Source organism: Pseudoalteromonas sp. SR41-8 (assembly GCF_014163915.1).
Lineage (GTDB): Bacteria > Pseudomonadota > Gammaproteobacteria > Enterobacterales > Alteromonadaceae > Pseudoalteromonas > Pseudoalteromonas rhizosphaerae.
Map to the genome: position 1 here is coordinate 1 of NZ_JACJEE010000030.1, position 52,887 is coordinate 52,887.

46 protein-coding genes and 1 pseudogene are annotated in these 52,887 nt (G+C 41.3%); 26 read left to right on the top strand and 21 right to left on the bottom strand.

Going from position 1 to position 52,887, the window contains the following annotated elements:
• The first annotated feature begins 296 nt into the window (after positions 1-296).
• From H5162_RS16810 to H5162_RS16825, 4 genes are all read left to right on the top strand, one after another.
• A complete protein-coding gene (locus H5162_RS16810) occupies positions 297-734 on the top strand; it encodes an SMI1/KNR4 family protein (RefSeq protein WP_182779044.1) in 438 nt (145 codons plus the stop codon).
• Between the two features lie 386 nt (positions 735-1,120).
• Positions 1,121-1,381, top strand: coding sequence for a hypothetical protein (locus H5162_RS16815; protein WP_182779046.1), 261 nt, complete (start codon positions 1,121-1,123; stop codon positions 1,379-1,381).
• 104 nt (positions 1,382-1,485) lie between these two features.
• Positions 1,486-2,019: a hypothetical protein gene (locus H5162_RS16820; RefSeq protein WP_182779048.1), complete on the top strand. Its 534-nt coding sequence runs from the start codon at positions 1,486-1,488 to the stop codon at positions 2,017-2,019.
• Between the two features lie 175 nt (positions 2,020-2,194).
• On the top strand, positions 2,195-2,668 hold the full coding sequence (locus H5162_RS16825; protein ID WP_182779050.1) for a DUF1203 domain-containing protein: 474 nt from the start codon (positions 2,195-2,197) through the stop codon (positions 2,666-2,668).
• Between the two features lie 354 nt (positions 2,669-3,022).
• Here H5162_RS16825 and H5162_RS16830 read toward each other — a convergent pair whose 3' ends face one another.
• The 8 genes from H5162_RS16830 to H5162_RS16865 all read right to left on the bottom strand — a co-directional run bounded on the left by H5162_RS16830 (position 3,023) and on the right by H5162_RS16865 (position 11,773).
• On the bottom strand, positions 3,023-3,874 hold the full coding sequence (locus tag H5162_RS16830; protein WP_182779052.1) for an HDOD domain-containing protein: 852 nt from the start codon (positions 3,872-3,874) through the stop codon (positions 3,023-3,025).
• Positions 3,875-4,134: 260 nt separating this feature from the next.
• Entirely contained in the window at positions 4,135-4,896 is a 762-nt protein-coding gene (locus tag H5162_RS16835) for an SDR family oxidoreductase (protein WP_145233291.1), read from the bottom strand.
• A gap of 3 nt (positions 4,897-4,899) precedes the next feature.
• Positions 4,900-5,790, bottom strand: a complete 891-nt coding sequence (gene mmsB, locus H5162_RS16840; RefSeq protein ID WP_182779054.1) for a 3-hydroxyisobutyrate dehydrogenase — start codon at positions 5,788-5,790, stop codon at positions 4,900-4,902.
• Positions 5,791-5,794: 4 nt separating this feature from the next.
• Positions 5,795-6,940, bottom strand: a complete 1,146-nt coding sequence (locus H5162_RS16845; protein ID WP_182779056.1) for an enoyl-CoA hydratase/isomerase family protein — start codon at positions 6,938-6,940, stop codon at positions 5,795-5,797.
• Positions 6,940-7,719 (bottom strand): enoyl-CoA hydratase, encoded by a 780-nt coding sequence (locus tag H5162_RS16850; RefSeq protein WP_182759302.1) that lies wholly within the window; start codon positions 7,717-7,719, stop codon positions 6,940-6,942. The genes H5162_RS16845 and H5162_RS16850 overlap by 1 nt, the downstream gene beginning before the upstream one ends.
• Before the next feature lie 10 nt (positions 7,720-7,729).
• On the bottom strand, positions 7,730-8,887 hold the full coding sequence (locus tag H5162_RS16855) for an acyl-CoA dehydrogenase family protein (RefSeq protein ID WP_145233281.1): 1,158 nt from the start codon (positions 8,885-8,887) through the stop codon (positions 7,730-7,732).
• A 124-nt stretch (positions 8,888-9,011) separates the two neighbouring features.
• Positions 9,012-10,502: a CoA-acylating methylmalonate-semialdehyde dehydrogenase gene (locus tag H5162_RS16860; protein WP_182779058.1), complete on the bottom strand. Its 1,491-nt coding sequence runs from the start codon at positions 10,500-10,502 to the stop codon at positions 9,012-9,014.
• A gap of 89 nt (positions 10,503-10,591) precedes the next feature.
• The gene (locus H5162_RS16865; protein WP_182779060.1) at positions 10,592-11,773 is read right to left on the bottom strand and encodes an acetyl-CoA C-acyltransferase; all 1,182 of its coding nucleotides are present in this window, start codon (positions 11,771-11,773) and stop codon (positions 10,592-10,594) included.
• Between the two features lie 328 nt (positions 11,774-12,101).
• Here H5162_RS16865 and H5162_RS16870 point away from each other — a divergent pair, with 328 nt between their 5' ends.
• The 9 genes from H5162_RS16870 (at position 12,102) to H5162_RS16910 (ending at position 21,727) form a co-directional block, all read left to right on the top strand.
• Positions 12,102-12,536: a MerR family DNA-binding transcriptional regulator gene (locus H5162_RS16870; protein ID WP_145233276.1), complete on the top strand. Its 435-nt coding sequence runs from the start codon at positions 12,102-12,104 to the stop codon at positions 12,534-12,536.
• Positions 12,537-12,599: 63 nt separating this feature from the next.
• Positions 12,600-13,775, top strand: a complete 1,176-nt coding sequence (locus H5162_RS16875) for an isovaleryl-CoA dehydrogenase (RefSeq protein ID WP_182730585.1) — start codon at positions 12,600-12,602, stop codon at positions 13,773-13,775.
• 11 nt (positions 13,776-13,786) lie between these two features.
• On the top strand, positions 13,787-15,394 hold the full coding sequence (locus tag H5162_RS16880) for a carboxyl transferase domain-containing protein (RefSeq protein ID WP_149982463.1): 1,608 nt from the start codon (positions 13,787-13,789) through the stop codon (positions 15,392-15,394).
• Positions 15,395-15,404: 10 nt separating this feature from the next.
• Positions 15,405-16,175 carry an enoyl-CoA hydratase/isomerase family protein gene (locus tag H5162_RS16885; RefSeq protein ID WP_145233273.1) on the top strand — a complete coding sequence of 257 codons (771 nt, stop codon included), beginning with the start codon at positions 15,405-15,407 and terminating at the stop codon, positions 16,173-16,175.
• A gap of 8 nt (positions 16,176-16,183) precedes the next feature.
• Entirely contained in the window at positions 16,184-18,160 is a 1,977-nt protein-coding gene (locus H5162_RS16890) for an acetyl/propionyl/methylcrotonyl-CoA carboxylase subunit alpha (RefSeq protein ID WP_182779062.1), read from the top strand.
• Positions 18,153-19,064 (top strand): hydroxymethylglutaryl-CoA lyase, encoded by a 912-nt coding sequence (locus tag H5162_RS16895; protein WP_145233271.1) that lies wholly within the window; start codon positions 18,153-18,155, stop codon positions 19,062-19,064. Before H5162_RS16890 ends, H5162_RS16895 begins: the two co-directional genes overlap by 8 nt.
• Before the next feature lie 54 nt (positions 19,065-19,118).
• Positions 19,119-19,817, top strand: coding sequence for a CoA transferase subunit A (locus H5162_RS16900; RefSeq protein WP_145233270.1), 699 nt, complete (start codon positions 19,119-19,121; stop codon positions 19,815-19,817).
• 12 nt (positions 19,818-19,829) lie between these two features.
• On the top strand, positions 19,830-20,486 hold the full coding sequence (locus H5162_RS16905; RefSeq protein WP_145233269.1) for a 3-oxoacid CoA-transferase subunit B: 657 nt from the start codon (positions 19,830-19,832) through the stop codon (positions 20,484-20,486).
• 362 nt (positions 20,487-20,848) lie between these two features.
• Positions 20,849-21,727, top strand: a complete 879-nt coding sequence (locus H5162_RS16910; RefSeq protein ID WP_145233266.1) for a LysR family transcriptional regulator — start codon at positions 20,849-20,851, stop codon at positions 21,725-21,727.
• Positions 21,728-21,879: 152 nt separating this feature from the next.
• On the opposite strand, the gene msrA is transcribed toward H5162_RS16910, so the two are convergent.
• Positions 21,880-23,172, bottom strand: a complete 1,293-nt coding sequence (gene msrA, locus H5162_RS16915; protein WP_182719001.1) for a peptide-methionine (S)-S-oxide reductase MsrA — start codon at positions 23,170-23,172, stop codon at positions 21,880-21,882.
• Positions 23,173-23,339: 167 nt separating this feature from the next.
• Between msrA and H5162_RS16920 the strand changes: the two genes are divergently transcribed.
• The 8 genes from H5162_RS16920 to H5162_RS16955 all read left to right on the top strand — a co-directional run bounded on the left by H5162_RS16920 (position 23,340) and on the right by H5162_RS16955 (position 31,871).
• Positions 23,340-24,857 (top strand): leucyl aminopeptidase, encoded by a 1,518-nt coding sequence (locus tag H5162_RS16920; protein WP_145233264.1) that lies wholly within the window; start codon positions 23,340-23,342, stop codon positions 24,855-24,857.
• Between the two features lie 297 nt (positions 24,858-25,154).
• On the top strand, positions 25,155-25,823 hold the full coding sequence (gene pxpB, locus H5162_RS16925; protein ID WP_145233263.1) for a 5-oxoprolinase subunit PxpB: 669 nt from the start codon (positions 25,155-25,157) through the stop codon (positions 25,821-25,823).
• Complete coding sequence (locus tag H5162_RS16930) at positions 25,820-26,755, top strand: biotin-dependent carboxyltransferase family protein (RefSeq protein WP_182779064.1); 936 nt, start codon at positions 25,820-25,822, stop codon at positions 26,753-26,755. The genes pxpB and H5162_RS16930 overlap by 4 nt, the downstream gene beginning before the upstream one ends.
• Positions 26,756-26,820: 65 nt before the next feature.
• A complete protein-coding gene (locus tag H5162_RS16935; protein WP_145233413.1) occupies positions 26,821-27,525 on the top strand; it encodes a DUF969 domain-containing protein in 705 nt (234 codons plus the stop codon).
• The gene (locus H5162_RS16940; protein ID WP_182779066.1) at positions 27,525-28,550 is read left to right on the top strand and encodes a DUF979 domain-containing protein; all 1,026 of its coding nucleotides are present in this window, start codon (positions 27,525-27,527) and stop codon (positions 28,548-28,550) included. The genes H5162_RS16935 and H5162_RS16940 overlap by 1 nt, the downstream gene beginning before the upstream one ends.
• Entirely contained in the window at positions 28,543-29,211 is a 669-nt protein-coding gene (gene pcp / locus H5162_RS16945; RefSeq protein WP_149982472.1) for a pyroglutamyl-peptidase I, read from the top strand. The genes H5162_RS16940 and pcp overlap by 8 nt, the downstream gene beginning before the upstream one ends.
• Before the next feature lie 154 nt (positions 29,212-29,365).
• Entirely contained in the window at positions 29,366-31,039 is a 1,674-nt protein-coding gene (asnB, locus tag H5162_RS16950; RefSeq protein ID WP_145233255.1) for an asparagine synthase B, read from the top strand.
• On the top strand, positions 31,023-31,871 hold the full coding sequence (locus H5162_RS16955) for a PhzF family phenazine biosynthesis protein (RefSeq protein ID WP_182779068.1): 849 nt from the start codon (positions 31,023-31,025) through the stop codon (positions 31,869-31,871). Before asnB ends, H5162_RS16955 begins: the two co-directional genes overlap by 17 nt.
• Here H5162_RS16955 and H5162_RS16960 read toward each other — a convergent pair.
• The 3 genes from H5162_RS16960 to egtB all read right to left on the bottom strand — a co-directional run bounded on the left by H5162_RS16960 (position 31,842) and on the right by egtB (position 34,976).
• Positions 31,842-32,630, bottom strand: coding sequence for a 2-keto-4-pentenoate hydratase (locus tag H5162_RS16960; RefSeq protein ID WP_220493627.1), 789 nt, complete (start codon positions 32,628-32,630; stop codon positions 31,842-31,844). The genes H5162_RS16955 and H5162_RS16960 overlap by 30 nt on opposite strands.
• 142 nt (positions 32,631-32,772) lie before the next feature.
• Positions 32,773-33,744 (bottom strand): L-histidine N(alpha)-methyltransferase, encoded by a 972-nt coding sequence (egtD, locus tag H5162_RS16965; protein ID WP_182779070.1) that lies wholly within the window; start codon positions 33,742-33,744, stop codon positions 32,773-32,775.
• Between the two features lie 2 nt (positions 33,745-33,746).
• Positions 33,747-34,976, bottom strand: coding sequence for an ergothioneine biosynthesis protein EgtB (egtB, locus tag H5162_RS16970; protein WP_182779071.1), 1,230 nt, complete (start codon positions 34,974-34,976; stop codon positions 33,747-33,749).
• 503 nt (positions 34,977-35,479) lie between these two features.
• On the opposite strand from egtB, the gene H5162_RS16975 reads away from it, so the two are divergent.
• Positions 35,480-37,060 (top strand): BCCT family transporter, encoded by a 1,581-nt coding sequence (locus H5162_RS16975; RefSeq protein WP_145233245.1) that lies wholly within the window; start codon positions 35,480-35,482, stop codon positions 37,058-37,060.
• Positions 37,061-37,143: 83 nt separating this feature from the next.
• On the opposite strand, the gene H5162_RS16980 is transcribed toward H5162_RS16975, so the two are convergent.
• The 4 genes from H5162_RS16980 to H5162_RS16995 all read right to left on the bottom strand — a co-directional run bounded on the left by H5162_RS16980 (position 37,144) and on the right by H5162_RS16995 (position 43,947).
• The gene (locus tag H5162_RS16980) at positions 37,144-37,854 is read right to left on the bottom strand and encodes a 3'-5' exonuclease (RefSeq protein WP_145233243.1); all 711 of its coding nucleotides are present in this window, start codon (positions 37,852-37,854) and stop codon (positions 37,144-37,146) included.
• Positions 37,855-37,857: 3 nt separating this feature from the next.
• Positions 37,858-39,753, bottom strand: a complete 1,896-nt coding sequence (locus tag H5162_RS16985; RefSeq protein WP_182759313.1) for a putative nucleotidyltransferase substrate binding domain-containing protein — start codon at positions 39,751-39,753, stop codon at positions 37,858-37,860.
• Positions 39,754-39,847: 94 nt separating this feature from the next.
• Positions 39,848-42,928, bottom strand: coding sequence for an efflux RND transporter permease subunit (locus tag H5162_RS16990; RefSeq protein WP_182779074.1), 3,081 nt, complete (start codon positions 42,926-42,928; stop codon positions 39,848-39,850).
• Positions 42,929-42,930: 2 nt separating this feature from the next.
• Complete coding sequence (locus tag H5162_RS16995) at positions 42,931-43,947, bottom strand: efflux RND transporter periplasmic adaptor subunit (protein ID WP_182730593.1); 1,017 nt, start codon at positions 43,945-43,947, stop codon at positions 42,931-42,933.
• 410 nt (positions 43,948-44,357) lie between these two features.
• Here H5162_RS16995 and H5162_RS17000 point away from each other — a divergent pair, with 410 nt between their 5' ends.
• On the top strand, positions 44,358-44,699 hold the full coding sequence (locus tag H5162_RS17000) for a hypothetical protein (protein ID WP_149982479.1): 342 nt from the start codon (positions 44,358-44,360) through the stop codon (positions 44,697-44,699).
• A 95-nt stretch (positions 44,700-44,794) separates the two neighbouring features.
• Here H5162_RS17000 and H5162_RS21525 read toward each other — a convergent pair.
• A pseudogene (locus H5162_RS21525) lies at positions 44,795-44,898 on the bottom strand (transposase); the annotation flags it as partial.
• A 296-nt stretch (positions 44,899-45,194) separates the two neighbouring features.
• Here H5162_RS21525 and H5162_RS17005 point away from each other — a divergent pair.
• Positions 45,195-46,262, top strand: coding sequence for a linear amide C-N hydrolase (locus H5162_RS17005; protein WP_182759314.1), 1,068 nt, complete (start codon positions 45,195-45,197; stop codon positions 46,260-46,262).
• 254 nt (positions 46,263-46,516) lie between these two features.
• Here H5162_RS17005 and H5162_RS17010 read toward each other — a convergent pair whose 3' ends face one another.
• Together H5162_RS17010 and H5162_RS17015 are read right to left on the bottom strand one after the other, a co-directional pair.
• Positions 46,517-46,744, bottom strand: coding sequence for a chorismate mutase (locus H5162_RS17010; protein WP_182779076.1), 228 nt, complete (start codon positions 46,742-46,744; stop codon positions 46,517-46,519).
• Between the two features lie 237 nt (positions 46,745-46,981).
• Positions 46,982-47,989 carry a rhodanese-related sulfurtransferase gene (locus H5162_RS17015; RefSeq protein ID WP_145233236.1) on the bottom strand — a complete coding sequence of 336 codons (1,008 nt, stop codon included), beginning with the start codon at positions 47,987-47,989 and terminating at the stop codon, positions 46,982-46,984.
• Positions 47,990-48,204: 215 nt separating this feature from the next.
• Here H5162_RS17015 and H5162_RS17020 point away from each other — a divergent pair, with 215 nt between their 5' ends.
• Both H5162_RS17020 and H5162_RS17025 read left to right on the top strand, forming a co-directional pair.
• Positions 48,205-49,533 carry a DEAD/DEAH box helicase gene (locus H5162_RS17020; protein ID WP_145233234.1) on the top strand — a complete coding sequence of 443 codons (1,329 nt, stop codon included), beginning with the start codon at positions 48,205-48,207 and terminating at the stop codon, positions 49,531-49,533.
• Positions 49,534-49,535: 2 nt separating this feature from the next.
• The gene (locus H5162_RS17025; RefSeq protein WP_182719011.1) at positions 49,536-50,366 is read left to right on the top strand and encodes a S1 RNA-binding domain-containing protein; all 831 of its coding nucleotides are present in this window, start codon (positions 49,536-49,538) and stop codon (positions 50,364-50,366) included.
• Between the two features lie 319 nt (positions 50,367-50,685).
• Here H5162_RS17025 and H5162_RS17030 read toward each other — a convergent pair whose 3' ends face one another.
• Both H5162_RS17030 and H5162_RS17035 read right to left on the bottom strand, forming a co-directional pair.
• Complete coding sequence (locus tag H5162_RS17030; RefSeq protein WP_182779092.1) at positions 50,686-51,375, bottom strand: HNH endonuclease; 690 nt, start codon at positions 51,373-51,375, stop codon at positions 50,686-50,688.
• A 2-nt stretch (positions 51,376-51,377) separates the two neighbouring features.
• On the bottom strand, positions 51,378-52,628 hold the full coding sequence (locus tag H5162_RS17035; protein WP_182779094.1) for an AAA family ATPase: 1,251 nt from the start codon (positions 52,626-52,628) through the stop codon (positions 51,378-51,380).
• Positions 52,629-52,887: the final 259 nt, after the last annotated feature.

Consider the following 52,887-nt stretch of genomic DNA (forward strand, 5'->3'; position numbering starts at 1 on the left):
ACTTCGCTATCTTGTGCTAGCTCGTCTCCAGCCTACGCCTCATATGATGTTTTTGTTCATCAGCTCACAGATTTGCTAACGGCTTCCTCCAGACTATCTCTCGCGATTTAGCCCTTGCCATTCGCGAGTGTCTATCGTTTAATAACAGTATGTTATTTAAACGGTGATCTTCCTACAGAGGACTTTCACCTCATAAGTCAATGCCCATGTCGGGCGTACATAAGCCAAGCCAGCGGGAATTTTACTCGCTGAAAAACGCTCATAAAATCCCCTGCTTGGGGCGTTAAGGTTTCATCATGTATGAAGAAGAAATCAAGTTTTTAAAAATGGTAGAAGATCCGTCGGATGAAAATAACAAGCGAGATCTTCTCTCTGAAGATGAGTGTTCCTCACTTAAATCTAAATACCAAGGATTGCCAGAAGAATACACTGCATACTTAATGGAAATTGGCGCTGGCTCTGCTAGGGAGGATCAATACATGATCTACAGCTTGCCAACTCTATGTCATGAGGATAATGATTTTTCTTGGTATGAAACAAAGGGGGTTAACTACTTAGTTATTGGTGATGACTTTGCAGGTAATTTGTATGCGTTTAATATTGATGAAGGCTATATACCTGTCTTGTTAGATCACGAATGTATGGATGAATTCATTCACCAAGGCAGTAAAAAATCTTTCTTCAGAAAAATGATGCTTATTGATGAAAATGGCGTTGACCAAAGAGAGCCTTAATCGGGTAGCCGGAGGTCTCTAACCTCCAGCCCCCACACCACCCATCATGCACTATTTATTAACAGGAAGTGCAATGGGCGGTTCATCTCCCGTAATGAGTATTGATCCAAATATCTCTCAATGACACCAAATCTTGTGAAGCTAAATAGTCATTGCCTAGCGCAATGTTAATTTTTTTGAGCCCTTTTCAACTCAAATAAGCCACTCAAGCACTGTAATCCCTTGCAAAACGCCAATTAAAGCAACAGCGAATCCTTTTTATATTTAACGTATCATCAAAGTAACTGATTGAATCAAAATAGGAACTCCGCTATGGTTTAATCATCAATAAAATAAATTAAAAAACGAGTTAATCTACAGGCTCGTTATGTGTCAAAAGGAAATTTATGAATCAAGCACTTATAATTAACGGACTACTTTTGTTTGCAGGTCTTTTCTTCTTATCTAGAAATTTGTTGTTACTAGCTAATGAATCACGTTTAAAAAGCTACTTAGAAACAAGTCCTAAAGGCATTGTATGGGTTCAGAAGTATGGAATGGAAAAAGCTATACAACACTCCAAACAAACCTTAATACCTATTGGCTGCGTCGTTGGTTTGACATTGTTAGGCTTTGGTTCATATAACTTATTTCGTATGTTGTGGTAGTACTTAGTAATACCATATAACAAGCCAAGTTAGCGGGAATTTTACTCGCTAAAAAACACTCATAAAATCCCCTGCTTGGGGCGTTAGCCTTCAAAGGAGTTCACTTGAATAAAGCAATTATAGTAGGAATTTGTTTAATACTTTTCAGCTGTTCCAGTATCCCTGTTGGGACAATGTTAAAATTGAGCTCTTTAGATGGTGATAGCTTTTTGAAACTAAAACCTAAAGAGCTTAGAACTAAAATTCAAATTGACAAGCCTATGGAGATAGACGTTACTAAAACGAAATTATCATTGGAATTAGAAACGTCAAAGGGGAATATAATATTCAATTTTCCTTTAAATGTTGTCTATGTAAAAGACATTCTACCAGAAGAAAACTGGTTAACGGCTATCCCTGAACGAAGTGAATATGAGCTTTCTCTTTCTGAAGAGGCTATTAAGAATTTTAAAAATCTTCAGGTTAAAATGAAGGCTGAACAACCTAAAAGATTTAGCTTTAATGTAGATACAGATGTTGAAAACAATCCTATGAACCAAGAAGCTATAACATTGTCAATTTTTGTTAGGTTCTCCGAGAACAGTGACTATATAACTCTGTTTGACAGAGCCTCAGTTAAAATTGAAGATAACGACTAACAAGTTTATTGAATATCATTACGGCCAAAAAACGGCCTTCATTAGACGCGCAAAAAACGCGCGCCATTTATAAAAACGTTAGGCTCAAAAAATTTAAATGTTATGTCCGAATATGGCGAGTATTAAATAAGTGAGTATTTATAATCAGATCACTTTATATAAATAGGTTTAACAAATGACAACTAATTTTTTGATAAAAGCACTAACTACAGATAGCTTTCATGAGCTAATGCTCAAAAATAATGATGAATTAAAACTTTTTGATGCAGCTTGGTTTACTGTAGATGCTGAACCAGGATATCCGTGTCGTGTTTCTCTCACGGATGCAAAAATTGGAGAGAGAGTGTTAGCCTTATCTTTCTGTCATCATAATGTCAATTCACCTTACAAGGCATCTGGAGCAATATTTGTCCGAGAAAATGCACCAACAGTTAAATTAAATATTAATGAAGTACCTAAAATGCTACGGCATAGATTACTTTCAGTAAGAGCTTACAACTCGCAAAAGCTAATGATCGAAGCTGAAGTCGCTCAAGGAACAGAGCTAGAATCTACAATCGGCAAGCAATTTCAGAATAGTAAAGTTGAATATATTCATATTCATAATGCAAATCAAGGTTGCTTCAACTGTAGTGTTCATAGAGCCTAATCGGATAGCCGGAGGTCTCCTCTAGCCCCTACACCACCCATCATGCACTTTTTATTAACAGGAAGTGCGATGGGCCCGTAATGAATATGTATCCAAATATTTCTCAATGATACTAAACCTTGTGAATCTAAGTCATTGCCTAGCGCAATGTTAATTCCTTTTGTTTTCGAGCTTATACGGTAAGCGTATAGCTAACAACACCTAGTTTACTCAATGTTCCAAGGTAACAGCGGCTCAAGGTTATTAGGCTGCTCAGTAAGGTGCCCAAGCAAGTAGAAATATAGTGCTAAAAACTGGACTAGCATTGGCACTAAACGATAGCTGAGGCGAAAGCTAAGAACCTTAATTAATTATTTATGAGCAACTGTTTAAAAAATCAATAACGTCCTCTTGTAAGTCACAATACTCATCATCGTTCAGATGCAATACATCTAAGACTTTTGATTCTATAATACCCCACTGTGGTATAGGCGAGCCTCGTCTGACCATAGTCACTAAGTTTTCAGACATTTTCAAAATAGCAAAGCAGATTTGCTCATCTGTATCTGTCACCTCAGCAAGAATAGCTGCATTGTGGTGGTTGAGGATTAACTGGCATATCTCTTTTGGTAAATGCCAACTATTAGCAAAATAATAGCCAACAACTGCATGGTTTGTTTTATATAAACGCTCTTCAATCTCAATAATAGTTTCTTTGTCTGTTTGATTAGCGCAGTGCAAAGCGGTTAAATAATTATCATATTTTATTGCCATAGGAGGCACACCGCAATCATGAAAAAGCCCAAGCGTATACAAGGGCTCTATGGCTATTTGTTTTTTAATACGCTGACCTATCATCATGTTTACATTAGCAATCTCGGTTGAAGTATCCCAAAATCTTTCTAAACTAATACAGCTGTTATCGGTTGCAAACATTTCTTTTAATTTCAAGCCCTGTGCAAGCGCATTGACTCCGTCCCAACCAAGAAACATCACAGCTTGTTTTATATCAGCCACAGTACGAGATAAGCCATAAGCAGGAGAATTTATTATTTTTAGTATTGCTGATGAAATTGCTAAATCTTTTACCACTACCTTAGCGGCATCAGCAATAGGCGCATCGCCAGTTGCTATTAAATTTTGTAACTCAGTTAATATTTCAGGTTTAGGAGGAATAATAAAATTTCTATTTATATCTTTCAGTATCTGTTCGTTTATCTCAATCATGTATGTTTGATCCCTGAAGGTGCTTATCATTATAAGAACAAATAGATAATTAATAGTAGAAGTTCATCGCAACTATGACAACTAAAATAGGAAGCGCTAGATGAATTACAGCTCAAATAGTTAAGCTATTACTGACAAACAAAAAAGCACTGTATATACATACAGCACCATTTAAAATGCTACTTTATTAACCAATTAAGTTATAAAACAAAAACGGCAAGCCGAGGCTTGCCGTTTTATTACACTTAAAAAAGGTTTACTTACAAACGAATACCGCCGTCAATCTCAACCACGCGACCGGTGAAGAAGTCGTTTTCGATTATATACTGCGCTGTGTGCGCAATTTCATCCGCTTCACCAAAGCGCCCCACGGGTGTTACTGCTAGCATACGCTGCTTGGCTTCTGGTTTCATAGCATCAGTCATATTAGTACGAATAACGCCTGGTGCAATGGCACCTACACGAATACCAAAACGGCCAAGCTCTTTTGCCCAACCTGTAGTCATCGCTACCACACCCGCTTTCGACGCAGCGTAGTTAGTTTGACCAATGTTACCTGCACGAGCAACACTCGACATATTAACTATCACGCCACCTTTACCCGATTCAATCATATGACACGCAGCTTCACGCCCCGCTAAAAACACGCCGGTTAAGTTTACATCAATCACTGACTTAAATTGATCAAGCGCCATTTTAGCAACCACTTTGCCTTCTTTAGCTTTGATAAACATACCATCGCGTAAAATACCGGCATTATTTATCAATACACCAATATGACCAAAATCTGTATTGATGGTATTAAATGTATTTACCACCGCATCTTCATCAGTCACATTGGCAACATAGGCTTTTACAGTTACACCATGTTGGCTAAGCTCAGCAACTGCATCATCTAACAGCGCTTGTTGCATATCAATTAACGCAATATTAGCACCAAGCGACGCAAGTTTATGCGCCATTGCAAATCCTAAGCCTTGCGCGCCACCGGTGATCACCACGGTATTATTTTTAATTTCCACCTGTTACTCCTTCGAGAATAATTTAAATATGGCGCTAAAGTCTTCGCTGCCCGCACCTTGGTGTTGCAACATGGTATAAAGGTTTTTAGCCATTGACCCCATCGGGGTTACTGAATTACTTTGCTGCGCGGCTTCCATCGCAAGACCTAGGTCTTTAGCCATTAAGTCAACCATAAAGCCTGGTTTATAATCATTACTAGCAGGGGCTGTGTCCATCACACCTGGGCAAGGATTGTAAAGCTCAAGGGTCCAGTTACGACCAGAGCTGGCGGTCATAATGTCGCTCAGCACTTTTGCGTCAAGGCCATTATTTATACCCATTTGAATTGCTTCACTGGTTCCCGCCATAAGAATACTCAATAGCATGTTATTACAAATTTTTGCGACTTGTCCTGCGCCAATATCACCTGCATGAAAGATATTTTTACCCATATCAGCAAGCACCGGCTGGGCCTTAGCAAATTGCTCATCGCCACCACCGACGATAAAGGTCAGTGTACCTGCCGTTGCACCGGCAACACCACCGGATACCGGCGCGTCAACAAAGTCGATACCATGCTCACTAAGCTCAGCGCCTACGTCGCGTGCTGATGCTGCATCAATCGTTGAACAATCAATTACTAACGTTGACTTTGCTAAAATATTTACAAGTCCGGTATCACCTAAATAAAGTGACTTAACGTGCTTACTGGCCGGTAGCATGCTGATCAATACATCCACATCCGTTGCACAATGTTTAGCATCATCCGCGGCGATCGCGCCATTTTCAGCAAGTAGATTTACGACCGTTCGGTTTAAATCAAACACCTTAACCTGATGACCCGCTTTAACTAAGTTGGCAGCCATTGGGCCACCCATGTTACCTAAACCAATAAAACCAATAGAAAGTGACATAACATTATCCTTGTGTAAGTTGTTTTAGTGGATGTGAGTCGTGATCCCAACGTTGAACAAAAAAACTCTCGACTAATTCATCAGGGATCTGTTCAATCGTTTTAAACTGCCAATTAGGCGCGCCGTCTTTATCAATCAGTAACGCACGAATACCTTCTTGAAACTCGCCGACTTCACCACAGCGAACCGACATACCCAGTTCCATTTGAAAACATTCGCCTAAACTTTTACCTTTTGAACTGGCAAGTTGACGCTCAACTAAGGCGCAACTGAGCGGGCAACCGTGCTTTAATGCTTTTTGTGCTCGGGTAAGCCACGTATCGTCAGTTTCTAGATTTAAGATATAATTTACTTTATCGCGTAGTTCAGTAAATTCACCCAATTTTTGAATGGTGGCTAAATGCGCCTTTACATTGCCTTTTGGCATTCGCCCAGAAACATTATCAAGTTCGGTAAGTAAACTGGTCAGCTTCTCGTGATTCAATGAAGCCGTTTTACCCCACTTAATGCTGCACAATTGCTCAATCAGAGTGTCGTATTTATCCGCCTTGAGGTAGTGATCAGCCAATGCCACATACATTGCATCGTCACAATTAATAGACGCTGCAGTTAACCCCAAAAATAAGCCGACATGTTCAGGCATTTTATGTAGAAAATAACTACCGCCTACATCTGGGTATAAACCAATTGTTAGCTCAGGCATAGCTATACGTGAGTTCTCAGTTACCACACGATGACTTGCACCCGCCATTAAGCCTAAACCGCCGCCCATCACAATACCATTACCCCAAACAAGGATCGGTTTATCATAACAATGAATGAGGTGGTCAAGGCGATACTCGTGAGCAAAGTAATCTTCTATTAGATTTGCCGGTTCACCGCTGTCCATAGCATTATGCAGGCTGACTACATCACCACCGGCACAAAATGCTTTATCCCCTGCCCCTTTAAGTATCACCATCGCAACACTACTGTCAGCCGCCCATGCGTTAAGTTGCGGCGCTAATAATTTGATCATCTCAAAATTAAGTGCATTTAACGATTTAGGGGAGTTGAGCGTGGCAAAACCAATGAGTGAGCCGTTTGCAGCGCTCGCAGTTTCAAACACCACGGGCGCATCTGGTGAATTTAATTGCGTTAACTCAATCATTAGCCATTCACCCAATTTGCTTTGCGTTTTTCTAGGAAGGCATTCACCCCTTCTTGTTGATCTTGTGTATCAAACAAACCAACAAATAACTCACGTTCAAGCGGTAATACATGCGCCATTGGCTGAGTGCGGCCCTTTTGGATCAGGGTTTTACAGGCACTAACAGCAACAGGACTTTGATCTGCCACTTGAGTAGCTAATTTAATTGCCACAGCAAGACTTTCGCCTTGTGGTACCACTTCTTCAACTAAGCCAATTTGCAGGGCTTTATCTGCTTTTAGACGCTCACCACATAAGATCATACGTTTAGCCCAGCCTTCACCAACTAACCATGCTAGGTTTTGCGTGCCACCCGCACACGGTAGTAAACCTACTTTGGCTTCTGGTAGTGCCATTTGTGCTTGCTCTTCTGCAATGCGAATATCACATGCTAACGCTACTTCTAGACCACCACCCATGGCATAGCCATTGATCGCGGCAATGGATACGCCTCGAAATGCAGTTAATGCTTCAAATGCGTCACCAAATACTTGCGACATAGTCGCTGCTACGCCTTTATCGCCACCAGCAAATACATTTAAATCAGCACCAGCACTGAAGAATTTTTCACCTTCACCGGTGATCACTAAGGAGTAAACATTTTTATTGTCATTGAGCTCATTTACCATATTTTTTAAGGCAATTAACGTGTCTTTAGTCCAGGTATTCGCTGGCGGATTAGACATGGTTAAAATCGCTACGTGACCTTCAATGGTTAATTCAATACTTGGGTTTGACATTTCGCGCTCCTTATAGAATATCGGCTGCTGATTCAGCTAAAATACGGCGTGCAATAATCACCCGCATGATCTCGTTAGTACCTTCAAGAATTTGATGAACGCGCACATCACGTACATGGCGCTCCAGTGGGTATTCTTTGATATAACCATAACCACCATGAATTTGTAGTGCGTCATTACACACAGTAAAACCGACATCAGTGGCAAAACGCTTTGCCATGGCGCAATAAGTGGTTTTTTCGCTGTCATTATTATCAAGTTTAAAAGCCGCTAAACGCACCATTTGACGCGCCGCAACAAGCTCGGTATTCATATCGGCAATTTTAAATTGCAGCGCTTGAAAAGCAGCCAACGGTTTACCAAATTGTGTGCGTTCTTTTAAGTATTCACGGGCTGTTTCAAGTGCCGCTTGGGCAGTGCCAATTGAACAAGTTGCAATATTAATACGCCCGCCATCAAGGCCTTGCATTGCAAACTTAAAGCCTTCACCTTCTTGACCTAATAAATTATGAGCAGGTATGCGTACATCTTCAAAACTAATTAGTCGTGTTGGCTGCGCATTCCAGCCCATTTTTTCTTCTGCTTTACCGTATTCAACGCCTTTGGCATCAGCCGGTACTACAAACGCAGAAATACCCGCCGCACCTTCACCGCCAGTACGCGCCATAACTACTAACACTTCGGTCTCGCCTGCGCCTGAGATAAACATTTTTGAGCCATTGATCACGTAATCATCGCCATCACGAACCGCTTTTGTTTTCAATGAGGCTGCATCGGAGCCTGAACCAGGCTCTGTTAAACAATAAGAAGCTAGTAGCTCACCCATAACAAGTTGATCACAATATTGAGCTTTTGTTTGCTCAGTACCAAAACTTGCAATCATCCAGGTCGCCATATTGTGAATGGTCAACATTGCGGTTGTAGCTGTACAACCCATCGCCAACTGTTCAAAAATAATACTTGAATCTAAGCGCGACAGGCCTAAACCGCCTGCTTCCTCTGGCGTATACAAACCACAGAAACCCAGTTCACCTGCAGCTTTAATGGTATCTTTTGGAAAAATATGTTCGCGGTCCCATTTTGCTGCATAAGGAGCCAGTGCTGATTCTGCGAATTGACGAGCTGTTTGAGCAAATGCTTGCTGATCTTCTGTTAAATTAAAGTCCATTGGAGACCTCTTGTTTATAATTGCGTTGTCAAATTAGATATTCGTGAAGAGCAACGAAGGCAATATTGTGTGTGAAATAGCCTTCGTGCCCCTCTTTTTTATTATGTGGAGTAAGTTAAATTAGTTATTTAAGATTAATGCTCATGTTTGGACCAGAGGCAATCTCGTCTTCAAACCAACGTGAAGTAATTGTTTTGGTCTCAGTATAAAAACGAATACCTTGCTTACCGTACGTATGCGTATCGCCATAGAATGAACCTTTCCAACCGGTGAACGAAAAGAATGGCAGTGGCACAGGAATTGGTACGTTAATACCCACTTGACCGACTTCAATCTCATGTTGGAACTTACGCGCAACCGCACCACTTGAAGTGAATAATGACGTGCCATTACCAAATGGAGAATCATTTATAAGCGCGATTGCTTCATCGAGCGAATCAACAAACATACACGCCAGTACTGGGCCAAAAATTTCTTCTTTGTATAAATCCATCTCAGTGGTGACGTCAGTAAATAAGGTAGGTCCTACCCAGTTACCTTTTTCATAGCCTTCAACAGTAAAATCAGAGCCATCAATTAAACACGTTGCACCTTGCTCTTTACCTTGTGCAATCAGTGACAAAATACGCGCTTTGGCTGCGGTCGATGTTTGCGGACCATAGGCTGCATCTTTGTCATCCCACACACCCGGGCGCACATTGGCAAAACCGGCTTTGATGTCTTCAACCCAGTCTTTCGCTTGGCCAACAAACACCGCCACTGAAATACCCATACAACGCTGACCCGCAGCACCAACAGAGGCACCAACAAGGTTATTAACTACATGTGAGCGACTTGCATCAGGCATTATCACCATGTGGTTTTTAGCACCGACACAGGCTTGTACACGTTTTAAATTAGCAGTGCCTTTAGAGTAAATGTATTCACCTACGCCACACGAGCCAACAAACGAAATTGCACGTACTGCGGGATCTTCTAATAAGCGGTCAACTTGTACTTTAGTGCCATGAACAACTTGTAATACACCTGCTGGTGCGCCGGCTTCAATGAACAGTTCAGCGAGTCGCATTGGCGTCAGCGGATCTTGCTCAGAAGGTTTTAAAATAAAGGTGTTACCGCACACAATCGCCAGTGGGAACATCCATAGTGGGATCATCGCTGGGAAGTTAAACGGCGTAATACCCGCGCACACACCCAGTGGTTGCATGTATGAGTAAGTATCGATTTTACGGGCCACGTTTTCCATGGTTTCGCCCATCATTAAAGATGGCGCATTAGCTGCTTGCTCAACCACTTCAATACCACGCCAAACATCGCCTTTGGCATCTTCAAAGGTTTTGCCTAATTCATGGCAAATAATGGTGGCTAGTTCATCGTGGTGCTCTTTTAAAAGTGCTGCATACTTCATCATAATGCGCGCACGTTCAGTAATTGGCACATCTTTCCAGCTTTTAAAGGTGTCTTTGGCTGATGCGATAGCCGCATCCATTTCAGCGTCGGTAGCACACGGTACTTGTGCTAACACTTCTTGGTTTGCTGGATTAATAACGTCAATCAGTTGATCTGATGTTGATTGAACAAATTCGCCGTTGATCAGTAATGGTACTTGGTGCATAACGCACTCCTCCCCAGAGGGTAATAAATTAAGCCGCAGTAGTTATTGTTAAAAGAGCCTACGGCTGTAAGAGTTTAAATTTAACTAATTTATAGTGCTTCAACCGCCAGTGCGACCGCCTCGCCACCGCCAATACATAAAGACGCTATGCCTTTTTTCAGGCCACGATTTTTAAGAGCATGGATAAGTGTCACTAAAATACGTGCGCCGCTAGCACCAATTGGGTGGCCAAGTGCACAAGCACCACCATTAACATTCACTTTGCTGGCATCAAGTTTTAATTCATTAATCGCCAACATTGTTACCATGGCGAATGCTTCGTTAATTTCCCATAAGTCAACGTCGTCAGTTGTCCAGCCTGCTTTTGCAAGCAAAGTATTCATTGCGCCAACAGGAGCAAGAGTAAACTCACTTGGTTTTTGAGAATGGGTACTGTGCGCAACAATACGACACAGTGGCGTAAGCCCTTGTGCTTTGGCGTGCGATTCACTCATTAAAATAAGGGCTGCGCCACCGTCTGAAATTGACGATGAATTAGCAGCAGTGATGGTGCCGTCTTTTTTAAACGCAGCACGCAAACCGGGAATTTTTTCTGGGCGTGCATTACCTGGTTGCTCGTCAATGCTGATGGTTACATCGCCCTTGCGAGAGCTAATAGTGTGCGGCGCAATTTCATTTACAAAATCGCCATTTGCAATCGCAGCATTTGCTTTGGTCAGTGAATTAAGTGCAAATTCATCCATTTGCTCGCGGCCAATACCGTATTCATCAGCCGTATCTTGAGCAAAACAGCCCATCGCTTTATTATCGTATGCGTCTTCTAGGCCATCACTCATCATGTGATCTTTAATTTCGCCATGGCCCATACGCATACCGCCACGCGCTTTAGGAATAAAATATGGCGAGTTGGTCATGCTTTCCATGCCACCTGCAACCGCGCTGTTAATTGAACCGGCTTTAATTAAATCATGTGCAAGCATGGCGGCCTTTAAACCTGAACCACATACTTTGTTGATGGTCGTAGCGCCAGTACTGCGCGCAAGACCTGCTTTTAACATTGCTTGACGTGCTGGCGCTTGACCTAAACCTGCCGGTAATACACAGCCCATGATCACTTCATCAATAGCTGTATCGCTTAATCCGGTGTCAGCAAGCGCACTGGCAATGGCTGTTGCACCTAACTCAGTGGCGGCTGCATCACTAAGGGCTCCCATAAAACCACCCATTGGGGTGCGTTTTGCTGCTACAATAACAACGGCTTCGGTAGTCATAAAAAAGGCTCCATTTTATAATTGGCTATATTCATATGCAGAGATTAGCCAAACACTGTATTTATAATCTGCTTATGAGCATACATAATATTTACGTTTACGCCAACGTAAATCTAAAATCAAGGTTTTTGCGCCCAACAAAAGTGTAAACATATCTTTATTTTGCTGTAGCCTAATACAAACAGCGCCCCTGCAAGCTGCATTAATAAAGGTTACACCTGCTATTTATGGCTTTAGGTTATTAGTCTAAAGTATAAGTTCTACAATCCACTTTACCTTTACGTAAACTTCACTTATATTGGAGTTATTCGAATGAGGTAAAAACACTATGAATCAAGATAATCAAACAAACTTTGCAAGTTCAGCCGCCGAACCGGCAAGCAATGAACAAACCTTTAGTATCAGTGAACTGGCTAAAGAGTTTGATATAACCACCCGCTCAATTCGCTTTTACGAAGATCAGGGCTTAATTTCACCTGAGCGTAATGGCCAAACCCGTATTTATTCAAAACGCGATAAAGTGCGTTTAAAACTTATTTTACGTGGCAAGCGGTTAGGTTTTACCTTAGCTGAAACAGGCCGTTTGTTTGAACTTTATGATGCCGATAAATCCAGCGCTAAACAGTTAGTGACTATGCTTGACTTAATTTCAGATAAAAAAGCTGATCTAAGCCAACAAATGGATGACATTAAAGTTGTCTTGATGGAATTAGTAACCGCAGAGCGTCGTTGTCGCGACACCTTAAATCAATTAGATGAATAACTAGTTTTAAACAATAACGATTAAATGACTATTCATTAACAGTCTCTCACACAGGAATGAATCATGAGCACTATTTCACTATATAAAGAAATGAACTTTGGCCTTGGCGAAACCGCAGATATGATCCGCGATCATGTAAACAGTTTTGCTAGCCAAGAAATTGCCCCTTTAGCTGAAAAAACCGATCTTGATAATGCGTTTCCTAATCAGCTTTGGCCACAACTTGGCGAAATGGGTGTATTAGGTATGACCGTACCCGAAGAGCTCGGTGGTGCGGGTTTAGGTTATCTAGAGCACGTAATCGCAATGGAAGAAATTAGCCGAGCGAGTGCCTCTATCGGCCTAAGTTACGGTGCTCATTCTAACCTGTGTGTTAATCAAATTAATCGCAATGGCACGCAAGCACAAAAAGAAAAATACTTACCTAAATTAATTAGTGGTGAGCACATTGGTGCCCTTGCCATGAGTGAGCCTAACGCAGGCTCTGACGTAGTATCAATGAAACTTAAAGCCGAGAAAAAAGGCGATAAGTACATTTTAAACGGTAATAAAATGTGGATCACCAATGGTCCAGATGCGCATACTTTAGTGATCTATGCTAAAACTGATTTAACCGCTGGCGCTAAAGGCATCACCGCATTTATTGTTGAGAGTAATTTCCCTGGTTTTTCTACCGCCCAAAAACTCGACAAACTCGGGATGCGCGGCTCAAATACCTGTGAATTAGTGTTCGAAAACTGTGAAGTACCAGAAGAGAACATCCTTGGCAATTTAAACGAAGGCGTTAAGGTACTAATGAGTGGCCTTGATTATGAACGTGTTGTGCTAGCGGCAGGCCCGCTGGGTATCATGCAAGCCTGTATGGATATTGTTGTACCTTATATTCATGAACGTAAGCAGTTTGATACACCGATTGGTCAATTTCAGCTGATACAAGGCAAAGTAGCCGACATGTATACACAAATGAATGCAGCTCGCTCTTATGTATACACTGTTGCGCGTTCATGTGATCGCGGTGAAACGACCCGTAAAGATGCCGCAGGCGCAATTTTATATGCGGCAGAGCTGGCAACTAAAATGGCACTTGATGCTATTCAAATTCTCGGTGGTAACGGTTATATCAACGAATACGCCACTGGCCGCCTATTGCGTGACGCTAAGCTTTATGAAATTGGTGCCGGTACCTCGGAAATTCGTCGCATGCTAATTGGTCGCGAATTATTTACTGAAAGCCGTTAAGGATAAGCGCTATGACTATTTTAAAATCAAGCGTCAACCCTCACGACCCGCAGTTTTTGCAAAATCATAAAAATATGGCGGCACTGGTTGATGATTTACGCGATAAAGTAAGCGAGATCAGCCAAGGTGGTGGCGTAGCGTTAATAGAACGCCATGAAAGCCGTGGTAAAATGTTCGTGCGTGAACGCATTAGTACCTTACTTGACGAAGGTTCACCATTTTTAGAGATTTCACAATTTGCAGCCTTTGGTGTTTATGAGCAAGCGATTCCTTGTGCCGGTGTAGTTGCTGGTATTGGCCGTGTTAAAGGCGTTGAATGTATGATCATCGCCAATGATGCGACAGTTAAGGGCGGCACCTATTTTCCACTAACCGTTAAAAAACATTTACGCGCACAAGATATTGCCGAGCGGTGTCACCTACCGTGTATATATTTGGTTGATTCAGGTGGTGCCAACCTACCTGAGCAAGATGATGTATTTCCTGACAAACTGCACTTTGGTCGTATTTTTTATAATCAAGCGCGTATGTCGGGCAAAGGCATTCCACAAATTGCAGTCGTTATGGGTTTATGTACCGCAGGTGGCGCGTACGTGCCTGCAATGGCCGACGAAAGCATCATTGTAAAAGAGCAAGGCACAATATTTTTAGCCGGCCCACCGCTGGTAAAAGCGGCTACAGGTGAAGAGGTAACCGCAGAAGAACTTGGCGGCGCTGATGTCCACTGTAAAACATCAGGGGTTGCCGATCATTACGCTGAAAATGACGCTCATGCGTTATCAATTGCTCGCCAATGTATTGAACGAATTAATTATCAACGCCCTACTTCGCCAATATTAGAGCAAGTAAAAGCACCGCGTTATGATATTAACGAATTATACGGCATTGTTGGCACCGATCTTAAAAAGCCATTTGATGTTCGCGAAGTGATTGCACGTACCGTGGATGACTCTTCGTTTGATGAGTTTAAACGTTACTTTGGCGATACCTTAGTGACTGGGTTTGCGAAAATCTATGGTCATCCGGTTGGGATTGTTGCTAACAATGGCATTTTGTTTAGTGAGTCAGCTCAAAAAGGCGCGCACTTTATACAGCTGTGCGCACAACGAAATATTCCACTGGTGTTTTTACAAAATATTACCGGCTTTATGGTAGGTAAAAAATACGAAGCCGAAGGCATTGCTAAACACGGCGCTAAAATGGTGATGGCTGTTTCGTGTGCTGATGTTCCAAAATTTACCGTATTAATTGGCGGCTCTTATGGCGCAGGTAACTATGGCATGTGTGGTCGTGCGTTTGAACCGACTATGATGTGGATGTGGCCTAATGCGCGTATTTCTGTGATGGGCGGCGAACAAGCAGCAGGCGTTATGGCGCAAGTCAAACAAGATGGTTTAGCCCGTAAAGGCCAAAGCATGACTGATGAGCAAATCAGCGAGTTTAAACAGCCGATTATCGAGCAATACGAGCAACAAGGTCATCCATACTATGCCAGCGCCCGTTTGTGGGATGACGGTATCATCGATCCAGCAGATACCCGAAGTGTGCTAGGTTTAGCTCTCAGTGCTGCAGCCAATGCACCAAAACGTGATTCGCAATTCGGCGTATTTAGAATGTAAGGACGTGAGTATGTCAGTAACACTACAAATAACTAAATCAAATGTGGCTGTACTCGTTTTAAGTCGCCCTGAAAAGCGCAATGCCTTTAACGAGCAAGTGATCCAAGAACTTATTCAATGTATAGAGCATGCTAATAGCTTAAATGTACGCGCCCTTGTTTTAAAAACTGAGGGAGAGCATTTCTCTGCAGGGGCTGATCTTAATTGGATGAAGTCCATGGCAAACAATGACTTCAGTGAGAATCTTGCGGATTCAAAACAACTTGCCAAATTAATGCATGTATTAGCCAGCAGCCCACTGCCAACGGTATGTGCTGTGCAAGGCGCGGCATTTGGCGGCGCACTGGGCTTAATTGCCTGTTGTGACATAGCCATATGCCAAGACAATGCACAGTTTTGTTTAAGCGAAGTAAAACTTGGCCTCATTCCAGCTGTAATCAGCCCGTATGTGATCAGAGCCATTGGCGAGCGCGCTGCACGTCGTTATTTTTTAACCGCTGAGATTTTTGATGCCCACACAGCCAAGCAATTAGGCTTAATTCATCAAGTAACCGGTAAACTTGAATGCGCGCTTGATCAGCTACTCGAAACACTGATCAACAACGGCCCTGTCGCGGTTCGCGCAGCAAAACAATTGATCAACGATGTAGCTGGCCATGATATTAATGAACAAATCATAAATTTAACCGCAGAGCGTATCGCCAAAATTCGCGTATCTGAAGAAGGTCAAGAAGGGTTATCTGCCTTTTTTGAAAAACGCCCACCAAATTGGCAAAAATAGGGATCACCATGAGCACACAATCATTACAAAAAATTCTTATTGCTAATCGCGGCGAAATTGCCTGTCGGGTTATGCGTACCGCAAAGCAAATGGGCTTAACCACTGTGGCGGTTTACTCTGATGCAGATAAAAATTCACAACATGTAAAACTCGCCGATGAAGCCTACCATATAGGCGCAGCGCCGAGTAAAGACTCCTATTTGGTAGCTGATAAAATTATCCAAGTAGCACTGGATGCAGGTGCTGATTGCATTCACCCTGGTTACGGCTTTTTATCTGAGAACAGTGAATTTGCAAAGGCCTGTGAAGCCAATAATATTGCGTTTATAGGCCCACCAGCGAGCAGTATCGAAGCAATGGGCTCAAAAACCCGCGCCAAAGAAATAATGGCAGCCGCGAATGTACCATTAGTACCTGGTTATTATGGTGACAAACAAGATCCTGCGTTTTTACAAGCTGAAGCTGAAAAAATTGGTTACCCAGTGCTTATCAAAGCAGCCTTTGGTGGCGGTGGTAAAGGCATGCGCGTGGTTGAACATGCAAAAGACTTTATCAGTGCTCTACAAGGTGCACAGCGTGAGGCAATCGCCGGTTTTGGTAACGACTTAGTACTACTTGAGCGCTATGTTAATAAACCACGCCATGTTGAAGTGCAAGTGTTTGCTGATAATCACGGTAACTGTGTGTACTTAGGTGATCGTGATTGTTCATTACAACGCCGCCATCAAAAGGTGATTGAAGAAGCCCCCGCGCCTAGTTTATCTGACGAACTACGCAAAGAAATGGGCGAAGCCGCAGTACGCTGTGCACTTGCGATCAATTACCGAGGTGCAGGCACGGTGGAGTTTTTACTGTGTGGCGATGAATTCTTCTTTATGGAAATGAACACCCGGCTGCAAGTTGAGCACCCTGTTACTGAAATGGTGACTGGTGTCGATTTAGTTAATTGGCAAATTAACGTCGCCGCAGGTAACCCATTACCCATGCAACAAAGTGATATCCAATTACAGGGCCACAGCTTTGAAGCGCGTATTTACGCCGAAGATCCAAGCAATGACTTTATTCCTTGCTCTGGTACCATCAATGGCTTGTATATACCAGTTCAATCTGAGTATGTACGCATTGATACTGGGATCATGCAAGGGGATGAGATCAGTCCATTTTACGATCCTATGATCGCTAAATTGATCGTTCATGATGACTCGCGCGAGCAAGCTTTAGCACGATTAAGCACAGCCCTTGAACAATTTCATTTAGCGGGCTTTAGTTGTAATGTGAGCTTCTTACACACCCTTGCTAACCATGCAACCTTTAAGCAAGGCGCTCCTGATACTCACTTTATTGAAGAGCAAGGCGATGCGTTGCTTAAAGTTAATCAACAACACGCTGTTAGCAGCCGCATTATAGCTGCATTTAGCTATTTAACTGGGCTTAATCGTCAAGGAACTCAGAACGCATGGGACAGTCTAGCTGGTTTTAAACTCAATGCAGAAGCAACAATCAAGGTGCCATTCGTTGATAATGCGATCACTGCAACAGCTCATCAAGCGGGGTACACAGTCCGCATCGATGAGGTTGACTATACAACCTCTGGCAGTATCGACAATAACCTGTGTAGTGTATTTATCAATGGCAATAAACATATCGCCCATGTGGTTACTGCAGACAATAGCATCACAGTAATGTACAAGGCATTGCAAACTACCTTTGATATTTTTGATAAACACTATATCAGTGATCACGAAAGCGATGCCCTACCGCTTGCAGCACCACTTAATGGTACCGTTGTAAAACACCTTATTGACGTTGGCAGCACCATCACAAAAGGTGATGCTGTGGTGATCATAGAAGCAATGAAAATGGAATATACGCTTACCGCCCCCCATGATGGTGTATTGCAAAGCTATTGTTTTGCAGAAGGTGCTCTGGTGAGTCATGGTGCCCTATTAGCAATTGTCAGCGATGAGAGCGCAGCAGATGAATAGTACACTACCAAGTCATGTTCGCATTGTTGAAGTTGGTGCCCGTGATGGCTTACAAAACGAGCGTGCAGTAACTACCCAAGATAAGGTAACCTTAATTAACGCTCTTGCTGATGCAGGTGTTAAAGACATTGAAGCAGGCGCATTTGTATCACCGAAATGGGTGCCACAAATGGCCGATTCCAGCAATGTGATCAGTGCGCTTGATTTACCTACGACTAATTTAACGGCACTTACGCCTAACTTAAAAGGTGCAGAAGCAGCCCATGCTGTAGGTATTAAAGAATTTGCTATTTTTACCGCTGCCAGTGAAGCCTTTTGTCAGAAGAATATTAACTGCTCAATTGACCAAAGCATAGCCCGCTTTACTGATGTAATGGCCTTTGCTAAATCACATAATATTCGTGTTCGTGGTTATGTTAGTTGTGTGCTTGGCTGCCCATACGAAGGCGATATCGATCCGCAGCGCGTACTACAAGTATGTCAAAAGTTATTAGACCTTGGTTGTTACGAAGTAAGCCTAGGTGACACTATTGGCGTAGGTACCGCAAAAAAGGTCGATGAGCTGTTGGACGTGCTACTAGCTGAAATTGATAAGTCATTGTTAGCTGTTCATTTTCACGACACTTATGGTCAAGCGCTCACAAATATTTACACTGCCTTAAAGCGAGGTATAGCAACGGTTGACAGTGCGGTTGCAGGCCTTGGTGGCTGCCCTTATGCAAAGGGTGCGTCAGGAAATGTTGCCACTGAAGATGTAGTTTACTTACTACAAGGACTTGGCATAGAGCATGGAATTGATTTAGAAAGACTGGCTAAAGCTGGTTGGGCAATTTGCACGGCATTAAATAAACAACCTGTGAGCAAGGTATCCTTGGCACTTAAAAATCAAACTACTGATCAATAGTCTATATTTAGCCTTAAATTAGTAGTCATATAATTACAAATAAGGAGTGGGCCCATGGCCGGTTTCGATAAAGTGGTTTCAAGTTATGAAGCTGCAATGGAAGGCTTAAAAGATGGCGATACCATTATCGCTGGTGGTTTTGGTTTATGCGGTATCCCTGAGGGATTGATCAGCGAAATCAAACGTAAACAAACCAAAGAACTTACTGTGGTATCGAATAACTGCGGTGTAGATGATTTTGGTTTAGGTATTTTATTGCACGACAAGCAAATTAAAAAAATTATTGCCTCCTACGTGGGTGAAAATGCCCTATTCGAACAGCAATTGTTGAGCGGCGAAATTGATGTCGAGCTTACTCCGCAAGGTACGCTGGCTGAAAAAATGCGTGCCGGTGGTGCTGGCATTCCTGCTTTTTATACAGCGACAGGTTACGGTACGCCTGTGGCAGAAGGTAAAGATGTAAAAGAATTTAACGGACGCCCTTATATCTTAGAAGAATCAATCACTGGTGAGTTTGCCATTGTAAAAGCATGGAAAGCGGACCGTTATGGTAATTTAGTGTTTCGCCATACTGCCATGAACTTTAATCCAATGGCCGCAACAGCAGGTAAAATTACCGTTGCCGAAGTAGAAGAAATTGTTGAACCGGGTGAATTAGAACCAAGCCAAATTCACACCCCTGGTATTTTTGTTAATCGCGTGATCAAAGGTAACTTTGAAAAACGCATTGAACGTGTAACCACTCGCGATTAAGGAGCAATAATTATGGCATTATCACGTGAACAAGTCGCAATGCGCGTTGCACAAGAACTACAAGACGGTTATTACGTTAACCTCGGTATCGGTATTCCTACGTTAGTGGCAAACTACGTACCTGATAACATTGAAGTGATGTTACAGTCAGAAAATGGCTTACTAGGCATGGGGCAATACCCTACTAAAGCAGAGCTTGATGCAGATATGATAAACGCGGGTAAAGAAACCGTGACAGCAGCTAAAGGCGCAGCCATATTTAATAGTGCAGATAGTTTTGCAATGATCCGTGGAGGTCATGTAGACTTAACTGTTCTAGGTGCATTTGAAGTTGACCAAAACGGTAGTATCGCATCGTGGATGATCCCTAAAAAGTTGATCAAAGGCATGGGCGGCGCGATGGACCTTGTCGCTGGTGCAAAAAATATTATCGTTACTATGACCCATGCAAGTAAACATGGTGACTCGAAACTGCTAGAAAGTTGCTCTTTACCTTTAACTGGTGTTAACTGTGTAAAGAAAATAGTGACAGATTTAGCCGTGTTAGAAGTCAAAGACGGCGCATTTCATCTTTTAGAACGCGCACCGGGCGTGTCAGTTGATGAAATTATTAGTAAAACAGCAGGTAAATTACTTGTTGATGGTGAAATCCCTGAGATGGTTTTTTAATTTAACGCTCAGGTTCACCCTGTACCGACCTCATTCCCAGTGCCAATGGCGCTGAGTTACCCAAAATCCCTCGCAAGAGGGATTTTTTTTACCCTATTGCTAGGTTGCACTATGTTATGGCAAAAAAACTGTTTGTGCCCCATAATTGTGAAAAACCACCCGCTATCTGTAATGCATAAAAAGTAAAATAACTAACTATTTAGCTGTCAAACTCAGCTTTGTAGATTAAATAAACTTTTAAAGTGTGCTTTTTAAGCATAAATGCACTAATTCACGATAACCCATACAAATCTTGTGCGTACTTTGCAAATTGGGTTAATAATTGCTTAACTAACGGTATGAGTTAATTAAATAGTATTATCATGCAAACACCTATCAGAGGATTGCGTTCATTTTGTTTTGCGGCAAGAACGCTAAGCTTTAAAGAAGCCGCCAATCAGCTTTATTTGACTCCATCTGCTGTTAGTCATCAAATAAAGCAACTAGAAGAACAGTTAGGGATTGAGTTGTTTGAGCGCCAAACACGCTCGATCAGACTTACAGCTGCGGGGAAAAACTTTTATGACTCGGTATCACCACTTATAAAAGCACTCGAAAAAACCATTAACGAATTTAGTCAGCTGCAAGAAAATATAACCATCAGCATTACTTTGCCAGAGTTTTTTGCCAGTGAGTTATTAATGCCGAAACTGAGCGAGTGGACTGTTGAGCACCCTAAAACCAATTTACAACTAAACACCATGAAAACGCGTAAAGAGTTAACTAAACAAAGTGATTTATCTATTGTGCTGTCGTCTTCGAAGCCAATTGAAGGCGTTGTCCACGAGCTGTTTTCATTACAATACACACCGGCTTGTAATAAAGAAAATTGGCAACAGTGGCACAAAAAGCCACTTGAAGCATTACAACAAGTGCCGTTAATTTTGCACAAAGCGCGTCCTTGGGCTTGGCATCAATGGGCTGAACATGCAGGCCTTGATGACTTTTCACCCAAGCAAATTATACAAGTAGATAGTATGTTTGGTGTTGCTCGTGCAGCGCAACAAGGTATGGGTATAGCGCTAATTCCTTTGCCTATTAGTCAAACATGGTTTGACGAAGGCTGGTTGTGCAACTTTACTGATGAACCATTAGTAACCAAGGATAAATACTATTTAGTACAGCACTACCCTGGCGAGGCAAATGCACAGCTTGAGCTATTTATAAAATGGCTGCTAGACACATTTAAACACTTAAAATAAAGCCAATAACAGTGATGATCCGACATTAATTGTACTCTTATAATTTGATATACAACTCATTAAATACGATAAACCCAGCTCAATGGGTTTATCGTAAAAATAGTTTATTTTGAAGCCTTACTCTGCATTTCCTCAGCCATTATTCTAAACTGTTAGGTGTCTTTGCGAGCGACAAAATCTAACACAGTTGCATTGATACAATAACGATCTTCACCTTTTGGGCCTTCACCTGGGAACAAATGCCCTAAATGAATACCCGTAGATTTAGATTTAATTTCAATACGTTGCATACCGTAACTATTGTCTTCATGCATGGTCACACTGTCTTTGATGGGGTGAGTAAATGACAGCCACCCGGTGCCCGATTTGAACCGATCCCGAGTATCAAACAGTGGTACACCACTGAGTTTGTCTATAAAAATACCGTCCGGGGTATTTTTAAAAATATCGTACTGTTTACAAAACGGACTATCTGTACGGGCCTTAAATGCCACTGTATATGCTTCACTATCCCCTAATTTAAATGCGCCAAGTGCTTTATAAAACTCTTCGCTAGACACATAACCTTGGCGACCATAAACCTCTTTACCATCTTCTAAAAATAAGATTGTTGGGGTGGCCCACGTCGCTGATTTAATCGTTAAACCATCAAGTTGATCGGCTTTACGATAAGTGACGGCAATGGTTCCTTGATAATCATTTAACACATCTTTTTTGAGTTTTTCACAATAAGGGCAGTAATCTCGTGAATCAATGATCACTATCTGCTTTCCTGCGAGTAAAGCCGTATTATCAACTTTATCATCACTGCGTTTTTCAAAAACAACGCCTGTTGAATGATCAGGGCAATAGCCATTAGGATTTTTAACTAAGTAGTCTTGGTGATATTCCTCAGCCGGAAAAAATACCGTTAATGGTTTTATAATGGTTTTTATAGAGCCATAACCAGCTTGGGTTAGTTTATCTTGATACTGCTGTTTTAATTCTTCAGCCAGTGCAGCTTGTTGCTCAGTAGTAGTTAAAATAATTGAACGGTACTGCGTACCAATATCATTTCCTTGGCGATTTTTTTGCGTTGGATCATGACTTTCAAAATAACTTTTTAATAACGTTGCAGCACTGATTATATTGCTATTGTAAGTAACCTGAACAACTTCAGCGTAATTATTTTCATCGAACTTGCGCGATGATTGGGTAATATTACGATAAGTTGCTTTAAAACCCTTACCATCGGCATAGCCTGACTTTGCATCAATTACACCAGGAAGCGCTTCATAACGTTTTTCTGCCCCCCAAAAGCAACCAGAACCAAGTACCATGGTTTCTAAATGCATTGTTGCTTGAATATCATTATCTTTTTCATTGTTAAGGGAAACACCATAACTTGCCGCACTGAACAAAATTGTTAAAGTGGTTAATTTAAGCCAATTCTTTGCTGCCAACATACTCTACCTCTTTCTATTTGTTGCTTCATTTTAGTAGACCTTGAAGCAGAACATATTATTTCAGGAATGTGGGTTATTTTATCGCTCATTATTGCGGCTTTACCGAATCCGACTTAACCTATGCGAATAAATGAGGTAAAACGTGTTTATTTAATAAAGGTACAAATATGAAAAACCTTATTGCTTTTTCTGCATTATCAATTGCCCTTGCACTTAGTACGCAAAGCCATGCTGCAGAGTTTAATTTTTCTTCCAAGCTTGATAGTAATGCACAAGCATTAGTGTTGTTTTACAGTGAGGATGGGAGCAATACCGCATTTAACTCAATCAATAAAAAGTTCAATGCTCAATTACAGCACGCTATTGAAAATGAAAGTTTTAGTGGCAAATACGCCAGTACTGTTGAATTAATTGCACCTTATAATAGTGACTATAAACGCGTGCTAATTGTTGGTACCGGTAAGCAAGATAAGCTTGATAGAGCGTTAATGACCAAACTAGGTGGTAATATTCATGCGCGATTAATGAGCAGTAAAACAACAACTGCTGCGGTTGTATTCGATGACGTTGAAGGCGTAAACAATAACAGTGTACTTAGTGCTCACTTTGCACACGGTGCAAATTTACGCGACCATCGTTTTGAAAAATATAAACAAAATCCGAACACTCACACTGTCAGTTATCATTTTGACGTTAGTAATTCCAAGCAAACAAAACGTAACTATTCTGAACTTGAAAGCATTCAAGCAGGAGTGTTTTTAGCACGTGACTTAACCTCAGAAGTGGCCAGCGAAATGACTCCTGTTGACTTTGCTAGTGCGGCAAAAGAGCTTGAGTCTCTAGGTGTAGAAATCACTATTTTAGAGCCTAAGCAATTAATAGAACTAGGTATGGGGGCACTTGAAGCTGTCGGGCGTGGCAGCGAACAAGGCGCTCGCTTAGTCGTTGCACATTACAAAGGCTCAAACGCGACCCCTATTGCTCTGGTTGGTAAAGGGATCACCTTTGACTCTGGTGGTTATAGTATCAAAACAGGCGCATCAATTGCGCGTATGAAATCTGATATGGCTGGCGCCGCCGCTGTACTTGGGACTATCAAAGCAATGGCGCTTGCAAAAGCTGACAAAAACATTGTTGCCGTTATGGGTATGGCTGCCAATATGGTGTCGCAATACGCTGTTGCCCCTGGTGATGTGGTTCGCACCGCAGAAGGTTTAAGCGTTGAGATTGTTAATACTGATGCAGAAGGACGCTTAGTATTAAGTGATGCAATGTGGTATGCACGTGAATATTTCAAGCCGGAGATCATGATAGACGTTGCCACCCTTACCGGCTCTAAAATCAAAGCCGTAGGTAACGATTATGCGGCGGTGTTTTCTGATGACGATACGCTTGTTACGCAACTCACTTTAGCTGGAATGCAAGTAAACGAAAACCTATGGCGCTTACCGCTGGGATATAAAGAAACCTTAAGTTCAGACATTGCCGATCTTAAAAACCTAGGCTCAAGTGGCCCCGGAGCAACAACGGCCGCCAGCTTTTTGCAACATTTTGCTGGTGAAACTCGTTGGGTACACATAGATATTGCAGGTAATGCACTAGCAACTAAAGGAAAAGATGAAATTTCACCAGGCGGCACAGGTTATGGTGTGCGCTTGCTCAGTGAGTGGCTGTTAAGTAATTAGCAGTAAGCTATTATAACTTAATGCATTCTACTAACATCATTAGTTGTTATAACAACTGTGGCATTATCAAACACCTACTCTAAGCAATAGTGAGTGATATGCCACAGTTTTTTATAGTCTGACTCACATATCTAGTTTACGTGTATTAGTCCAGAACATTCCATAACCAAACTAATGTGTTTGCGCTACACTGGGTAATGTTAATATTGCAAGGTTGTTAACTAGTCGCATCGCTATAAACATTTCATACGTTATATGCTAGTTTGAGGTATTCAAGAATAATAAATACATTTGGCTATGGATCAACAAACTATCTCTCCAACTATTAGTGTCCTCAGTAATAACAGCATATTGCTTGATGCCACTGCCCTAAACGATGACAGTCTGAGCATTCAAAAAAAAATCTGGGCACTAGTGCAACAATGCAACACCAGCGACGCCTTTATAGATGTAGTACCCGCAATGAACTCGCTGACAGTTTATTTAATAGACCCTACTTCGCTTGCTCACTGGCAAGCTCAGTTAGCACTTTGGTGGGCAAATATAAATCCGCACGACTATCAGGGTAAGCATCATAAAATTATTACCCAATACGGTGGTGACTATGGCCCAGATCTAGACTATGTAGCTGAGTATCACAATTTATCGCCACAACAAGTAATTGATATACATAGCCAAGGGCATTATCAAGTATTGTTTTTAGGCTTTCAGCCAGGCTTTGCATATTTGCACGGTCTGAATAGTCAATTACATACTCCGCGCAGAGCACAGCCGCGAACTCGAGTGCCCAAAGGTTCGGTTGCCATTGGCGCTAATCAAACCGCGATTTACCCAGCTGATTCGCCCGGTGGTTGGCATATTATCGGCCACAGTGATTTTGCATTATTTGACAGTGAAAATACTCCACCATGCGCAATACAACCGGGCGATACGCTGCAATTTATTACTAAGGAGTCGGTATTATGATCACCGTAATAAAGCCCGGAATGCAAATGACGATTCAAGATCTTGGTCGTCATGGCTATCGTCATTTAGGAATTGCCCAATCTGGTGCGCTTGACCCTTATGCAATGATCATTGCCAATCGTTTAGTGGGCAATGATGACAATCAAAGTGTTATTGAGATCACTTTAGGCTTAGCGCAATTGCAGTTTCAATGTGCCACTGTTATTGCGCTGCATGGCGCTGATATGCAAGCAAAGCTTGATGGAGTAAGTATTTATCCCGGCTGGAGTTATCCAGTAGAGCAAGGACAAACACTGACATTTGCCACCGCTCGGCAAGGTTTTCGCAGCTACCTCGCAATTAAAGGCGGCATTGATTGTCATGCAGTGATGAATTCAACAGCCACCGATATTGCAGCAGGTTTTGGTGGCCTAACGGGCGCGCCTTTACAAGCCAATGATCAAGTCCCAATCACGCCATTTGATGGCAATTGGCCGCAACGTGGTGCGATTGCCCCCGCTAAGCGCAGTGTGATCCGCGTCCATTCAGGCCCACATCAACAATTACTATCACAACAATTTAGTGATTTTTTTGCCCAGACGAAATGGCAAGTCAGTCCGCAAAGTAATCGTATGGGAGTAAGGCTCAGTACTGAGCATAATCAATTAATGCATACACATTCATTGCCTTCTTTAGCTGTTAGCCCGGGCTCTATCCAACTAACACCCAGTGGTGAGCCTATCGTATTGCTAAATGATGGCCAAACAACCGGAGGATACCCGCTACTTGGTACTATAATAAGTGCGGATCAACACCAATTTGCACAACTTAAACCTGGTGACTTTGTGCGATTTGAATTCGTCAACCTAGCAGCTGCAAATACTGCGCAGCGAAAACTTGACGCTCACCTACAACAATTGACTATTGCACTAATAAACTTGAGCATCAGATAACCAATCACTAAATAAAAGCTCAGCTTAATAAATAATAATAAACACAGCACAGTGTAGGAACTATGATGTTTGATCTTAATTATTGGCCATTAATTGGCATTCCAGTGGTTGTGCTAGGATTTGCCTTGCGCTTTAACCCACTGATTGTAGTAACCGTTGCTGGCCTTGCAACTGGTTGGGCGGTAAATTTAGATATCCTCACCCTTTTGCAAACCTTTGGCGAGAAGTTTATGAACTCTCGTCAACTGGCCAGCTTTATTCTTATTTTACCCGTTATCGCACTGCTAGAGCGCTATGGTTTACAACAGCATGCGAAAAACTGGATTGCACAAATTCAAAGTGCCACCAGCGCACGTATATTAGCCCTGTATTTTATCGTTCGAGAATGCTCAGCAGCCCTTGGGTTATTAAGCCTTGGCGGTCAAGCACAAACTGTTCGTCCATTATTAGCCCCCATGGCATTAGGTGCCGCGACCAATAAACACGGTGAGCTGCCAAAACCCATAAAAGACATGATCAGCGCCCATGCAGCTGCCGTTGATAATATTGCGATGTTCTTTGGAGAAGACATTTTCATTGCTTTTGGTGCTGTACTATTGATGGATGCCTTCTTAAAGGAAAACGGCATTGCCGGTATTGAACCGCTGCATATTGGTTTATGGGCTATTCCGACCGCCATTGCCGCACTCATTATTCATTTATTTAGATTATCTCGTTTAGAAGCAAAAATAGCTCTGGCTGTTGCTCACTACAAACAGCAGGAAGTGTGATGAGTAAAGTACTAACAACCGATGTAACTAACTCAAACGCTACAATTATCACCATTGAGAACATTTATTTATTAATTGGTCTCGTTGTGATGTTTTTAGTTGTTCGAACGCTGCAAGACACAAACCATCCAAAAAGGCTCACCACAGCATTATTTTGGTTGTTATTTGGTAGCAGTTTTTTATTTGGTGATGTATCTATTGCCTTGTTCGGCAAAGCCAACACTTATTTATGGGTTGGTGTGAGCGTAGTATTAATTGCCCTGTTAGCGGGCTTAAACCTAGTAAGCATGGGCAGTTATCAACCACTCACTGAACAGCAACAAACACAATCGGCCTCTCGCCTGGGCAATAAATTATTTGTTCCCGCATTAATGATACCCGTGATCACGGTATTACTGACTGTTTCTTTTGATGGTATCGCAATTGGTGATTATTACTTACTTGATCAACGTCATTTAACTCTCGCATCGCTCACTATAGCGTGTGTGTCTGCGCTACTGATTGGCTGGAAAATTACTGGGGGAAATCCAATTGAAGCTGTCACTGAATCCCGTCGGCTGCTAGATTCTATCGGTTGGGCAGCAATACTGCCACAAATGCTAGCAATGCTTGGTGGCGTGTTTATTGTGGCGCAAACAGGAGACTCAATTAAAGAGTTGGTTACTTTATTTATAGCGCCAGAGAATCGTTTTATGCTGGTGGTGCTGTATTGTGTTGGCATGGCGTTATTTACCATGGTGATGGGAAATGCGTTTGCTGCATTTCCGGTAATGACTGCGGGTATTGCTATGCCTTTTTTAATCGAAGGTCATGACGCCAGCGCCGCACCACTGGTAGCAATTGGGATGTACAGTGGTTACTGTGGAACGTTAATGACGCCAATGGCAGCAAACTTTAATATCATTCCAGCGGCATTACTCGACCTAAAAGACAAATACCATGTTATAAAGGTGCAAATACCTACTGCGCTGGCCTTATTAACGGTCAATATTATTTTAATGTATATGGTGGTTTTTAATGACTAAACTGACATCAAGCATGCCCTGCGTATTGATAACTGGGTTTGCACCATTTGGCGGCGAATCGCTCAATCCGTCGTGGCAAGCGGTAAGCAAACTCGACGAACATTTAATCGCTAAGCACCGAGTAATAGCCCTTGAGCTACCGTGTGAGTTTAATACCTCATTAGAGGTGCTTTATAAAGCCATAGAGCAGCATCATCCGGTTCTAGTATTATGTATCGGGCAAGCCGGTGGCCGCAGTGAAATAAGCATAGAGCGTATCGCGATTAATATTGATGATGCCCGAATTAAAGACAACGCAGGAAAGCAACCCATTGATCACCCCGTCGTCAAAAATGCTCCTGCCGCTTATTTTGCACAATTACCTATCAAACGCATGTTATTAGCACTGCAACAAAGTGAGATCCCAGCCGCCATTTCTAATACAGCGGGTACATATGTGTGTAATCACGTTATGTATGGTCTATTACATCATATCAATGAGCATGAACCACACATCAAAGGGGGCTTTGTGCATATCCCTTATTTACCAAGCCAAGCTGTGCACCATAATGGCGCACCGAGTATGAGCGAAGAAACCGTGTTAAGCGCGTTAAAAGTAATGATCAACGAAGCTATTGTTGCAAAACAAGATGTAAAAGTCGCGGCTGGCACCACCCACTGACCAATTTGGTGCATCAGCGGCCATGCTGGTGCATAAATTATTCTGAAAATATTGTAAAAGCTATGTGACTTAGTTAATTATTTCTGTTAAAACAAACGTGAATGGTTAGGTATTATGACCTAACTAACACACATGATAGGAATGAGGAGTTACTATGTGTTCAATTTTTGGTGTATTAGATATAAAGTCTGATCCCGCTCCATTGCGTACGCAAGCAATTGAAATGTCAAAATTATTACGTCACCGCGGGCCTGATTGGTCTGGTGTATATTCATCAGAGAAAGCGATTTTAGTGCATGAACGTTTAGCCATTGTTGGTGTATCAAGCGGTGCGCAGCCTTTATACAATCCTGAAAAAACTCATATTCTAGCGGTTAATGGCGAAATTTATAATCACAAAGAACTTGCCGCTAACCTTGAAACCGATTTCACTTTTCAAACTCAATCAGATTGTGAAGTTATCTTAGCGTTATACAAACAGAAAGGGCCTGAATTTTTAGATGATCTGAACGGTATTTTTGCTTTTTGTTTATATGACGAAGAACAAGACGCTTATTTAATTGGCCGTGATCATATTGGTATTATTCCACTTTATACTGGCCACGATGAGCACGGTAACTTTTATGTTGCCTCAGAGCTAAAAGCACTTTCACCAATCTGTAAGCATATTGAAGAATTTCCTCCTGGACATTTTTTATGGAGTAAAGATGGTCAATTGCGCCCATATTATGCCCGTGATTGGCAAAGCTTCGATGCAGTTAAAGATAACAGCGCAAAAGCCGAAGACGTCAAAGATGCACTTGAAGCCGCCGTTAAACGTCAATTAATGTGTGACGTACCTTATGGCGTGTTGTTGTCAGGTGGTTTAGATTCATCCGTTATTTCAGCTATTACCCAACGTTTTGCAGCAAAACGTATTGAAGATAATGATGAAAGCGATGCATGGTGGCCTAAACTGCACTCTTTCTCGGTTGGCCTTGAGGGCTCCCCAGATCTAGCGGCTGCACAAAAAGTAGCTGATATGATAGGAACTGTTCATCACCCGATTATATTTACGATTCAAGAAGGGATTGATGCCCTGCGTGAAGTTATTTATCACATTGAAACCTACGATGTAACTACGATCCGTGCTTCTACTCCGATGTACTTAATGGCTCGCCAAATCAAAGCGATGGGTATTAAAATGGTGCTCTCTGGTGAAGGCGCTGATGAGCTATTTGGTGGTTACTTGTACTTTCATAAAGCACCAAATGCACAAGAGTTTCATGAAGAATTAAACCGTAAAGTATCTAAACTGCACATGTTTGATTGCTTACGCGCAAATAAATCAATGGCGGCATGGGGTGTAGAAGCCCGCGTTCCCTTCCTTGATAAAGAGTTTGTTGATGTTGCTATGCGTATCAACCCTGAAGCTAAAATGTGTAAAGATGGCAAAATTGAAAAGCATATTTTACGTGAAGGCTTTGACGGCTACTTACCTGATGAAGTGTTATGGCGTCAAAAAGAGCAGTTTTCGGATGGTGTTGGCTACAGCTGGATTGATACATTAAAAGAGTTTGTAAACGAGCAAGTAACCGATCAAGAGCTTGAAAACGCAAAATTTAAATACCCTATTAATACACCTGATTCAAAAGAAGCGTATTACTACCGTACTATTTTTGAATCTCACTTCCCAGGTGATGCAGCCGCTAAATGTGTACCACACGGTAAGTCTGTAGCCTGTTCAACGCCTGAAGCGTTATTATGGGATGCATCATTTCAAAATAATGCCGATCCATCAGGTCGTGCCGCAGGTATTCATAACGACGCCTATGCACAAAAGAAATAATAAGCCTAGTCGCTTATTAAATCTGGCATTAACTCACAGACTGCACAAAGCCCCGCGCTTTGTGCAGTCTTTTGCTATTGAGCAAGTTTTTAACGATACAGCGAGACGCTGTAAAGGTTCGTCTGCGTTAATTGTTATTTATAAAACAGGGTTAACAACTCGACTAATGCAGCGCATTGCAAAAAACACCGCTCAGCCCGCCACCGTATTTTTAAATCAAGCCAATATCAAAAAAAATCGATGCCCTATTCGTTGGTTTAATCACAGCCATGAGATCAGCCGCTGTGGTCATGGGACACTCGCCGCTGCACTGTTTTTACAAAAATGGCAAGGGTTTAGCCCAAACACCTTTTATACAAATACAGGGGAAGTATTTGAAACCAGAATACATCAACGCGCACTGCAACTACAATTAGTCACCATTGATAGCACCGAGGTACAAACAGAGGTTCTGCTGCAACAAGCCATTCCTACCTCAATAGTGCAAAGCTATAAAACAGCAAAAATTAACGGCTACAGTACTGTGATGATTAACAGTGTTCAGCCTTTAAAAACACTCGCGATAAATACAGCACAATTACAATACTACCCAAATGCAGTGATTGTATTGCAACAACGCCAAACAGCTAATCAAACCACACAGTGGCATTTTCGATATTTTGCTCCTTATTATGGCGTGGATGAAGATAGCGCTACAGGTTCAGCCATCAGCATTATTGCCCCGATAATCAAACAATACACTGAACAAACACATGGCCAGCTTTTCCAAGATTCTGTTGCCGGAGCAACCATTAATTACCGTTTAAAAAACAGTTATGTCATTATCAGTTAAGCCACTAAATTTGACGGTGTATTTTCCAAGCCCTGCATAGTCAATTTCAGTATCAACATCAGTGTCTAACTCAATAACACCACAATATGAGCCTGTTATGAGAATTTGGCCAGCAGCGAGCGTGATCCCACACTTAGCCAGATAATTTACTGCCCAATAGATTGGTGTTTGTGCCAGACCACATGGATGCTTGCCAAGATAGCTATGACAGCGATTATTTTGTGTTATCGCGATAGTAATATGTGCCGCATCATAAGCTACTTGCTTATTAATTTTAGGACCAAGTAACACCCCTTGGTTACTTAAACCATCCGCTAACTTTGCAAAGTGATTTGCTTGATACGCTGTAGAGAAACGGTTTTGGATCAGCTCAAGTGCCATATGCGTGTCACTCACCGCGTGGTCAATTTCAGCTTCGCTATAGCTGGCCTGCTTTGGCATATTTTGCGCAAACACAAAAGCAATTTCAGGCTCTATCCGTGCCTTGTTTTGTTCAGTATATAATGTGCAGATTTGTGTAAATGATTGCGGCGGCTTTAATATTGGAGCCAAAATAATCGCACCGTTATCAAGTGGTAATAGGCATTTCCAACCAAATACTTGGCCCTTGTTTAATGCAATCATCAATTGTTGAACAGCTAAACTATCTTCAGTGCTTGTTAATGCTAATTGTGGCGGTAAATCTGATTGTGGCGCTGCACTTGTGCGTTGTGCAAATAAATGTGCTGCAATCGTTTTTAATTTAGTAGAACTGTCCACACTAACCTCTTCGTAATAAGGTTTTATAATGGCTACACCAGCAGCCGTAGGTTTAATGTAGTATTTATACTATTAAAAAATCAATTTGCGCAGCATTTTTAGCTAAGTACAGTTAAATAATAAATTATGGACTGTGCATTGTTTAAATTGGCCTTAATAAACACAATGCAAAATACCCCTGCTCGTCTTGCCACGTTTGCTCTAAACGTAATCCAGCTTGGGCGCTAAGTTCAGTAAATGCCTGTAGTGCGTATTTATGGGAGTTTTCTGTATGGATACTCTCACCTTGAGAAAAGCTAAATGATTCGCCATTGACGGTGACTGTTTGATCACAGTTACTGATCAAATGCATTTCAATACGGCTTAGTTTTTCATTAAACCGTGATTGGTGATTAAACTGGCTAAGATCAAAATCAGCATTTAACTCAGCATTAATACGCTGGAGCAAGTTTTTATTAAATGCCGCGGTGACGCCTTGTTTATCGTCATAAGCATCAAGTAATACTTGACGGTCTTTGAGCAAATCAATGCCAATCAATACATAACCGTTAATACCACATAACCGATGGAAATTTTTCATGATCTCAATGGCTTTTAGCGGTGAAAAATTGCCTATTGTTGAGCCTGGAAAATACACGAGGTTCGTTTGGCTATCCAATTGTGTTTCACGGCTTAACTGCTTTACCATTTGGCTATGAGTAAAATCCCCCAACAACGGCGAAATAGCTAACTCAGGAAATAATGGAGATAAATGGGCCAGTGAGTAATTAAGCATTTCATTAGAGATCTCAAATGGCACAAAACTTTTCACATTCACTAAGTGCGCTAACAAATAAGCAATTTTTTTACCCGAGCCACAGCCCGGCTCTATAATTGATAAGTTATCAGGAAGCAACTTGGCAATTGCTTGGCTGTGCTTGGTTAAAATGCTCAGCTCTGTGCGTGTCACGTAGTACTCATCAAGCTCAGTGATCTGCTCAAACAAAGCGGCCCCATTATCATCATAAAAATATTTACAGGGTAGATTCTTTTGTTGCTGTGACAGTCCCGCAATAACATCGGTTAAAAAGCGGTTATCAATATCGGTTGTCATTAATGTTGTTACTTGGCTCATGCTCAATCCTTAGCGAGTCTAATACCACTGCGCATCCACGCTTGGTGTGGATAATAGAAATTGCGATAAGTTAGTCTTAAATGATTTTGTGGGGTAAGTTTACAGCCACCGCGCAGTACCATTTGATTCGCCATAAATTTACCATTGTATTCCCCTGCCACGCCTGCTATTGGCTTAAAGCCTGGGTACGGTAAATAGGCACTGTTTGTCCACTGCCAACAGTTGTCGGTCAGCTGGGTGATAGTTTGTGCCGCATTACTGTTAGCCACGCTTTCCCATTCAAATTCGGTTGGGAGGCGAGCTTGTGAGTAATGTGCAAAAGCGTTTGCTTCGTAAAAGGTAACATGGCTTAGCGGCTCATTTAGCGCCAAAGGCTGTAATCCAGCTAATGAAAATTCAAACCACTCATTATTTACTTTATGCCAATAGAGTGGCGCAGTTTGCCGAGCATTATTTATCTGCGCCCAACCGTCACTGAGCCAATGCTCTGGGTTTTGGTAACCACCATCTTGTATAAACGCTAAATACTCAGCATTGGTAGTTAGCCGGTTAGCAAATTTAAATGGCTGAATAAGCACTTGATGAGTTGGCCGTTCATTATCGTAGCTGAACGTTTGCTCAGTTGCACCAATATGTGCAGTATGCTTTGAGAATGCCACAAAGCTAAGAGGACTGGCTTGCGTAACAGGATTTTCTATACGGTTGTTGTTAGTGTCACAATAAGCAGGAAACAACGGATTAACTGAAAAGTTATATTGAATGTCCATCAGCATTAGTTCTTGGTGCTGTTGTTCATGGTTAAGTCCTAATTCAATAACTTGCTTTATTGACTCGCTACACGGTGCACTCAGTAATTCAATCACCGCCCGGTCAACATATTCTCTATAGATAATCACGTCATCTAAACTAGGCCGCGATAAACTCCCTCTGCAGGCACGCTTAAATTGTTCACCTATACCGTTATAATATGAGTTAAATAAAGTTTTAAAGTTAGGATTAAATACTGTGTAGTGAGAGCTATGTGCAATTAGTAAAAAAGTTTCAAAGAACCACGTTGTGTGCGCAAGGTGCCATTTACTAGGGCTTACATCTGCCATAGCTTGTAATTGGCAGTCTTCTGCTGATAACGAGTTTATTAACGTCACGCTTTGGTGTCGAACACGCTGGTAATGATGGACTAATTGATGCTCATCAGCCGTGTTTTTAGTGTTCTCTTTGCCATGGTTACTCATAGTAATGACTAAATTCCTTATCGCAACTGATCAATGATATAGCTCACCTAATGTTAAATCATATTCATATTACGCTTTCATTACTGCGACTATAAAACGTCAATCTCGTGCAGCTGCCTTTTACAACTACAAAATAATAGTTCAATTAACCACAAAAAACAGCCGCGATTACTTTAACAATCAAACTAATTTTTGACCTTTTGCGAATTATGTACTTTTATATAAAAACATAAAAATGGTTGCAATGGCCATATAAGCCGCTATTTAACTACAAAATCATTTACATTTGGTATTTAACTCATACACTAGTAGCTGTATGATCATCTTTTAAATTAGTTAGTCTTCAAATAAATTTAAGTATCAATTATTACCTAACCTGAACTTTGCTTTAAAAATTTACTAACATAGTGATTTATTATCCAAAGCTCAGGTTACTTAGACTAATTAAATTAGGTATGTTGCTGGTAACAAGCAGCTTGTTAGGACAACAAAAGAGGTATTGCATGAGCGAAAATCATGACAAATATAGTATCGACAATACGGATTACACCGTAGGTCAGGATAACGTGCAAAAATGGGGATTTGATATACACAACCCTGTTTTTGGCATCAGCGCGGGCCTGATTGTCATCTTTTTAATCGCCATTCTCGCTACCGATCCACAAACTGCAAAAGCAGCACTTGATGGTGTGAAACTCGATATAATTAATAATTTTGATGCCTTGTTTATGTGGGCTGCAAACTTCTTCGTTATTTTTTGTTTAGCACTGATTGTTTCTCCTTACGGAAAGATCCGTTTAGGAGGCAGTGATGCTAAGCCTTCATATACTCGTGTTTCATGGCTCGCTATGTTATTCGCCGCAGGCATGGGTATTGGCTTAATGTTTTGGGGGGTAGCTGAACCGGTTGCATATTTTACTGGTTGGTATGAAACACCACTGAATGTAACAGCCAACACCCCAGAAGCTGCAAAACTGGCAATGGGGGCAACTATGTTCCATTGGGGCCTGCACCCTTGGGCTATTTATGCTGTAGTTGGCTTATCACTATCATTCTTTACATATAACAAAGGTTTACCACTGTCTATCCGGTCAATTTTTTACCCTATATTGGGCGATAAAGCATGGGGCTGGCCTGGTCATATCATTGATATTTTAGCAGTACTGGCAACTTTATTTGGCTTGGCAACATCATTGGGGTTAGGCGCTCAGCAAGCGTCTGCGGGGATAAACCACGTGTTTGGTCTCGAAGGTGGCATTGGCTCACAAATACTCGTTATTGTTGGCGTTACCCTACTGGCTATTATTTCTGTTGTGCGTGGTATCGATGGCGGTGTAAAACTCCTTAGTAATATCAACATGCTAATTGCTTTTGCCCTTTTGGTATTTGTTTGCTTAGTTGGCTTTGCTGTTGCGATGGGTAATATTCCTACCACCTTTATGGGTTATGTAGAAAATATCATTCCATTAAGTAATCCACATGGCCGTGAAGACGAAACATGGATGCATGGCTGGACTGTATTTTACTGGGCTTGGTGGATTTCGTGGTCACCGTTTGTAGGCATGTTTATCGCTCGCGTATCACGCGGTCGTACTATCCGTGAATTTTTGATTGCGGTATTACTTATTCCAACATTGGTTACAGTATTATGGATGTCAATTTACGGCGGTATCGCAATTGATCAAGTAGTCAATGGTGTTGGCGCACTTGGCCTAAATGGTTTAACCGATGTCCCTATGGCTATGTTTCAAATGCTAGATGAATTACCTATGTCTAATATTTTGTCTGTAATTGCTGTGCTATTAGTTTTAGTGTTTTTTATCACTTCATCTGATTCAGGGTCATTAGTAATAGACTCTATCACTGCTGGCGGGAAAATTGATGCGCCAGTACCACAACGCATATTTTGGGCATCTATTGAAGGTGCTATCGCAGCCGCGCTACTGTGGATTGGTGGTACACAAGCAATCGAAGCACTGCAAGCAGGTGCGGTCTCTACCGGCTTACCATTTACAATCGTCTTGCTGTTTATGTGTTTAAGCCTTATTTTAGGTCTGAGAACTGAGCCGTTACCGGCTAAATAAACGCTATTTAAAACCACAAACGCCGCAAATTTGCGGCGTTTTTTTATTTAAGCTTATTAGCCAAAGTTCAGGTTAAGAAATTTTTAACTCCATAACTGCGAGATCGGTGTATCTTCTCGGTAATGGTGACTCAATTGTGCTTGTAACAGTTCAGCCGTTGCTAAAGCGTCAGTTAAAGCGTTATGGTTTTTATACACAGGTAATGAATAGCGCTGGCGACAATCACCTAATCTAAGCGATCCTAACTTAGAATTAAATAACCAACCTAGCAAACCCTGCCTGGCTTTTAAGGCTTTTCGTTCAATTTCCATGGTATCAACCAAAGCAAAGTTTATCCCCTCGTTAAGCCTAAGTAACAGTGCAGTATTTAAGAAGTGCCGCTCAATCGCGCCATAGTGTACAACAACGACTTTACCACTGAGTGCTTGCAATAATGGCTCAATAATATGATTAAAATCCGGTGCATCGTCAATTTCTGAATGTGTTATGCCATGTATTACAATGGATCCCTCGTTGAAATTACGCCTAGGGCGCACCACCCAATGGCGACTATCTTTGCAATATATACGCTGTAAATTAAAAGGAATTAAACCAACGCTGACAATATCATCACTGGTGCTATCTAAACCGGTTGTTTCAAAGTCCATTGCAACAAATGGCACATCTTTAATTGCTGCGAATTTATCGCTAAAAGCAGCTCCATAAAAACGTTTGATAGTGTCATTTTGAGCGCCGCTTAATAAATTTTTATAGCGTGTTGCCCAGTCAATCATTGCTTGCTTTTTGAAAGCCATAAATTACTTTACCCCAGAGTTTGCTGAGTAACTAAATTTCAAATAGCTTTGTGCTTTTTCTAAAATTGCAAAAGCTTCTTTTAAGTTACGCTGCTCAAAAGGAGATAATAAATGAGGGTCTAAATCGTTGTCGGGTTCTTCCCCTTGTTCAATTTGCCACGCTTGGTGACGGATCCGCATCATGGCAATATATTCTAGCGCATCTCTCAAATCTTGTGCTTTGCCTTGCGGTAGAAGCTTGGCTTCAATAATATCTTCTAAGCGTTCGAACGAGTTTTGCTTACGTGATCCAACCGCCAATGCGTGAACCCGAATAACATCTGAAAGCGGCGCTGTGCCTCTGCGCTTTAAATTCATAGAACGTTTATGCTGACCGTTGTGCTCCATAACAAAGCCTTTAAAAAACCCCAATGGTGGGGTTCTGTTGCGAGCATTTGCAGCCATATTAGCTAAAAATACGCGATTAACTTTGCTTTGTTTGGCAATAAATATTTTAAGCTCATCGGCCCATTTGGTTTTACCCCACACCCCGTCTAAATCAAAAAATATGGAGCTATTTAGTAAGGCTTGCGGTTTAGGCAGCTCTATCCACTGAGCAAATTGCTCAAACCATTGTGCACGTGTTTTTCGCCATTTTTTAAATGACGCCATTATTTCGCCATCACAATAGGTATAACCGCATTGAGCTAAACCATCACAAACAAAATCGGCAATATTTTGAAAATACGTATCATGAAGTTCAACATCATAATCATCATCTAGAATGAGCGCGTTATCTTGATCAGTAACAATGAGTTGCTCATCCCGCGCCATTGAACCTAATGCGATAAAACAGTATGCAACCGGCGGCGGCCCATACTTTTCTTCGGCTAATACCAGTAACCTTTGTTTAAAAGTGCGGCCAATCACAGCCATTGCCGTGCCAATCATATGCGAGTTTGCATCTTCATTTACCATGCGTACAAACACATTCGGCAGCTGGCGTGCATAGTGGGTTAAATCTTCAATCGATTGCTGCGCAAGTATTCCACGTACCAATAGCAAGCTGCTTTGTGATTCATAGCGTAAAATATCAGAAAGAGAAATAACCCCAATTGGACGGCGTTTTTGGACCACCGGTAAGTGATGTAAGTTATCACGTAGCATCGCAAGTACAGCTTCGAAAACATAGGCATTGGCATCTAATAAAACCAAGTTTGTAGACATTATTGTATGCGCGGGTGTGTCAAATGCCAGCCCATGAGCAATGACTTTGGTACGTAAATCTTTGTCTGTGATAATACCAACAACTTGACCATCATCTTCCTCTGGGTCGTCGTTAATAGGTTTGGTACTATCAGTAACTAAAACCGATGACACCGATTCATCAGTCATAAGCTGGGCAACTTGTTGCACCGTTGAATCAGTATTAACTGTTACCACATCACGGTGGATCAGCGATTTTACTTTTGCCGTGGTTAAATCATTACCATCGGCTTGTTCAACAATTGCCTGATGTAAACGAACATTACCATCCGTTTCAAAATAGTCAGCAAATGAATCAAATTCGTCGCAATAGCGGTTAAATAGTTCAACATTAATGCAATACACTAGCGTATCTTCAAGTGCTTTAGCTGGAAAGCGAACCTTGCGATTCATCAGTAAACCCATCTGCCCAAATATACCGGCAGTGGTTAAACGATTATCCAGTTCCCCATTACGTCGATACATTTCAACAGAGCCGCTTCTGATCACATAAAGATCGGCGATATCTTGACCAAATAATAAAATATCGGTGTGCGCTCTAAAGTAGGCGACTTCAACCTGTTGCGCGAGCTCATTGATTGCTTTACTCGGTAGGCTGTCAAAAGGCGGGTGTTGTGCTAAAAACTGCGCGATTTCTACTTGTTCGGCTTGCATAAAAAAAACCTGTTGGGGATAGCTTTCCCAAGTGTGAGCCTAATTAACTTATTTTTCAAAGATAAATAGTTAATTAGGCTATTTTAATTGTGATTTACTCTACCTTATCAAGCTCCTGCGCAAGTTGCTTACTTTCATCACCACGGGGGGTAGTAAAGCGCGCTAAGCCCAAGTAAATTACCGGTGTTAAATACAACGTAAATAGCACCGCTAAAGACAAGCCACCAAACACGACCCAGCCAATCGCATTACGTGCCTCAGCCCCCGCTCCGGTTGATAATATTAGCGGCAGTGCACCTAGTAAGGTTGATATCAAGGTCATAGTAATTGGTCTTAAACGTACTAATGCTGCTTGCTCTACAGCTTTACGAACAGTTAAACCTTGGTCGCGCAATTGGTCAGCAAATTCAACTAACAAAATCGCGTTTTTCGCGATTAAACCAATTAACATCACCAAACCTATTTGCGAGTAAATATTTAACGAAGTACCAGTTAAATACAGTGCTAAAATTGCTGATGTAATACCAAACGGTACCGTTACCATCACCACCACGGCGCTATTAACATTTTCAAACTGTGCAGCTAATACTAAAAATACGATTAAAAATGCCAGTATGTAAGTGATAAATACTTCATTAGAAGTTTCTTCAAAGGTTAAAGCTTCACCTTTAAATGCCAAGCTAATGCCACTTGGTAGCGTTTGCTCTGAAATATCACGTAATTGCGATACCAGCTGTGCAATACTCATGTCCGCCGGCAGTTCCATATCAAGCTCGATAGCACGACGCTGTGCGTGGCGTTCAAGCTCAGCGGCAACACCTTCTTCTGTTATGGTTGCAACGCTACTCAGTGGTACTAACTGACCGTTATTTGCACTGATATATAAATTAGCGAGATCACTGGGATCTTTAATGGTTTGATTTTGTGCTTGCAGAATAATCGGTACCGATTGGTCACCAATATTTAAATCTGCAATATCATCGCCATTTATCGCAGCACGTAAGGTGATTGATATATCACTCAGTGACACCCCTAATTCCTCTGCACGGCGTCTATCAATATTAACGCGCAATTGCGGCTGTGATGGCTGATATGAAATACGCACGTTGTCAATCGACGGGATAGTCTGCTCAACCTGTGCAGCAAAATCTTGTGCGGCCTTATAAATCTGCAGGTAATCTTGCCCTAATAGTGCCAGCTCAATACCGCCACCTTGACCGCGTAAATTTAAACTATTTGACCCAGACGGATAACCTGCCGCCCCAGGAATATTACCCAGCGGACCTCGAATTTTATTAATGATCTCTTGCTGTGAAAAATGACGCTCATCCCAGTGTTTTAAAGGCACGGTAATAAACACAATATTTGGATCCCACTGCCCTACAACAGTATAAATAGATTCAATTTCGCCGCTTTGCACATACGGCAGCAAAATATCTTCCATTTGCATTGCTTGACGGTCCATAAAATTCAAACCAACACCGTCAGGGCCCCGAGCAAAGATACGTATTTTTCCGCGATCTTCTGAAGGCAGTAATTCATTATCTAAATTGAGATACAAAGCACCCGAACCCGCAGCGACTAATATACTAGCTATAAACGTAAGCCACGCATGATCAAGCACCCAATGAATGGTTTTAGTATAAATATTAGCAAGCCAATGACCTATTTTAGCAAATGGGTGTTTACCACCTTGTTTGAGTTTTAGCTTTGAGGTGAGCGCTGGCACTAATGAAAGCGCTACAAAGCTTGAAATGATCACCGCTCCCGCAAGTACCCCACCAAACTCCCTAAATAATCGCCCTGCGGTTGAGGGTAAAAAAGCGATAGGAACAAATACCGCCGCTAACACCGCTGTCGTTGCGACAACAGCAAAAAACACTTCTCGCGTGCCAATTACCGCAGCAGCACGGCGGCCAAGACCTAAACCGCGTTGACGTTGAATGTTTTCGCTGACCACAATCGCATCATCAACAATCAACCCCGTTGCTAACACTAATGCCAGCAAAGTAAGTATATTGATTGAAAAACCCAGTGCCCATATCAACGCTAATGAACCAACCAAGGCAACAGGAATTGCAAATGCAGGCACTAAAGTCGCGCGCCAAGAGCCGATAAATACCCATAATGTAATGATCACCAGCAGCACAGTTAGCACCAGTGAGTAAATCACCTCATCAACTGAGCTCCTGATAAATTGTGCATCATCAGAAGTTAAAGTAAATTTCAGCTCCGGAAAACGCGTTTGCATTTTTGCTAATAAACTTAATACTTCGTCAGATATTTCAATGGTATTTGACTGTGCTTGACGTATAACTTCCATGCCAATCACTGGCTGGCCGTTTAAGCGCACCATAGAGCGAGGATCCGCAGGACCAAAATACACCGCCGCAATATCACCAATACGCGTACCATCACGAATAATAATATCGGCCACTTGCTCAGCGGTAACTGAGGTTGCATCTGCGCGCACTATAATTTGATGATCCGTCGATTTCAAACTACCTGCCGGTACATCAAATGGCGCTTGGCGCAGTACTTGGGCTACATCAGGAACGGTTAAATTAAAACTGGTTAATTTAAGTGGATCAAGACGCACCCGTAAAACACGTTTTCGGTCACCATTTAAACGTACATCGGCCACACCTGGAATGGTTAAAAACTGCGGTGCTAAATCAACCTCAACCAGTTCAGTCAACGCTTCAAGGGCTATGGTATCGCTTGATACGGTTAGCGATACAACCGCCTCAGCATCATTATCAGCCTTGATAATAGAAACGCGCTCAACTTCTTCAGGCAACTCACGTTGTACACGTGCTACCGACTCACGGGTTTCATTCGCAGCATCATCAAGGTCAACACCAGCACGAAACTCAACAACAATCCGTGCGTTACCTTCTTCACTTTGTGCGCGAATAGTTTTTACACCACTTACGCGGGCTACCGCCCCTTCAAGTTTACTGGTTACTTCGGTATCAACAGTCTCTGGGGAGCCACCAGGAAATGAAGCCGACACCGTGATCCTTGGCGTATCAACATCAGGCAGTTCACGAACTTCAACCCCGGCAATGGCCGCAATACCCGCAATAATGATCAGTAAATTAAGTACTACAATAAGCACTGGGCGGCGAATGGCCATTGAAGGGAGATCTTGCATCATAGGTTGTTGTTTCATACCTACTCCTGCGCTGCTGCAAGCGGCTTGATATAATTAAGCTCTTGCGCTGGGCGTAAACGTTGTACGCCTTCAACTACCAAAATATCGCCTTCGTTTAAAGGCCCAGATACGAGCAAACGACCCGCTAAACGTTGCTGAATTTTAACATCAACGCGAGTTGCCTTTTGCTCAACACTTTTCCATACATAGGGGCCAGTTGCCCCCCATAAAAGCGCAGCTTCAGGCACTGCAGCTAAACTCTGCCCTAATACCTCAATATGTACTCTAAAACTCATACCCGGTAAAAATTGTGCTTGTGCATTATCCAGTTTTGCTTTGACACGCAGCGTACGTGTTTGTGGATCAATGCGTGAGTCAAGATAAGCGACTTGCGCATTTATCGCATCGCTTCCTTGCCACGGCATCACAGTCACATTACCGCTAGTTCTAAGCATTGTAATAGCTGACTCTGGTGCATTAAAATTAATGTATAACGAACGAGTATCATCAATACTGGCGATGGCTGTTTGAGTGGTAATTCGATCGCCAACTTCGACATCCGTTAACCCCATGGTGCCACTAAAAGGTGCTCGTACTTGGCGATCTTCTAATTCGGTTTCGGCTTTAGTCACCGCAACCATAGCTAACTCATACACGGTTTTTGCATCATCTAGATCGCTTTTTGGCACCGCGCCTTTAGCATGACTTTGCTGTAAACGTGTTTGTATTCGTTCACTATCTGCAAGTTTTATTTTCGCTTCATTAAGCGCCGCTTTTTGTCTGCGCGAATCGAGCTCTAATAAAATAGCTCCTGCGGTTACCTGATCACCGGGTTTAAAATGCACAGCCGTGACTTTATCCCCCACTGCAGGATAGAGGATAACAGAGCGAATCGCTTCGGCATTACCAACCGCTTGAACTTGCTCTTTTGCACGTTCCATCGCAACAGGTTCAACAATTACGTTAGCAGCAAATGCCGATGGCATTACCGCTGAACAAGTAATAAAAACACTGACTAAAAGAACTCGTAATTTCAAAAAGATCACCTAATTAATTATTATTTCCATTATGGTACGCAGTGTAACAGTGTTTTGATCAATAAAAAGTCTAGTTCGATTAACTGTCAAAACAATACGTTGAAATACCTTTATAGGGGAAAGTAACTAGGGCAGTGTATTTAATGCTAAGAGGCTAACTAGCTATAAATACCCTATACATAAACAGCCTAATTGGTCAGAATAAGGTATTGTCTTAAATTTACTCATAATGGTAGTTTGAGCTTTTAGAACTAAAAATTGTTGAATTTACGGGTTAATAAACCCTGAAAGTGGTCAAAAATATCTAGTTTATTGCTAAGTACTTTTGAGTAAGTGGGCAAACAGGTATAGTATGCAACAATAGTTTTTATTAGGGTCCACTCTGCTAGTTTATATTTAAAAGGACAATTATGTTTAAGCAAAAATTTACCGATATACATGGTATTACACACCAAGAAGCCGTATTTTTGGTCAACCTTATTAACATCAGTGAACAGCTTTCTAAGCAACTACAATTCGATCACAGCGGAGAAGTTAGCGTTGAGTCTTACGAACATGGCAATGTTGAATTTTCAGCCGTTTATTGGACATCAGCAAAAGCTAAAGAGGACGGTTGTGAGCCGCTGATTTTTATGTATAAAAAAGATGTGTACACACTAGAGCAATGCACTATTGCTGTAGATAACGCTAAAGACATGACACCTGAACAGCTCACCAATGCCGCCGAAGCGCATTTAAAAACATTAATCTAAAGTTAGCATGTATACATGGTGATTTAATAAAAACATCACCGTGTTAACACGCTTATTTAGAACTTAAGATGACACCTATCACAATTATTTACCTAAAAAAGATACTCACCACATAAAAATGCACGACGCACGCCACGGGATACGCAATGGTAATAACCGTATCCACACAATTTATTTGACGTTTCCTTGCAATTGCCATGTATCAACCAATTTGTATTTTGGACTAATTAAAAATTAATAATATGGAAAATACATACTTTAGAGTGCGTGTTTACTTTTTCCTTTTAAAAATATAAATAAATTCCAATCTCACTAATAACATAGAAAAAATGAGCTAAAATTTAAAGTTTGTATTGGTCATCAAATGATGTGGTTTTATCTTTTGTGAACTAATGTCTTATTCCAGATACAGCCTAGGTGCAAGAAAGGTTTATTTGCATAACATTTGCGGTACTTTGTGCAGACTGAGACATAATTTAAAAAAGGGTCCTAGATATGAAAAAATTTATTGCAACGACTACTAAAATTTTTCTGATTTCTACTATGCTACTAAACGCAAAAGTTAATGCGTGTACTCGCCTTGTTTATCATGGCCCAGATAACACGGTGTTGACCGGTAGAAGTATGGATTTTTCTATTAATATCCCTGCAAATTTATGGATTTTCCCCAAGGGGATTGAGCGTAATGGTGAGGTTGGGCCTAACTCAATTAGATGGCGTTCAAAGTATGGAAGCGTAGTCGCAAGCTCATGGGATATTGCAGCACCTGACGGAATGAATGAAAAAGGACTAGTTGCAAACCTATTATGGTTGGTAGCATCTGAATATCCCAAATTTGATTATGATGGTGAGCGTCCAGGTCTTACTATTGCAGCTTGGGCACAGTACGCGCTAGATAATTTCGCAACTGTTGATGAGGCGGTAAAGTTTTTCGAACAAGAAAAGTTTGCAGTTGTATCAGACTTTATTCCTGATACCGATAAGTTCACGACAGTTCACTTATCATTATCTGATGCAAGCGGAGATAGTGCTATTTTTGAGTACATAAGTGGCAAATTAAAAATACATCATGATCGTTCATATAAAGTGATGACTAATGACCCTGTATATGAACAACAACTTGCTATAAAGAGCTATTGGGATACGGTCTCTGGTCAAGACTTTCTCCCAGGTACTGGTAAAGCCGCCGATCGTTTTGTTCGAGCATCTTATTACTTGAGCGTATTACCACAAACTAGTGACCCTAAAATCGCAGCCGCAAGTGTGTTTAGCGTTGTCCGTAATGTTTCAGTTCCTTATGGAATTGCAATCGAGGGGCAACCTCACTTATCTAACACTCGCTGGAGAGTTGTTGCTGATCAGGGGAATTTAATTTACTACTTTGAAAATGCGCTTACTCCAAATGTTGTTTGGGTAGACTTTAATAAAGTGAACTTTGAAAAAAATGCAGATGTCATGAAGTTGCCATTAGATAAAAACCAGACTTATGCTGGGGAATCCAGTTCTTATTTTATTAAATCAAAACCCTTTAAATTTAAAGGGTTAGATAGTAATCCATATTAAAAATTAGTTTACAGTGTAAGTCCGCAATGGTCGATATTAGTTGTGGACTTAATATAGCAAGTTTAAAACCTAGTAAACAGCGAACTAAAGTTTATAACTATTCAGAAGTTCGTGTTGCTCATATATCGTTTAGATCTTAAACGTATCCAATTACTTATATATCCCCCACTGTTGCTGAAAAACTCTAAAAGCTAGGTCAATGCCGCTTTTGGCAACAGTGATGAAATTTTATCAGTGCAGGCCGGAAACAGTATCTAAATTTCAGGCTCTTTATCCGTTGGTTTACTAAGCAAGTCGGCGCGGTATCTGTATTGTATAGCCTTAGCTGCAGATATTTGGGCACGAAAAAACGCGATGACACTTTCTTTGTTTAAGCCTTGTTTTTCTGCTGACAAACTTGCATTGTTAATAATAAATAGCTCGCGCTCTTTATCTTTAATAGCTTGGTTATTATTACTCTTATAAAGCGCAACATCCTCCATGTAACTCAAGCGCAGTTTATTGTTGAAAAAGCTCTTGTGCTGTACTTGCAGCACAAAAATTAGATGAGAGCAGCAAAGGTCAAGATGATTCGAAACATAATATCTTACCTTGTGAATTAGGGGACTGTTATTGTGCAATAAAACCCTAAGGATTAAATTTATTCAATCTTGATTACCATTAAAAAAGCCCCAGACAATGCTGAGGCTTTATAAAACGGTAGTAATAGCTCTACTAAATTACTTTTTGCGCTGTGCGTCTTTTTGCGCTTTTTTAGCCTCTTTACGCTTTTGTAAAACGGCTTGTGCTTCGTTGCCAATATGGCCTTCGCCACGAGCTTGCGCTAATTCAATTTGCTTTTGACGCTCAGCAAATCGTTCACGTTGTTCATCGGTGACATCATCAATACAATGATGACACGAGACACCTTCCATGTACTCTGGTTTGAGTTTTTCGTCTTCAGTGATTGGCATACGACACGCATGACATTGATCGTATGAGCCTTTTTGCAAGTCGTGATCGACTGCTACGCGATTATCAAATACAAAGCACTCACCTTCCCACATGGTTTCTTCTTTTGGCACTTCTTCTAGGTATTTTAAAATGCCGCCTTCAAGATGGTACACATCTTCAAAACCTTGCTCTTTCATGTAAGCAGTTGATTTTTCACAGCGAATACCACCAGTACAAAACATAGCTACTTTTTTATGTTTGCTCGGATCGAGGTTTTCTTTCGCCCACTGCGGAAACTCGCGGAATGTTTTAGTATTTGGGTCTACTGCGTTTTGAAAAGTACCAATTTCGATTTCATAATCGTTACGGGTATCAACTAAAATAACCTCAGGATCTGAAATCAATGCATTCCAATCTTGTGGTTTTACATAACTACCAACCACTTTCAGCGGATCAATCCCTTCAACACCCATTGTGACGATTTCTTTTTTTAGTTTTACCTTAGTACGGTAAAACGGGCATTCATCATCAAATGATTCTTTGCTAACAATGTTATCAAGGTTTGGTTGGCTATCTAACCAGCTTAAAAGGTTGTCAATGCCTTCACGTTTTGCAGAAACTGTGCCGTTGATACCTTCTGCGGCAATTAATAAAGTACCACGTACTTCATTGGCTTCCATCACATCTAACAATGGTTGGCGTAGGGCTTCGTATTCAGGTAAAGAAACAAACTTATAAAGTGCACATACAACAAAGTGCTCGCTGGTTACATTGTCTTTATGGACAGCAGTCATGGTGATTCCTATTTTGCTTTAGCCGTTATTGGCGGTAACCGAATCGTAAATCCGGCGCATAATACATATTGAGGGCGCGTATTTTACGCTTTTTCTAATTAAATGCAAAAAAAGCAGTGATAATTGGCTTTTTACTGTTAGCCGCACTCGGGACTGCGCTATAATAGCGAAATTATTTATACCCAAACAAATTGCTCATTTTGGAGAAACACACTTTGCATTTTACTGATCTTGGGATTGATACTCGCCTTGAAACACAATTAGCGCATCAAGGGATCACCCAGCCCACTGATATTCAGGCCCATGCAGTGCCCACCGCACTGGCAGGCCATGACATTTTCGCCCAGTCTAAAACTGGGTCGGGCAAAACCTTGGCATTTTTATTACCTGCTGTTCAACGGGTTATGAAACAAAAGGCGCTCAGTAAACGTGATCCTCGTGTGCTTATTGTGGCGCCTACTCGTGAACTGGCGACCCAAGTATTTACCCAACTTCGCCTGCTAATTGCAGGTACTAATATTAAAGCGGTGAAAATATTAGGCGGTGAAAACTTTAATGATCAAATTAAAGCACTGCGTAACGACCCGCAATTTGTTATTGCTACACCGGGTCGTTTAGCCGATCACTTAACTCAGCGTTCATTACAGCTAAGTGGCCTTGAGTTACTTATTTTTGATGAAGCTGACCGTATTTTAGATTTAGGTTTTACTGCACAGTTAAAGATGATCAACGAGCAAGCTGATCATCGCCTGCGCCAAACATTATTGTTTTCAGCGACACTGGATCATGCACAAGTCGATGCGTTATCACGTAATTTACTGAAAAAGCCAAAACAAATTACCCTTAGTGCGGCTAACGAACAACATTCAGATATTAAACAAAGCTTATATTTAGCAGATCACCTTGATCATAAAGAAGCGCTGCTTGAGCATTTTTTAAAGCAAGACGAGGTCGGGCAATGCATTATATTTACAGCGACTCGTACAGATACCAGCCGTTTAAGCGAATCACTTAATGCTAAAGGTTTTAAAGCCCAAGCATTAGCAGGTGATTTAGCCCAAAATAAACGTTTAGATATCATGGACGGCTTTAGCCGTGAAAACTTTAAAATTTTAATAACCACCGATGTTGCCTCTCGTGGTCTTGATTTACTGAGCGTAACTCATGTAATCAATTTTGATTTACCTAAACACGCCGAAGAGTATGTGCATCGTATTGGTAGAACTGGTCGAGCTGGCTTTAAAGGCACCGCTATTTCACTGGTCGGTCCTAAAGATTGGTTAAGCTATAAAGCAATTAAATCATTCTTAAATGATGAACTTGAGTTTCATACCGTTGCAGGGTTAAAAGGTAAGTTTAAAGGTTTACGAGAACCAAAACCTGATGCAACATGGGCTAAAGCACAAGAAAATGTAAAGCCTAAAGTAAAAGCTGTGACTAAACGCAAAGCAAAACCTAAAAAGCCACAAGCGCCAATCAAAGCCCCTCTTAATATTGATGGTGATGCACCAATGCGCCGTCGTAAAAAGCCAGAACAGGAATAATTATGAGTTACCTTGGAACCACCCAAACCCTATTCGTTAACGAAGTAAGTAACGAAGGCGCGTACCTTGATGGTCATGATCTGGGTGAAGTTTTTTTACCAAGCAGTGAAATTAAACATGAGCTAGAAGCTGGCGACAGTGTCAGCGTATTTATCTTTTTAGATAATGCTAATCTCGCCACTGCAACAACTAAAAAGCCGTTAGCTCAAGTAGGTGAATACGCCCTACTTCGTGTTAAAGAAATCAACAGCATTGGCGCTTTTTTAGATTGGGGGCTTGATAAAGATGTACTGGCACCGTTCAACGAACAAAAGCCAAGAATGCAAGAAGGCTATTCTTATTTAGTACGTTTGTATTTAGATAACGCCAGTGGCCGTATTTGTGCATCAAATAACTTTAATCGTTTTATCAATAAAACGGAGCCTGAGTACGCGCCGCTGCAAGAAGTACAATTAATTGTCGCTGGCAAAACCGATATTGGCTATAAAGTATTAATAGAAGAAGCACATTACGGCGTTATATTTTACAACATGGTGTTTAAAAACATGTTTGTTGGCCAACGCTTAACTGGATTTATTCAAAAAGTACGTGAAGACGGAAAAATTGACGTTATTCTTGAAAAACCAGGTATGGCAAAAGTAAGTGACTTGGGTGAGAAAATAATGGATAGATTAAAATCCGAAGGCGGTGTTATTGCTTTAGGTGATAAATCGGATCCTGAGACAATTAAAAAAGTTTTCTCAACCAGTAAAGCTAATTATAAAAAAGCCATTGGCGGTTTATTTAAGCAAGGCCTAATTGATATTGAAGCTAAGGCTATTAGGCTTAAGTAAGCGGTCAGCGGTCAGCGGTCAGCGGTCAGCGGTCAGCGGTCAATTTAAAATGATAAAGAAAAGAGTAAAGTGAAAGCTTTACTCTTTTTTGTTTTTATAAGCTCCAATGGCAACTATGAGCGAGGAGCGGACGGTCAGACAAACCCGTTTTTGCTAAGTTAGCTTTTAGTAGATTACTTCAATTTTGGAAAACTCAGCATTACTACCAATATTGAATCTTGCCTCTAATTGGAGCCAGTAAGCCTTGGCAATTACTCACCACGCTAAAAAGGCTAACTTGTAGCGTGGTGAGAAATTAAGGAGCCATCGGCTCCTTAATTTACTTTTTACAAGGACTCAGCTTTGCATATTCAGATAGTAGATCTGAGTGCTCTCTCATCAGTACAGGATCCCTCAAGAAACGCCAACGCCAGAAAGCTGAATATGGATACCTATTTTGGAGCATTACTTTAAGTTGCTTTCTCGCTTTTTCAATATCATCTTCGTCAGAGTCTTCATGACGGATTTTATAGGCTTGCTTTAAGAAGTGCTGTAACTTAATTTCAATCTTTTCGATAAGTGCTTCTCGGGTAATTCCACGGAAAGCAGTGCCAGTTTCGTTAAAACAACGATCAAGGAGTTTTATCGTGTCTTCAACGGCTTTGTCTTTGCATTGCTTGTCCACCTTTTCAAACGTTACGTCTGAGTAGTTGGATGGAGCCATATTCCAGATGATTTTAGTTATCGGATCAACTTGCGCAACATCGAGAATATTCTTGTGCTTCACTCCTTTGATACTGTTACATCTGCGACACGAATAGAACAGATTTTTCCAATCTACTTTAAGGTCTTCATCTTTGTTTTCATGAGGTTCCTTGTGTTCGATTTCAGGAGCATCAGGGTTCAATGTTTCGCAGAGATAGCATTTGCGATAGCACATTTCCCAAAGGGTGTTAACAATTTTCTCACTATTGTATCCTTTGGTCTTCAGTTCAACAGGTTCTTCTAATGGGCGGATAACTTTGAACAACGTTACTCCTCCATTTCATTTTGAGCCCGCTGATCTATGATCATTATCTCGGCTTGCTTTAAAACATTGCTCGAATGCGTATCTAAGTTACGTTCATTTGGTTTAATTCTACGAACAAGATCACAAATCGTTCCCCAATCAGGTTTATTAACTTGAATTTGTGCCGCTAGCTCTTCGATTAATCCATCCAGAATGCTAGATTTGCTTTCAACACCCAATAAGCCTTTTAGAATCGATTCGTATGAATACATCGAAAGGTCTTCTAGCTGCTCATTAGCACTCAAATCATAGATGACCGAGTTACTCACTGATTGGACTACGAAAGGTGAGTGAGTAGTAACGATGAATTGAACTTTAGGGAATGCTTGGTCAAAGAAAGAGAAAATCTTTCTTTGAAGTGATACGTGAAGGTGAGCGTCAATCTCATCAATGAAGACAACACCAGATAGTTCTTTAGCACTAACTTCTTTCAATTCTACTTTCATCAAAAGATCAGCGTAGATGCTAAGAATTGATTGATAGCCTGATGATAGTTTGTCGAATTTGTATGGATCTTTACCATCCTGTTTAATGTAGAAAGACTGCTCTTCAGCGTTATAAACCAACTTGAGGCTTTCATCTTCAAATAGGTATTGTAATTGACTTGCTACATTATCGAACCATTCATCCACTTTTGCACCTTGTGCTTTATCGTCAACACGTGCTAATAGGTGACTACCGTAGTTGTAGAAAGCAACTAGGTAGCGTTCAAATTGAGAACTTGAGTCTTTAGCAAGAGAATTACGCTCGTCGTCTTGCTTTAAGCGAGCAAGACTGTCATTTGAGCCAGAATGAGCAAGAGATTGTTCTCTGACGGCAGGAAAAAAACGAAGTAGTGCTTTTTTTTCGTTGAAATCGGTGCAGTATGTTTCTACTTTCCCAAGTATTACTTTCACCTTATCGATATCAGCAAGTTTTAGTTTTAATTCAATTATTTGCTGCTTATATTGATGAAAATTAGAATTCGTCGGACTAGAGTTTATCAGCCATTGTTCACGATTCCTTATGTCCTCCCTAATTTGGTCTGCGGTTTTATGATTTAATTGCTCGACTTGGGCAGAAATGTTGTCGTGGATTTGTCTTAGGAGGCGGGTTTTACCACAACCATTGCCACCAGTAATGATAAGGTTTTTGCCTTTAAGATCGATTGTTACGTGTTTGTTTGAGTTAGGAATTATCGTATCAATCAATTGAATCGAATTATAATCTTCCATGCTTTTCATTTTTTTAAGGAATCTAATGCAATTCTACTTCTTTTATTGCTCTGATAGAAGGCGATACATTAGAAAAATTATAAGAAAGTGAAGACTGGTGGATTCGATAGTTCTAAGACTCTAACGTATTTCGGGGCAGAAACGAGTTACGCTTGAATGTCCGCTCACTGCATATTCCAGCCTATTCATCGCCAAGTTATTAAGTTTGTATACCCAGAAACAAAAAGAGCAAAGTAAATACTTTGCTCTTAGTTCTTAG

Excerpts from the sequence above, each read along its gene's own strand:
- H5162_RS16940 (WP_182779066.1), top strand. The coding sequence starts at position 27,525 with ATGAGTAAAGTACTAACAACCGATGTAACTAACTCAAACGCTACAATT.
- mmsB (WP_182779054.1), bottom strand. The coding sequence starts at position 5,790 with ATGTCACTTTCTATTGGTTTTATTGGTTTAGGTAACATGGGTGGCCCA.
- H5162_RS16830 (WP_182779052.1), bottom strand. The coding sequence starts at position 3,874 with ATGATTGAGATAAACGAACAGATACTGAAAGATATAAATAGAAATTTT.
- H5162_RS16905 (WP_145233269.1), top strand. The coding sequence starts at position 19,830 with ATGGCATTATCACGTGAACAAGTCGCAATGCGCGTTGCACAAGAACTA.
- H5162_RS16870 (WP_145233276.1), top strand. The coding sequence starts at position 12,102 with ATGAATCAAGATAATCAAACAAACTTTGCAAGTTCAGCCGCCGAACCG.
- H5162_RS16930 (WP_182779064.1), top strand. The coding sequence starts at position 25,820 with ATGATCACCGTAATAAAGCCCGGAATGCAAATGACGATTCAAGATCTT.
- H5162_RS17025 (WP_182719011.1), top strand. The coding sequence starts at position 49,536 with ATGAGTTACCTTGGAACCACCCAAACCCTATTCGTTAACGAAGTAAGT.
- H5162_RS16895 (WP_145233271.1), top strand. The coding sequence starts at position 18,153 with ATGAATAGTACACTACCAAGTCATGTTCGCATTGTTGAAGTTGGTGCC.
- H5162_RS16880 (WP_149982463.1), top strand. The coding sequence starts at position 13,787 with ATGACTATTTTAAAATCAAGCGTCAACCCTCACGACCCGCAGTTTTTG.
- egtD (WP_182779070.1), bottom strand. The coding sequence starts at position 33,744 with ATGAGCCAAGTAACAACATTAATGACAACCGATATTGATAACCGCTTT.
- H5162_RS16825 (WP_182779050.1), top strand. The coding sequence starts at position 2,195 with ATGACAACTAATTTTTTGATAAAAGCACTAACTACAGATAGCTTTCAT.
- H5162_RS17035 (WP_182779094.1), bottom strand. The coding sequence starts at position 52,628 with ATGGAAGATTATAATTCGATTCAATTGATTGATACGATAATTCCTAAC.
- H5162_RS16980 (WP_145233243.1), bottom strand. The coding sequence starts at position 37,854 with ATGGCTTTCAAAAAGCAAGCAATGATTGACTGGGCAACACGCTATAAA.
- H5162_RS16985 (WP_182759313.1), bottom strand. The coding sequence starts at position 39,753 with ATGCAAGCCGAACAAGTAGAAATCGCGCAGTTTTTAGCACAACACCCG.
- H5162_RS16845 (WP_182779056.1), bottom strand. The coding sequence starts at position 6,940 with ATGATTGAGTTAACGCAATTAAATTCACCAGATGCGCCCGTGGTGTTT.
- H5162_RS16850 (WP_182759302.1), bottom strand. The coding sequence starts at position 7,719 with ATGTCAAACCCAAGTATTGAATTAACCATTGAAGGTCACGTAGCGATT.
- H5162_RS16900 (WP_145233270.1), top strand. The coding sequence starts at position 19,119 with ATGGCCGGTTTCGATAAAGTGGTTTCAAGTTATGAAGCTGCAATGGAA.
- asnB (WP_145233255.1), top strand. The coding sequence starts at position 29,366 with ATGTGTTCAATTTTTGGTGTATTAGATATAAAGTCTGATCCCGCTCCA.
- H5162_RS16810 (WP_182779044.1), top strand. The coding sequence starts at position 297 with ATGTATGAAGAAGAAATCAAGTTTTTAAAAATGGTAGAAGATCCGTCG.
- H5162_RS16860 (WP_182779058.1), bottom strand. The coding sequence starts at position 10,502 with ATGCACCAAGTACCATTACTGATCAACGGCGAATTTGTTCAATCAACA.
- H5162_RS17005 (WP_182759314.1), top strand. The coding sequence starts at position 45,195 with ATGAAAAAATTTATTGCAACGACTACTAAAATTTTTCTGATTTCTACT.
- H5162_RS16855 (WP_145233281.1), bottom strand. The coding sequence starts at position 8,887 with ATGGACTTTAATTTAACAGAAGATCAGCAAGCATTTGCTCAAACAGCT.
- H5162_RS17000 (WP_149982479.1), top strand. The coding sequence starts at position 44,358 with ATGTTTAAGCAAAAATTTACCGATATACATGGTATTACACACCAAGAA.
- pcp (WP_149982472.1), top strand. The coding sequence starts at position 28,543 with ATGACTAAACTGACATCAAGCATGCCCTGCGTATTGATAACTGGGTTT.
- H5162_RS16920 (WP_145233264.1), top strand. The coding sequence starts at position 23,340 with ATGAAAAACCTTATTGCTTTTTCTGCATTATCAATTGCCCTTGCACTT.
- H5162_RS16935 (WP_145233413.1), top strand. The coding sequence starts at position 26,821 with ATGTTTGATCTTAATTATTGGCCATTAATTGGCATTCCAGTGGTTGTG.
- pxpB (WP_145233263.1), top strand. The coding sequence starts at position 25,155 with ATGGATCAACAAACTATCTCTCCAACTATTAGTGTCCTCAGTAATAAC.
- H5162_RS17015 (WP_145233236.1), bottom strand. The coding sequence starts at position 47,989 with ATGACTGCTGTCCATAAAGACAATGTAACCAGCGAGCACTTTGTTGTA.
- H5162_RS16955 (WP_182779068.1), top strand. The coding sequence starts at position 31,023 with ATGCACAAAAGAAATAATAAGCCTAGTCGCTTATTAAATCTGGCATTA.
- H5162_RS16865 (WP_182779060.1), bottom strand. The coding sequence starts at position 11,773 with ATGACTACCGAAGCCGTTGTTATTGTAGCAGCAAAACGCACCCCAATG.
- H5162_RS16875 (WP_182730585.1), top strand. The coding sequence starts at position 12,600 with ATGAGCACTATTTCACTATATAAAGAAATGAACTTTGGCCTTGGCGAA.
- H5162_RS17010 (WP_182779076.1), bottom strand. The coding sequence starts at position 46,744 with ATGGAGGATGTTGCGCTTTATAAGAGTAATAATAACCAAGCTATTAAA.
- H5162_RS16990 (WP_182779074.1), bottom strand. The coding sequence starts at position 42,928 with ATGAAACAACAACCTATGATGCAAGATCTCCCTTCAATGGCCATTCGC.
- H5162_RS16815 (WP_182779046.1), top strand. The coding sequence starts at position 1,121 with ATGAATCAAGCACTTATAATTAACGGACTACTTTTGTTTGCAGGTCTT.
- msrA (WP_182719001.1), bottom strand. The coding sequence starts at position 23,172 with ATGTTGGCAGCAAAGAATTGGCTTAAATTAACCACTTTAACAATTTTG.
- H5162_RS16975 (WP_145233245.1), top strand. The coding sequence starts at position 35,480 with ATGAGCGAAAATCATGACAAATATAGTATCGACAATACGGATTACACC.
- H5162_RS16910 (WP_145233266.1), top strand. The coding sequence starts at position 20,849 with ATGCAAACACCTATCAGAGGATTGCGTTCATTTTGTTTTGCGGCAAGA.
- H5162_RS16890 (WP_182779062.1), top strand. The coding sequence starts at position 16,184 with ATGAGCACACAATCATTACAAAAAATTCTTATTGCTAATCGCGGCGAA.
- H5162_RS16885 (WP_145233273.1), top strand. The coding sequence starts at position 15,405 with ATGTCAGTAACACTACAAATAACTAAATCAAATGTGGCTGTACTCGTT.
- egtB (WP_182779071.1), bottom strand. The coding sequence starts at position 34,976 with ATGAGTAACCATGGCAAAGAGAACACTAAAAACACGGCTGATGAGCAT.